The following is a 57,671-nucleotide window of genomic DNA, read 5'->3' on the forward strand; positions in this document are numbered from 1 at the left end:
CTTGCATTTCAGCAATCATAGTCGCTTCTGCTTTAACAACATCATCAGTAATGACATGGCTTGCTGGGCACGCATTGATTCCACAGTTAACTGCCGCTAGTTCAGTAACTGAGTTCCATTGGTTTTTGGTATTACCGTGGCCAACGTAACGCACATAACGAGCTTTTACTGCAGGCTCGAACTGGAAACGTTCTAGACCAAGAGCACGACCAGAGCTTTGTGCCCCCTCAATAACCGTCACCCAATTTTCACCATCTATGCTGAACTGAACATCAAATGACGTAACACGTTCGTTCCCCTTACTAAACGAAACTTGGATTGCATCGAACTCATAAACTGAGCCGTAATCCAACATAGCCCACTCACCGTCACCGTTCGCTGCCCAGCGAGTCATAATATCTTGGTCAAGTAAGTTCTCTGGCACATTACCATCATGGCTACTAGCCGTGATTGCAATAGGAGTCAGAATGTCAGCGCCGATTTCTTGGTTATTTGGGAATGGGTCTACCATGGTTGCTGTGCTGTTGCAGCCAACAGCAACAAGTACAGAAGAAGCTAACAAGCTCTTAAGGAAAATATGTTTCATGTGATCGTTCACCTATGATGATAATGCAAAAAACTTAAAGGCTTATTAGAAGCTGTACTTAAGACCAAGACGTGTTCTTAATTGACGGTCATCTTCTGCTGATGAGCCGTAATCAACAGTCCAAAATTCCATGTAAGGGCGGAATTTACCCATTTGGTATCCAACAATGATACCAGCATCCCATTCAGAGTCTTTTCCATCAGAAAGACGCACTTCGTCATAGTTTTTATTGTAGTTAATCTCGTAATTTAACTTAACGTTATCAAGGTACTCGTTACCAAACTGACGCATGTCGTACGAACCGGTTAGTGTCCATTTTCCTTGTTCAACGGTTTTGCCAGCAACACTAACTGAGGTTCCATCTGTTAATGTTTTATTGCCAGCGTCGTCAGTATAAACTTGGAATTCGTGACGGTAACGTAAAGCGGTACTTAAGCCAAAAGAAGTTTTGTAACCAACACGAATTTGAGGTTTGTACGTCGTTTTTTCATCACCGAATGTTAATGGCATACCCGGTTGTATAAACCATTGTTTATTAAGTTGGTAGCGTACGCCCCAGTCGAATTCAGAATCACCGGCTTCAACTTGGTCCCAAAAATTAGACTTATCATTGCTTTGAAATTTTTGCTCTACACCAAAACCCAATTGAATATCATCAGTGATTTTTTTACCTCCACCAATTTTAATGCGCTGAGCGTAAGTTTCATCTTCGTGTTTATATTCCGCTCGATAGTCTAGGGTTGCAGCAGAAGCGGCACCTGCTAACAGGGCTGACGTAACGAGTAGGGATACTTTAGTAACTGCTTTCATGATTATATCTCTCTGTATATATTTATTTCGGGATCTGGTTTTAATCCCTAGAGTTGCATTAAATGATATTGAATTAATGTATGACAAATAGTAGTCAAAGCTGGATTGTAGTTCTGTGATATCCATCATGGAAGTTATTTTTTTAGACTATTTGTATTACTATATTCCATTAACTGTTAACTAAGTCCTGTTTTTATTTATTCACCTTCATTATCTATAATGAGTGTTCAATTATTCATAAACAGAGCTTACTGTAGTTTACAAAGAGCAATTTCCACCATGCTTTCCTCTTAGCACAAAAACAATAATACACAATAAAATCAAATAGTTAACACATATCGTCGCATCAAAAATACGTGGTTTTTGGTGTTTACAATCAAAGCTACCGGCAACAATAGCCTCGGCTGTAACGGTTTATCTATGTGGTAAACAGCTGCTATATGAGTGATAACTTCGTAGCTTAATCTAGAAAATTCAACGACACCAATTCGAACATTTGTGTGATTTATTTATCAATTAAACACGCATTAGTTGAACTGAGTGTGAGTGAGATCATCCTATTGATACCTCTCCCTAGATGCTCAATTTTATTTGTCTAACAATACTACATTAATCAAACAGACATAAATCAAAGTGAGTACCTATTATGCAAATAACAAAAATTGCAGCAGCAATTGCTATTTCTACAGGCTTGTTAGCTGGATGTAATACCGATCTGAGAGACGAACCATCAACTCCTACCACTCCACCACCAGCGGAAACTGAGTCTGCATTAAGTGAGGGCATGTGGGAAATTTCAGCACCTGTATCGGCAGCCGCATCTGGTGACGAGAACGATCTACCAAACGTGTATGTTTTTAAAGACGGCACACAAAAGTACTACAACGATGACGACAACTTCGGCACCTACACGATTTACACTTCCACTTATACCGAAGACACTGACGCAGAAACACTTACTTTCAACTTTTACCGTAACTCAACCGACCTAACGGACGTGGCAGAGTTAACCGGTAGCCTCGACATTACCGATGGTGTTCTAACAATTTCAGGTACTAACGAAGGCGATCTTTCTGGTGGTGATGAATCAGAAAATGTAGACGTTACCGATGCAGTTGCAGCAGCAAACAGTGAAGCTGGCGTCAATAATATCGTACAAATTCTGGACACTAACAAAGGCGGCACAGAAGAAGATACTGGTGAGCTACGTATCAAGCTTGTGGATTCAGCCAGTGTTTCTGAAATTTTAAATGGCCGTTTGACTGTAGATTTGGCGTATCAAGAGCACGCGGATACAGTGCAAGAAGCCGATGGCTCTGGTGACAACGCTTACATCTCATTCTACGCAGAGAAAACCTCAAACTCTAACTTGCATGGCGAAGTGGCGTTTGAAAACGGAAAAATTAAATATCGTGATGCTAGCGGTAGCCTCACTGAAACGGGCGATACCTTTGAGTTAGGTGAAAACCTTAAATTAGAAGTGGCGTGGGTAGAAGACTTCTTCTCTTTCTCAGTCAACGGTCAGCAAATTGGAGATATGCTTCCTGTCGCGGATGGTACTGCAGTTACCTACATTTCACTAAGACTGGGTGACAATGGTAACACGACCAACTTCGAACTGAATGCAGATAACTTGAAAGTTTACTCTAGCGATTCTGGCACTGAAGAATTGGTTCTAGAAGAAGATTTTGACAGCTACGCTCCGGGCGTAAACCTAGCTACGGTTTACAACAGTGCTACCGCCGAAGCTACGGTAATCTCTGACGGTGAAACCAGCCCAGAAACTCCAACAGGTGACGTGACTGAGAACTTTGATTCTTACACTGTAGGTACAAACATCAGCGATGCTAACCCAAGCTGGATTGAATACAATACCGATTCAAATTCAGGACAAGATGTTGCTGAAGCAGTAGTTAGCGATGCGCAAGCAAACAGCGGTCCTAACTCGTTGTTAATTAGTGACGACCATTCATCAACCAAACCTATCGTCGCTCGTGAATTTGCAGCAGGTTCATTGACTAGCGGTAGTGTATCATTTGATGTATTTGTTCCGTCTGATAATACCAAAACCACTTACGTCAACATTGGTTCGGGTAAAAACAACTCAGACCGTTTTTACGAGCTAAGAATCTCTGGCAGCGGCAAAGTCGAAGCGGAAGCAGGTACAGATGACATCGAAATTGGCTCAATTACAACAGATTCATGGAATTCTATGTCTCTAGCGTGGGATGGTGATGACATTAGCGTGTCAATCAATGGCGCGACAGTAGACGCACCGAAACAATCTGCAACTGGTTTAGACGCAACGAATACACCATCACAGTTCACCCTTTATGTCGGTGATAACAGTGGTGTAGGTAACAAAGCTTACTTCGACAATATCGATTCAGAGCAGTTCTAACCTCTCCAAAAGCTCCACAGCATCAAACCAGACTTTCGGGTCTGGTTTTTTCTTTTCCTCCTACCATCTTCCTGTTCCGACTGCCTCTTTTAAGTTCAAAGCCAATCGCTTAGTCGCCATAAAAATAGCCTAATATAAGACTTGGAAAGCCGTAGCAAGGCCTATGGTAAAGTCTATCCAGAACTGACCAGAAACCTTGGTTTAGAAATGCCTAAATACCCGTAAGATATCAGGCATGAAAGATTAAAAAAGCCCCACTAGAGTAGCGAGGCTTAGATTGACGTTAAATTATTTTACGGGGTGACTGCTTTACGGATTAATCGCTTTACTTGCCGTTTAGCTTAAGCTTAGAAAACGTCACGCTGCTGTAGTCACCGTTTTTCTTATCGATAGCAAAATCGCCAGTACCCGCACAGCCAGTTCCCCATACTGGATGAGATTCACTTACGCTACATTGACCATAAGCACCTGCTTTGAAGTAAAACATGTCTTCCGCGTAACCGTGTTCGAAGTCTTTGTCATCCACACCTTTACTCAGGTCGATAGCGTAAGTCACGGTGTCGTGACGTGCTGTTTCAAACGTCAGGTTCATCATTGTACCGACTACTTCTATCTTGTAGCTAAACTCTTCACCTAAAGCGATACCAGCTTTGCCCGGCTCGTCATGGTTGTCCCATGTATTGCCCCAAACTGGATAAGCAATATCAATACGATTTGGATCATTTTTCGCTAGGTTGCGCTCGTAGTTCCAGAATACTGAACCCATTTCATGACCTGGGAACTTCTTATAGAAGATCTTGATAGGTTCGTTACCATGGCCATAACCTTTACCTTCTTTGATTCGTGCATCAATTTTTTTCGCATGAATCTGGCCAACAACAACAGAGTGAGCTGGTCCTTTCTCTGGGAATTTAGCGTGCTCAGACACGTGATCAACTTTTAAAGTGGCTTCTAACACACCGCCAACATGGCTGTGCTCGGCTGCTTTAGGGTGGCTAGACAGAGCCCAATGGTTTTGTAGATCATCGGTATTGATAGAGAAGTCTGCACCACGAGGCATTTCACGTAGCTCAGAGCGTGCATTCTTTGAGTTCTTTGTCGTTACCGCTTTATTGTGAACTTCAAAAACTAAGTTCCCCTCTTCATTTAGAAAAAAGAAATCCTTGTGAGAATAGCTCAGCATCGCAACTCCCTCAATTTCATCTACTTTCCCATCTTCGTTGATGTCAGAAGGGATAGTGATTTTCCAGTTTCTCATGTCGAACTTATCAGCTGGAACTGGGTAATCGATGCCATTATTTAAGTCAGAAGCAATTGCGAATGTAGGCAGAGCTAAAGCCATTGCGGCGATTAGTACGTTGTGTTTCATCGTCAAACCTTACTATATGTAATATTGTCATACATATAGTAAGGAAAGTGGAAAACTATGCGAGCGAATATGTCACGATGTGTTTTACCGATCACAATTTATAAGAAGCTTCTACAACATCTGTGATCTTGCTTAATTTCTTAAGAAAAAGGAACTTAGAAAGAGTAGGTAGAAACCTTCTGTAAAGTTCTACCTAAATGGAAAAGTTGATTAATCGTACATAAGCTTATCTGCATTTTTCAGGTCAAACTCATTTAACGCTTTACGAGCTAAATGCCTGAATGGCCATGCTTTAACAACTTCTTCAAAAGGCATCACAGCAAACGCCCAGAAAATAGAAAGATCCAAATATAAGATCGCCCACGCACACAGTGGGATAGATATAATCCATTGGCCCGTGAAGTTTATCTTAAAGACTTCCGTTGTTTTCCCAAGTGCTCTTAATATATGGCCATGCACTGTGTTGTAGCCTCTTACAACGGGAAGAAATATGTACAAAGGCGCAATGGCAGAAAGCGCTAAATAAGTATCTGGAGCTAAATCTGGGTATAAATCTGATAATACAAAGCTCAGCGCAAAAAATAACACCGCAGATACAATTGAAATCATCACTGCCATATCAATACTGATATCGACATTCTTGCGCAGTTCGTCCATTTGCCGGGAGCCAATCGCCTGACTGATGGTAATTGCTGAAGAATGTGCCCAAGCAGTAATAAATTGTGTTCCGGCTTTAACCCACGGCATTACAATTGTCATCGCCACGTAGGCATTAAGAGTAAGCTGTGAGTACAGCAACATATAAATCGTGGCGCCCGTTTGCAACATAGTCACATTTGCGGCAACAGGGAGTATTTCTTTAAAGTGATTAAGAATATTACTCTTAAGTGAAGCATCGAGGCTCTTCATCGACAAAACAATGGAATCATCAACTTTGATACACATTGTCAGATACAAAAGTCGTAAAGCAATAGCAACTAAACTGCCAGCCGCTGCACCTTGCACGCCGATTCCTTCAAAGCTTAAGAGCCCATGAATAAGCACATAAGACATGGCGACATTAATAGGGAGCTCGATCAGGTATCCTTTGAAAGGGACTTTAGTTCTCCCCATTGCGTTAAAGAGCGCGATCATCATCTGTGTAATAGCGTTAAATATGATGATGTACTTCGCTACTCCAATATATCGCTGAGTTTCTGCATAAAGCGATTTATTATCAGTTAAGTAGCTTATCAGTACTTCGTCAAAAGCAGCTAGTAATGTCCAGAAAATTATCGCGACACAAACGTTGATGCTTAAACCAGCCCAGAATCCTTTGTTTAAAGAGAATCTCTTCCCCGAGCCTACCGCGCGACTTAGAACCAGCTGAGAGCCATTGGCCAAGGCCATTTGAATTCCCAAAACAAACGAAATAACCGTAGTCGCGATACCCATTGCAGCAAGCGACACTTCACCAAGTGGAGTAACAAGAAAAGTATCAATCATTAACATTGACTGCATGAGTAATGCGTTAAGTGCTAGCGGCCAGGCAAGTGATAAATTTTTTCTAATATAAGACTGAGAAGACATTATTGAGCCTTAGGAGAGAGTTCAATACAAGGATTTTTGTCGCTTTTAAACTTCACGTTTTTATAAGCAATACGATGTTTAAATTGGTTTATTTTATCCATTGACTACTTTAGAGAGTTTCTGGTTTTCATCATTTAACAGTATTTGCGAAGCCAAACGAGCTTGAAATTGATTACCTGCCATAATGGCATCATAAATAGAACGGTGCTCATTTAGGCAAAACCTCCCCCCCTCCACTGATTCATCAATAAACAGCTTAAAAATGGTGGAAAGGATATTGCTGAAAGGGATATAGAAATGATTCCGAGTACAAAGGAATATCGTTTGATGGAACAGGTGATCATTCATTATCCAGTCTTCGTAATCATGGCGATTAGCCGCCATAGACATACGCTGAAAAATTACTGACAACTCTTTTCTTTGTTCTGCGCTTGCATTGTTTGCAGCCAACGCACAAGCTTCAGGTTCAATCGCTTTTCTTAAACCTAAGAACTGAGATAAGAATGGCTTGGTGTCCTCTAAATCTTGAATCCATTCTAAAAGCTGAGGATCAAGAAAGTGCCAGTAATTTCTCGGAAGTACTGTTGTACCTACTTTCGGTTTGGATAGAATTAACCCTTTTGCAGAAAGCAGTTTGGTCGATTCGCGTAAAGCGGTACGACTCACTCCGAATAATTTACATAACTCCATTTCACTCGGGAGTTTTTCATTCTGACGCAGTTCTTCCGACAATATTTTACGAGCAATCTGTCTAGCCACTTGTACATGTATCTTGTGGTTAGAATTCCCTACAAGAGCAAACTCTGCCATTTGCGCTCCTCATTGCAATGCACTTAAATCATTCACGACTAATATGGATAAAATTTAAAAAGACCAGACGACACTGGCATTTTAAGGTCAGATATTCGTCGTTTGGAACGAAATTGTTCAGTAGTGCGGTTTAAATGCCGCACTACCAATAAATAATACAATAACATTATATCTAGTGAAAGCACTTATGCTTTTAGTTTCTTTACTCGAAAACAAATTTGGCATATTCACTTAAAGTTTGTGTGACTTATCACTATCATCGATTTTTTGTAACGGCATTGTTCTAAAGAGTTGGAAAGTAGTTACGCATTGGCAAAAATCTTAATCATAAAGAAATAAAGAGCTAACAATGACGTTATAAATAGTACAGTTTCATATGTGAGCCCCTCTACTATTATGTCAACATCTGCTTGGTGAGCTACACTAGGAGTGTTATAGTGCTACTTAAATAATACATATTTAACCAAATTAAGTGATTTTATGTCTGGCGAATTTCATTCTATTTCAGGTTCTAAACGAAGCCTTCACGTGCAAGTAGCTCGCGAAATTGCGCGTAGCATTTTGTCAGGTAAGATTCCTCAAGGATCTATCCTTCCAGGAGAGATGGCACTTTGTGAGCAGTTTGGTATAAGCCGCACTGCATTACGCGAGGCTGTAAAACTATTAACCTCTAAAGGTTTATTAGAGTCACGTCCGAAGGTTGGAACTCGAGTGATAAACCGTGCGTACTGGAATTTCTTAGATCCACAATTAATAGAATGGATGGATGGCCTCACAGAGATCGATCAATTCTGCCACCAGTTTTTAGGTTTACGACGTGCGATAGAACCAGAGGCATGTGCTCTCGCAGCAAAGAATGCAACGGCTGAGCAACGAATCCAACTTTCTGAAGCTTTTCAAGATATGTTAGAAGTTGCTAAAGAAGACGAATTGGATAAAAAACGTTGGATGGATGTCGATATCCGTTTTCATAGCATCATTTTTAACTCAACTGGAAACGACTTTTTCTTGCCGTTTGGCCATGTTCTAACAACGATGTTTATTAACTTTATTGCTCATTCCTCTGAAGAAGGTAATACATGTATCAATGAACACCGTGATATTTACGAAGCAATTATGGCTGGCAATGCGGATAAAGCTCGTCAAGCATCAGCTAACCACTTACTTGAGTCAAAACATCGACTACCTGTTGCAAGCTAAACATTGAGTTCAATAAATATCTTGTAAAGCACGCATTAACGCGTGCTTTTTTATTGCTACTCGAAACTAATTTCCATTTATGGATGATACCTTCCCAATATTTTGATATATAGTAATACAAATTAACTTTCGATAGTGTTGTAGTATGACCGACTCATTGCTTCCCAACATCCTACAGTTCATCAGTCAGATAGACCCATTTGACAAAATTCCTAAAACAGCGCTTCGTGAACTGGCGTCTCACGTTCAGATTACTTATCTCAGTAAAGGTGAAGTCGTTGATCAGGGAACTTCCAAACGTGAAAAATCGCTTTATATCATTCGAACTGGGTCAATCGAACAACGCAAATCTGACGGTGTACTGAGAGCCAAACTAGGCCCAGAAGATCTATTTGGATTTACCTTTTTAGGCAATGAAGTAGAAAACGGAAAAGAATACCAAGCGATTGCTATAGAACATTCACTGGTTTACGTGATACCTAACTCAGCACTTCAAAAGCTTTGTACCGCCTGCCCTGAATGCGCAGAGCACTTTGCATCTCAAGCCCAAGTTAGATTGAAATCAGCATTGGATGTCGTCTGGTCCAATAAAGAAAAAGGGCTATTTATTCGCCGGGTTGAAGATATAGCCAGCGGTCGAGTGGCTATTGTCACCGCAGATCAATCTATCCAAGCAGTGGCGAACGAGATGTTAGATAAGTGTTCTCCCTGTGCAGTTGTGTACCAAAACGATAAAATTGCAGGCCTAATTACTGACCGGGATATGACCAAACGAGTCATTGCGAAAGGTTTAAGTATTGCCAATCCAATTTCTGAAGTAATGTCACCAGATCCCCAAACTATTCATCCTGAGGATCTAGTGCTGCATGCTGCCTCTATTATGATGCAACATAACATACGAAATCTGCCGCTTGTAAAAGACAATAAGGTTGTTGGCGTTTTAACAACAACACACTTAGTTCAGAATCATCGTGTTCAGGCGATATTTCTAATCGAAAAAATTAAGTATGCCGGCAGTGTAAAGGCACTTTCTAGTTTCACTTCAGAACGCCAAGCCATATTTGAAGCTTTAGTTGAGGGACGTGTTTCACCAGAAATCATTGGAAAAGTGATGACAATGATTATGGACGCTTATACCCGTCGCTTAATAGAAATTGCCATTGATAAGTTAGGTACTCCACCCTGTGATTTCTCTTGGATTGTGGCAGGTTCTCATGCCCGTAATGAAGTACACATGTTATCTGATCAAGACAGTGCAATCGTGTTAGAAGAAAAAGCAACAGATAACGATCGCATCTATTTCAAACATCTCGCCATGATGGTGAGTAATGGTTTGGACAAATGTGATTATCCGTTATGCCCAGGCAAGTTCATGGCCGCTACCCCTAAGTGGTGCCAAACACTGACTGTGTGGAAAAAATACTATAAGAAGTGGGTAGCCAGCCCGGAGTATGAAAGACTACTCAATATTAGTGTCTTTTTAGAAATTCGTACCGTATACGGAAACAAAGAGTTTGAACGTATATTACGTGATGAATTGCACTCAAATATTAGAGGGAACCGAGAGTTTCTTTCTATGCTAGTTAATGATGCAGTAAATACGAACCCGCCACTGGGTATTTTTAACAGCTTGGTATTGCAAAAATCCGGTGAAGACAAAAAAACACTAGATATAAAAAAATATGCAATCACTCTAATCATTGATCTAGCTCGGATCTATGGTCTGGCCGTAGAGTGCGATCTTACAGCCACTGACGAACGATTTAAGGCTGCTAATGAAAAAGGCATGTTAAGCGATGATTCCTATAAGAACATTACCAATGCATACCAGTTCATCCTTTCGTTCCGATTTGCACACCAATTGGACGCTTTAAAGAATGGCAAAGAACCTAATAACCAAATCGATCCAAATTCGTTTGGTAGCTTTGAGCGTAAACACTTAAAAGATGCATTTCGTATCATTGCCGATTTACAAGAAGCAGCAAAAGTTCGCTTTGGGAGTCGTTAATGAAACGTTTAGTTGAATACCTCCACCCTTTTGAGCGAATGAATCGTAAACGAGTCAGTTACGCTAAAAAACGAGGACTCCCTACATATCTAAAGAATCTATTACGTTCCCCACAATTACCCGTAAGCCAACTTGCTTCGGAGACACAATTTGTTGTTTTGGATTTAGAAACTACAGGTCTAGATAGTGAAGAAGAAGTGATTTTGTCGATTGGTTGGGTTGAAGTTAAACACGGCCACATTGACTTATCTACAAGTAAGCACATGTACGTTCACAGCGACTCAAAAATTAAGCCAGAAACCGCTGTAGTTAATCATATTACGCAACAAATGCTCGCCGATGGTGTTTCTATCCATGAAGCGATGAGGTCATTCTTTAAAGTGGCAGAAGGAAAACTGATTGTTGCTCACGGTTGCTTGGTCGAAGCAAACTTCATCAACCAGTATCTGCTAAACGTATTCAACATCGATACACCTCCTCTGCTTTGGATTGACACATTATGTATTGAAAAGCGGTTACAAAAAGCGATCAACTCCCCTGATGAATATGATGTGACACTATCCGCGACAAGAGCACGTTATGGACTACCTGCATACAACGGTCATAACGCACTGGCAGACGCAGTTGCCACCGCTGAATTATTACTCGCTCAACAAACCCGCATAACTCCTCAAGCCAAGACGACGATAGGTACCCTTTACCGTCTGAGTATTTAAACCACAAAGTATTCTGTTATGAAAAATTCTGATGTTTCTACCGCGATCTTTCTTTTGATCTCGGGAACCTGATTGCGCCGCTCTCAGATATCTCTCTGAAAATATTTGGGGGCGGCGTTTTTCAAGGTAGTTGTCATCATTTACTTGCTTATTAAGCAGCTTCTCTTTCTGGATTTAGATGTACTTCACCAATTGGCTACGTTTAGAGAAACGTCAACGCCGTTTGGCGTTCTCGGTCGACGAGATACCAGGTCTCAATACCTCAGCCTTTATAATCCTAATGGCCCTCCCGATGAAGCCAATATATTTCAAAAAGATGTCGCAAAGAAAAATAGGCAAACATGAGAGCATCTTAGAAAGTTAACTGTACATACAAGATAACCAGCACTATCACTATCACTATCACTATCAATCTTAAAGCTGCAATATCGTGACACTGTTAACACTTTTAATTAACCCCACCCTCCCTTATTTGTATTACAATAGCATTGTTTTTAAGCATTGTTATGTAAAGAATCACTACTCATGCAGCTAAGAAGCATTTGATAGCAGTTCGACATGATGCCCTAAACGAAGATTTGTTGCTCCTAGACAAATCAGCACTTTATTGAGCTTAGTTTTATTGGGTTTGCAATTATTGTCGAAGATCTTACAGTGAATCGTGAGCAGCCACGTTAACCAATGCACCCTCGAGTATTGTCTAGCGATACCCAAAACCACGTTTCACTGCTCTATTGCCAACCAGCAGAGCCATTGGCTCAAACGGTACCCATGCCGTTTTCGCCCACACAAGCAGCTTGTGTGGGCTTTTTTTTACAAGACGTCGATAGTTCCTTAAAAACCCTAAATTTTTACGACTTTTCTGAGCACATTCGATTAGGTTAAAAACCAATCACTAGGTTCTAGCTCACTCAAAAAACTCTTTACCCACTTGTAACTAAGGCTCCATTGAAAAATCAAGACTCAATATCTGACGATGATCACTTGTATGATTAATTAAACCACTTATTCCGTATTACTGGTCACGATTTTGACTTATTGTACTACAATTAAAGCGAGCGGTAGTTACTATTAGCACACAGACATTAAACAACTATCAAAAGGTCTAAAGATGGAACTCAATACTATTATTGTAGGCATCTACTTTCTATTCTTAATCGCAATAGGTTGGATGTTCAGAACTTTTACAAGTACCACTAGTGACTACTTCCGAGGCGGCGGTAATATGCTTTGGTGGATGGTGGGTGCAACTGCATTTATGACGCAGTTCTCCGCTTGGACATTTACTGGTGCGGCAGGTAAAGCATATAACGACGGTTTCGCGGTCGCTATAATCTTCCTGGCAAACGCATTTGGTTACTTCATGAACTTTGCGTACTTTGCTCCTAAGTTTCGCCAACTACGTGTTGTAACGGTAATCGAAGCAATCCGCATGCGTTTTGGTACTACGAACGAACAAGTATTTACTTGGTCCTCTATGCCAAACAGTGTTGTTTCAGCAGGTGTATGGCTAAACGCTTTGGCTATCATCGCATCTGGAATTTTCGGTTTCGACATGACAGCAACTATCTGGATTACAGGTTTGGTTGTTCTTGCTATGTCAGTTACTGGTGGCTCATGGGCAGTAATTGCCTCTGATTTTATGCAGATGGTCATCATCATGGCAGTAACCGTTACCTGTGCTGTCGTTGCAGTAGTTCAAGGCGGTGGTGTTGGTGAAATCATTTCAAACTTCCCTGTAGCAGAAGGCGGTTCTTTTGTAGCGGGTAACAACCTAAACTACCTTAGCATTTTCAGCATCTGGGCATTCTTTATCTTTGTTAAGCAGTTCTCTATTACTAACAATATGCTGAACTCTTACCGTTACCTTGCAGCAAAAGACTCAAAGAATGCGAAAAAAGCAGCGTTGCTTGCATGTGTTCTAATGCTAGGTGGTGTATTTATTTGGTTTATGCCGTCTTGGTACATTGCAGGCCAAGGTGTCGATTTAGCCGCAGCATACCCAGAAGCGGGCAGCAAAGCCGGTGACTTCGCATACCTTTACTTTGTAGAACAATACATGCCAGCTGGTATGGTCGGTTTGTTAGTTGCCGCTATGTTTGCAGCAACAATGTCATCAATGGATTCTGGTCTTAACCGTAACTCAGGTATCTTTGTTAAGAACTTCTACGAACCCGTTATACGTAAAGGCCAGGCATCTGAGAAAGAGCTGGTTACTGTATCTAAAGTCACCTCAGCTGTTTTTGGTATCGCAATCATCTTAATCGCGCAGTTCATCAACTCTCTGAAAGGTTTGAGCCTGTTCGACACAATGATGTATGTCGGTGCGCTTATCGGCTTCCCAATGACAATTCCAGCATTCTTAGGCTTCTTTATTAAGAAGACTCCAGATTGGGCTGGTTGGGGTACTCTGATTGTAGGTGGTATCGTGTCTTATGTTGTTGGCTTCATTATCACAGCTGACATGGTGTCTTCAACTTTCGGTCTTGAAGAGTTAACTAAGCGTGAATGGTCTGATATTAAAGTAGCTCTTGGTCTAGTAGGACACATTGTTCTGACTGGTGGCTTCTTCATCCTGTCGACTATTTTCTACAAACCTCTAACTGAGAAGCGTCAAGCTGATGTAGACAAGTTCTTTGACAACCTAGCAACGCCTCTTGTAGCAGAATCTGTCGCACAGAAGAAACTCGATAACAAACAGCGTCAAATGTTGGGCAAACTGATCGCGGTAGCAGGTTTAGGTGTTATGTTTATGGCCCTACTACCTAACCCATTGTGGGGTCGCTTAGTCTTCATCCTATGTGGCGCGATTGTTGGTGGTGTTGGTCTACTACTTGTTAAGGCTGTCGATTCAAGCGCTGAGCAAGCATCTGAACCAGTGACAGAAAGCTAATCCTTTAATTATAAATAACGCGGCCACTCTTTGGCCGCGTTTTTTAATTCTACATTCCCAGTACAAATACTTCCCTCTTTCTAATAGTTCAAACATTTCTCCGAATATGCACCATCACCTCGTTTAGGGTCATTGAATGGCCACTAAAATCAGAACCAAGACTAAACGTAAAGCTACGTAAACCTTATTCAAAAAAATGTAAAGAGCAGTGCCCTTTCATCGATTGAAACTATTCTTAATTTGTAGACTGAATATGAGGAGGTCTAAGATGAAAGGAATAATTTTACTCAGTACATGTCTATTCACACTATCAGCTTATGCATCAACGGATGCTTCAAACTTAAGCGGAGTGGATTTATGCAAGCAATATGGTAGTGACTTAGCTTGGAACTATACAGCAGGGCAATCAGAGTTTTTGCAGCAAGTAGTATCTAGAACCCAAAATGGCTCGTGGTCTATTAGTACAGAAGAGTGCAATGAGTATATCCAAGCAGCAAGACACAACGCCAATTTTGAGATTGCAGATATGTTAGAGTGACTAACCAGATGACGGAGTCAAAGATAGATTGAAATAATCTATTGTTCACTTGAAGAGAGCTGCGCTATGCAGCTCTTTTTAATTTTGGATGTACTTAAAGTACCTTTCAAGCCCATTAGTCACCGTCAAAGAATTAGATGTCCTATAAAAATAGTACACTTCTAATGCAGAGATATCTTACATTTCACGTTTTAGTATAATTTAAAATTATCATTTTAATAACTATTGATAATTTAATTTAATTTATATACATCCATATACTCCCATCTATCGAAACGATCGTTACAAAATTGAAGGTATTGGGAACAAATTATGAAAATGAATCACGTAGGTATCATGGTTGGTGATATGGACAAAGCGGTTGAGTTCTATACTAAAGCGCTAGGACTTCGTATTGTAATGAACAACACTAAAGTGATTGAAGAACGGGAGTCTGCAATTGGCCGTATGTGCATTGCGGTATTCGGTGAAGGGTTTAAAGGCTTTAACATCGCTCACCTGGTAACGACAGATGGTATAGGTGTTGAACTGTTTGAGATGAAAGATCGTCAAGAACGTCATGAAGTAGAATTCTCTCGCCTAGGTATATTCCACTTCTGCTTACAGCTACCAAAAGAACAGTTTGATACCGCAATCAAGCGTGTTGAAGAGTATGGCGGTAAAGTCCGTATGGACATCATGCGTTACCATCCAGAAGACGAGCTAAAACAAGCACAGATGGTTTATCTGGAAGACCCATTTGGCAACCTGTTTGAGTTCTACTCACACTCTTACGAAGACACTTACGCTTCAGACTATGAATAATTAAATACGTAAAGCAAAAGGTTGGCTCTGATGCCAACCTTTTTGTATTCATTCCTAGGTCAGATATAGGGCCAAAAAGCTAATATCTTCTGAATAGTTGTTCTTAACTCACATCAACCTATATCAAAAGAGTTCTCGATAACTCTAATGATCTGTTCATAACGCCTAGCCAGTGGTGAATTAAGTTTGCTAACCAAGTACACAGGCTCCTGTATCTCTGCGGTAATATTGAATATTTTTAGCTGTTCTTTGGCTGTGAACAGGTTGACGCACCATCGAGGCACCACCGTAAAACCGATACCCTTAGCTATAGGAACCAATATTTGATGCACTTGGTTAATATAGCTTTGTGTCGAAACATCCTCTAAATCGACCAAACGAAGCAAATCATTATTCGCTTGATCAACATAAGTTTGGAAATAGTGAGCCAAATCTGGATGACGGACGACTCCCAACTCCATTAACATTTCATTTATCGGCAAGCTTTCGTCTGCGGAAAGCGGCAGCACAAGAGCAAGGTACTCCGCACCAACAATACGGCTCGCGAAATATTTAGGGTTAGGCTCTTTTGTCACTAGACCTATATCCAATTTCCCCTGCAGTATCTGCTCAAATATACGTTGGTTTGGTGTTGCTTCTAACTCAATGGATAAGTCTGGATAACTCGCTTGCAAAGAAAGTAATTCTGAATAAATCAACCAAGCGAAAGTTCCCGAACAGCCAATAGTACAGCGGCCTCGGAAAGGTTCGTCGTGTGCTAAATTCTGTAATAACTCAAACTCTTCTTCAAAGTGTTTGACAGCATAGTCGTAAACTTTACGCCCGTAGATGGTTAACTCAAACTTCTTGTTAAATCTCTTTATCAGAGGATAACCGCACGCAGCTTCTAGTTTATTTATGTGCTGGCTTACCCCAGGTTGCGTCATGTGGAGCAACTCGGCCGTTTTGGTGAAGTGCCCAACATCGACCAATGTTTTAAAAGTGTTAAGCCAAATAGGATTGAGCATTAATAGAAACCAATAGTTATTAATATATACATTTTTAATAATCGATTATTATACATAACAAAACCACTTGTGTAGCTAACTCGCAGGAAAAATATCCCAAATGGTGATTTGGAAACATAAAGTTTAAGTTGCTGCAAACTTACTTTAAGGCAGCTTTCAGTTGCACTGCCCTAACTAGTGCTAAGGCAGTACAAGGGTTGTAGTTACTCTATTAAGTAACAGTATGCAACAGGCTATCAATTTTCAATGCCCCTTACAGATCTAACCGTAAATCAATTTAGTCGATTGAGTTGGATGAACGACATTCATAAATAACACGAAACATCACTCAGTTTTAGGGCTTGGTAATTCTCAACACAACCTGTTGTTGCTCGAAGTTAAGCTTTCGAGGAACACCTTGGATGTTTTTGTATGAGAATCCATTGTGATGTAACCGTTGGTTCATGTCCGCAACGGTATAGCGAATACCAAACTCAGCTTCTACATAAACGACAATTTGGTGGGTATGAAAGTAAATTTTCCCAGCCAAATTCTCGATGATCTGCATAAGTCACTATTTCATGTAACGGCTTTGGTGTTCATCCTTTCTTTCAATAACATTAGCTTGAGCATCATACGTTTTAGGCACAGGCTGAACACCCTCCGCTTTCTTTTGGTCTATCAACCCAAACTGCACTTCTTTGATAGTGTAGTGTTTTAAGAAAGCATCTTTCTTCATAATTTTCTCAACCGCAGATTGCTCAAAGCGATTTGGCGATTCACCGTTGATCGTCACTTTCAGCATACCGCTGAGCTTATCCCACTGATAATTCACATCGTACTTAGCAGGTTTAAGCACTTCTTCTCTTTGCTGCGTGGTCAGTGCCCCATTATCCGTTCGCTCTTTACGATCAGATGCCGTTTCATTTTTCGAGCGAGCGCTGTCCATCGCTGCAACGGTTGAATCCCGTTTCAGCTCTTCCTTACGACGAACAAACTCCGCTTCTACCTTCTTATCAGCAAACACGATGTTTAAATCCTTACTCACCGCCACATCGATCACTTGTTGTTTGAACTCTTTTGTCCCATTGATTTTCACCACCCCAAACTTTTCTGCGGCGAGCGTGAGCGCCGCTGCGGTATGGTTGATGTCAGCTTGTTTGTTGTGCATGACGATTTTCTCGCCGTCATCACGAAACAGCTTGTCACCTGTATTCTTATCTGAGAAATAAACATACTTTTTCGAATCATTCTTGCTCGCGACCAGGTCATTCATGGTCAACGTGATCTGCGCTGCTGTCTCCCTCGCCTTCATGATGCGCTTAGCGCTTTCTACTGCACTAAAGCTCTCGTTGGCTGAATGAATAGCGTTGTCTTTTGATTCTGGTGCGCGGTAGCGCTCTAGTTCGTTCAATGACATAGTTAACTCTCCAATGTACTCTTTGCGTTGCAAGTGTTTGAGCAATCGGATGGACTCATCAAGCGGGTTCTTTCTCCTCCAACTCTGAGTGATTCTATTGCTAACAAACACGATGGAATTAACGGCTTGCTGCTCTTGGCGAGCACGTTGCTGTTGCGCAAGTTGCTGCCTCTGCTGGCCGTACACGTTCTTTAAGATTTCTTTGGTTTCATCCCAACTCAGCCCCAAGTGCTTGGTGCAAAAATCGCTAACGTTATAAGCTCGCGTTTCGGCTTTGATACGCACTGAGCCATCTTTGGCTTTGAAGTGGCGGTACTGGTCTTTAACCAAACCGTGAGAAACAGCTAGGTGGTTAAGTAGGTTCTCGGCCTTTAGGTTTTGCCTGATAGTGCGAAAACGACCTATCTCGTTTTGCTCTTGTTGACTTTCTTGGTAGGCGTCGAACAGTTGCGTCACGTAACTCTCGCTGTGTTGCGCCTTGGCTTTAAGTCGATTAACGGTAGCAAGTGTCGCGTTAGGTGAAGACTTTCGGTAAACAGAAAGGCGAACTAGTCGTCTGCGAGGTTCATAGCCAGTCCGTCGCAGTTCAGGACTTCGACGGGTTGGTTGGATTTCCAAATGATTCGATGCATTAACATGCAATAGTTCTGTAGCACTAGCTCGCCGTTCTCGTCCTGCTGGAGCCACATTGAGTTGGGACACACTTGGCAAGCCGTTGGGGAGATCGGTAAATCCTCTTGGGATGCCTCGTTCAAGACCAGGCTCTCTACCACGCGTCCGTCTGCTCGTTGGAATATTCCGCTGACTTGCTCCGTTTCGCTCTGAAAGTCGGGTTCCGCTGCTAAGGTCATATTGTCGGTAGTATCGTTCTCGTTGCTCATTTAAAAACTCTCCTTTCAGTTGAGTTGGTAGCGCCTTGTATTGCTCACGCAATTTAGGAGAAGCTGAATGAATGTACTTCACCTCATGAGATTTACTGCTCGTCCACTCTTCAACCAAGCGCTTGACTTTCTTCTCGCTAGGCTTTTCCCGTTTTAAGATCCGGTTCTGAATAAAGTCGGGACGAAAACAATTGTCCGTCAGACGGACATTGCGCGTTGAACCATGAGGTTTTACTTTTAGGTATTCGTCAGGCTTTCCGGCTTTACCAACCGACACTTCTCCATACCTGGTCAGTTCTTCTTTGAACGTGGCCATGCTGGTGATGTTTTTCTCTTGAATAACGTCAAACAGCTCGGACTTTAGCTTGGCGTTTTCGCCTTTGAAGTTATCGCCTTTGTAACGCGCCAATAGCTCTGATTGGTCAATGTTAAATACGCGTTGATTGTCAAATGGCGATACCAATTTAAACTTTGAATTAATACGTTCTTGAATAGCGTCAAAATATTCTAAGTTTGTTTTGTAAAATCCATAAGGATTAAGGTTTTTATCATTTAGTAGGTTTTTCTTAGGTATTACAACGTGAACGTGAGGAAAACGTTCAACCACTTCCCCTGTACTCTTATTTTCGTAAGACTTTATTTTTGGGATATGTATTTCAGCGTAAATATTAAACTCTTCGTCTTTGAACGCAGACATAATGTTTCGCTTATATTCCTCATACACATCCCTAATTATTCCTTCGGAGATATCTCTTTCAGCAAAACTAAAAGTAACATGAAAATAATTATCTGGTTTATCTGTTTTTTCCATGGTTTTAATGATGGTGTCGGTAAGCGATAAATCACCGTCAATACAAATACGTTTATCTAATTGGTCACGGTGCATTTCTCTCTCAGATTTCATGCCATCACGCAAATATTCAGCGATACCACTTTTACCACCGCGAACGCGAACTAACACTTGTCCATCCCTTTTTCAAAAGCAGAACGAACGCCAATCAGTTCATTCAAAACCTTCACGTAGTTCCGCTCGCTTACCACCTCGCCACGGTAGGCTTGATTGAGCTTTTTGGCGATTTGGTTAATGTTATTCGAGGTCTTATTGGCGAGGAAAACTATGCGCTTTTGTGCGTCAGTCTCTTTGGTTGACCCACTCACTTCCACCATATTTTTCTCGTTCGACAAAATAACTTTTCGAAAAAGCTCCGCTTTTTTAATATCAAAGTTCTCTATGATGGTTTTAAACGGATCATATTCAGAAGGTGTCAGCCTCGTTTGAATATGAATAGTGGCACTTTCTTTTTCCATAAATAAACTCGTCGAGTTTCAGGGGTTCAAGGGGATGTTACCCCCTTGGTACGCGAATGTATACATTCGACAGCGTGCCTATGGACAAATAAAAAACTCGAAACGGGTTTTTTATTTCTTCATATTAGCTTTCAATATATTTCGCATTGTCTCATGATGTTCTTACACGTAAACGAAAATAACTTAGGATAATCTTCGCATTATCTTCACTTTGTATTCGCATAGTCTTTCAAGGTGTAATAAATGGACATAAATAAACTCACTATAGAAACCGCAAATAGCATCAAAGAGAAGCTAAACCAGGGAAACAGGAATAAGCAAAGCATTGTTGATGAGCATTTATCGGCCATTGAAACACTCAGTAAGTTTGGCGTCAGTTATAAACAATTGCTGAGTAGTTGCGACATACCAATCGCTTTAAAACACTTTCATTCCATGATTTTTCGAGCAAAGAAAAAGCAGGGTGATGACCAGAGAAGTGATGCCACTTGCATAGTGAAAACTGAGCCCACGCCAGCAACACTGTCTACTCCGAAACAACAAAGCGAACAACAGAGCATTGATGTTATTGAGTGGAAAATGATCATTCCCGATATCGCTGAAAAATTAGTCAGGGAAATTGTTGAGCATGGATATTCCATTGAGGACGTTAAGCAATGGAAAGCCAGTAATACCCTCCCCAATTCGAGAGCGTTACGCATGTTCTTTAACTCCCTCAAATCGAAAAAGTAATCACACCTAAAGAGGAAACAATATGGATTACATCAAAATCGCCGTTCTTAATAATTCTGGCAACGTAGGCAAAAGCACTATTTGTAATACCTTGCTCATACCAAGAATTGCAAACTCTGAGCTCATTCGAGTTGAAACCATTAATGAGGATGGTTCAACTGGAGAAAAGTTAGCCGCAAAAGACATGACCAATGTCATTGAGAGGATCGATATTCTTGATAAAGCGATCATCGATATTGGCTCGTCTAATATCGAAACCTTTATTAAAGGGATAAAGGAAAATACTGGCGCCCACGAAGATATCGATTTTTATTTGCTGCCAGTCACGCCAGACATCAAGCAGCAAAAAGACACATGGAATACCATCGATGAGTTGTTAGATATGGAAGTAGAACCGAATCGAATTGGCGTGATATTGAACCGCGTCGATACCTCGCTACCACTAGAGAGTCAATTTAAACAGTTATGTGAATCAGGCATTCTCAAACAAACTGCCACCCCAACGATTCAAGATTGCCTGGTGATCCCTGATTCGCAAGTATTCACCCTGCTTGAGGTGATTGGCAGCTCGTTTCATGAGGCAGTCAATGACGACACTGACTATCGAAAGGTCATTCGAGAAACAAAAGACAAGGAGACGCGTTCGGGACTTTCCCTCAAGAAGTCGTGCCACCGCCTCGCCAAATCATTCGCTGACAAATTAGACGTTGAGTACAAAAAACTCGTCGTATTGTTGGATTGATAAAGGAATGACGTATGAGTGAAGGCTTTCCATACCCAAAACTGACCAAACAACTTACTGTTCTCGAACTGGAAGATATTCGAGAAGAACTTCTCGCGTTAAGCGAGGCCATGAGACTCGTACCGAGTGAGTTTGATGCCTCGTTTCAACAGAAGATTAACCGAGTCCTCGATATCACTAGCGAAGTGGAGCATCACAGTAAACAACTAAGAGCTGGCATCGAGCAGTCACATAAAGCGTTTAATGAAACGCTTATTCAAAAGCAGCAAAAGCAATATGAGCAGCTATTGAAAGCCATCGATAAGCGAATCGAGGATCAGCTTAGTGGCTACATTCCGGTAAATAAAGGGTTCATCTTGGCTGCCCTGTTTATCAACGCGCTATTCGTTGGCAGTATCTTAGGTGGTGTTTTCTATCTATTGGCGTTCGCGTTGTGAGTACGCATACCGGCTTTTTCACATACCCACAATCGGCAGGAGATATTTCCTCGCGGTCTCCTGTCTTCCTCATGTGGATATGTGGAAAAGCCCAAAATAGCCACCTGTAGAAAAGTGGCAAAGCAGTGATTAGCTTAGGTGTCGTAAAGAAACAGAACTATAGCCATTCGTTGAGCCCATCGGAAAAAACGACATACCAACTTGCGTTTAACTTATTTAAGGCGTTGCTGCCAGAGGAACGACTACAGCTCGAACATCAATTATCTATGTTGTAAATTACTTCGACATATGGGCAGTACTCTCCGTATCGCAAACCATCTCGATAATGCTCAAGATGGCTTTTTTCTTTTCGGAGTCCAACCGCCCTTTCGCATCCGTCAATATTAAGCCTGCTATGTATGCACCTGCCGCTCGATTACTCTCTGTAGCCTCACTATTTGCTACACCATCAATAACGATATCTAAAGCAGACAACATGACATCGCGTGGGTTTTTATTCAACTTATCTGCACCTTTATCGACCAAAAAACGAAACGTAATGCATATTCATTCGCATTTCCATATCAGTTTTTAGACTGAATGCAATCAGTAAACATTTTGTTTAACCTTGGGTTATAAATCAAAATATGCTGTAACTGATATGTCTATATCTAGAAAAAGGCGGCATAAGCCGCCGTTCTCAAATCCAGCCGCGTTCTGCGAATGAAACGGTATTTTCAAAAGACACGACAAAGTGGTCAAGAACCTTGATATCGACAAGAGTGAGTGCGTCGATTAAGCGGCGCGTAATGCGACGGTCAGCTTGGCTAGGTTCTGCAACACCCGAAGGGTGATTGTGGTAGAAAATAACTGCGGCTGCGTTTTCAGCAAGTGCTTTTTTGACGACTTCGCGAGGGTAAACTGAAGCTGCGTCAACAGTGCCAGTGAACAGTTCAGCGGTAGAGCGAGCTCGATGCTGGTTATCCAGGAAGATAACGCCGAACACCTCGTGTTCCTTAGCAGCTAATGAGTTTTGACAAAAGAGCTTCACCATTTCTGGAGAAGTGAGAGCTGGTTGCTCGCTAACAAACAGTTTTGACTTTAGGATTTCAGCTGCATGAGACAATACTTCCTGCTCCTGCGCTGTAAATAGTGAAGTGTCCGTGTAGTTGATAGTTGATTCAGTCATGGCTTATATCCTTGTGTTCATGTTGTTGTCGCCTGACTGTCCGGCCTACTGTCATGGTTCTGGTCTGCAAGGGCGCGCAGCGTTTATATACCCTGGTAGACCAGGTTCTGATGGGAGACGGTTAAAAGGAATGCGATTAATGACTGAACACAATAAGCACTATGACTCGCGCTCACCAATAACACGAACTGACCTTTCGGCCAGCCCGTGCGGGAACAATTATGCGGCTGTAACCTTGTTGTAGTTGGCTAGGATAGAACGTAATAACGTTGATGGCTTGCGAATGGCTGTTAACCGTCACTCAGAGGCTTGGCTTCACCTATTCCAGCGTAAAACCTAAGTGTTGACTAACTCTTATTGAAAAAATAGCACTGACTCACGCACGTAGGGTATATCAACTGTGCAACCACCCCCGCAGTGAGCCAGCCCGCTTTAACTCATCTTTCTTTAACTCGTCTTGCGGTACGACAGAATCGCTTGGTGATCACACACTGAATAGTTGTATCGCAACTCAGAAATGGACAAAAGTTGGTTAGGCAATTTACTCTATTTAGACTATTAGGTATTAGGAAAAGTATGGGTGTTGCACTATGTATTTTGTTTATTCCCCCCCCTCAAGGCATGCTCAATATTTGCCCATAGAAAGACCGTGCTCTTCAATAGATAATCTCTAAGTATCATTAGCACCCACGACATGTCTGGGAGGGACATCATAGCAAGAGCGGCGTTAAGTTGCTTAAACAATGGTGGGCGATGACAAATGTCAGTCATAGTGCGCGTTGGTTTGTGGATTTGGAGCGTACAGCGAGAGCCGAACCCGCATCATCATATTGTAAGGATGAGAAGTAGGCTTTGCGTTCATATTTCTTGATAATCAGTGAGTTGACTAGTCAATTTTAATCAAGAAGGCTAAGTCAGTTAGAACGCTATAGCATGAAAAAGTGCTATATTGAAAGCATCACATCTTCACGCCCCCAGAGAAGGAATAATACTATGCCGACCTACCAGGTCACTTACTTCAACGTGAGACACGCTGTGATGGATAGCGAAGCTATCTTCATGAAAAACCTAACCAACGCTAAGCGCTCAGCAGAGCATCATGCGCCAGAGGGTACTGACCAAATTGAAATCAAAGATTTAATGGATCAAGTGCTGACTCGATTGACGCCTGAGCAAGGCTGGGTTGATAGCATCGAAGAGTGATATTGCCTAGCAATCACGGTTCGTTTGGAGTGTCATCAATAAATACACAGGCTTGATTAGTTTTTCGTATTAGCCTTTGACACAGTTTAATTTGTTTGTCTGTCAAAGCCTGTTCACAATAGAGTTGATCGAGTAAACCTGCAAGCATGTCTCTTTCCAAGTTACTCAGTTTTTCAGAATGCATGAGGAGTGTCGTATTGATAAGTTCAGAGAGGTTTCTTGAACTCACAATCCCCATTCCTTATCCCACGTCTTTTGTTCCTCAATATATTCTATTCGTTTGTGGACATCCTTTCTCTTCAACTCTTCTGGTATCCGCTTAATCCTTTTTCCTTTCGGATTAAGACCAAGTTGTTTCTGCTTTTGTGTCGGTTTAGGTAACTTGCCCACATATAATCCTATTTTGATGGTTAACTGCATTTCGTACCGCATCCACATTGGCTATGAAAGAAACAATGATACTACACAAGTCAGCATAAAATAGACAAAAGTGAGTAACAGCACTAGTTAAATTAGCAAATTGTTAATTATTGTAAGTATCGCAAATACCAGCTTGTTGCAACTTCGGCTATTTGCTCGCAGTCGGCATAAAGTCATTTTTTGTTAGCTAACGCATTAGAAACTTACTGATATTTTTTAAAATCATAACCTTACAACCAAATTAAAATATGACCGAAGACTAAACTAACTATTTTCAATTTAAGGCTTATACTTAAAGTAGCTCCGCGAATTTGAGTTATTTTTTCATTATAAAACAAGTTTCCTTTCACAGTTATTTTCGAAATTTTTCGTTTAACTTCTGCGACAGCCCTCTTGAGTGACTATGAAATGGCTCGAGTTATCAGAGCCTTAACCTATAGGATTAGTCGAGGTATATATGTCTGACAGAGAAACTGGATCAGTAAAATGGTTTAACGAGAATAAAGGCTTTGGATTTATCACCAAAGATAGTGATGGCAAGGATATTTTTGTCCATTTCCGTTCGATTTCGTCTGATGGGTTTAAGACCCTTTTGGAAGGACAAAAAGTAAGTTTTGAAGTTGAACCAGGTGAGAAAGGACCGCACGCAACAAACGTGGCTCTCATCTAGATACGGCTGAAGGCATAACAATCAAAAGCTTTGCCTTCATTTTTTGTCTAGTTATTGTTTGATGGTAAAAGTCCATTCCAACTTCTTCCTTCTTTTCGAAATTCAACTCTGATCCTTTCAGGTTATAGATTTTCAGCTGATCAAAGCTATTTGGATATGGGAAATATAAAAATGTCCCAGAAAACAGTCTATGACAAGGAGGTGCCTTTTATAAAGGTCAACCATCATTGAAAGGAGACAAATCATGATACCCACTAACGAGAAAACATGGCGCCAAACATATCTAAGGTCACTGAATTTAAAAGGTACAGAATATAGATACTGGTCATTAAAAAAACTTGCCCAAGATTATCAAGTAAACCTGTCCAAAATTCCCGTAACTAAACGTCTGCTTATTGAAAATGTAATGCGACAAACCTCTGATTTAAAAGAGTCATCTCGAATTATTGAAGCATTGCTCTTTAAAAATAAGGCTCTCGACTCAGAGAACAACGGTCATTCATCAGAATTGAGCTTCTATCCTAGTAGAGTACTGATGCAGGACTATACTGGGATACCTGCTTTAGTCGATTTAGCCGCAATAAGAGATGCAGTAGCTCAAGAAGGCGGAGATCCGAGTTATGTAACACCTAAATGTCCGGTTGATCTTGTCATTGACCATTCGTTAATTGTTTATCAATCAGGTTCAGAATCTTCGATACAAACAAATCGTGCACATGAAATGGCACGAAATAGAGAGCGTTATACATTTCTAAAGTGGGCACAAAAAAACTTCCGTAACTTGACAGTGATCCCTCCCGGTAAGGGGATATGCCATCAAGTTAATCTGGAATATCTATCTCAAGTTGTGCGCGAAGACGAAAAAAGAGTGTTAACACCAGACACGGTAATAGGAACCGATAGCCACACCACTATGATAAACGGGTTAGGCGTGTTGGGTTGGGGAGTGGGAGGCATAGAAGCCGAAGCTGCAATGCTTGGTCAGCCACTAAATATCGCTATCCCACGAGTTGTCGGAGTGCGTCTTGATGGGCAATTGCGTCCCGGTGTGACTGCGACCGATTTGGTTTTGACGATCACAGAAAGGTTAAGGTCTCATGGCGTGGTCGGTAAGTTCGTTGAGTACTATGGTGACGGCTTAGCCACTCTATCGGTGGCAGACCGAGCAACGCTTGCCAATATGGCACCAGAGTATGGAGCCACTTGCGGATTTTTCCCAATTGATGAAAATACTATCGCCTATTTAACCCTCACAAACCGCCCTTCTTCACTGATTGATAGAGTGCGGGCGTACGCTCTAGAGCAAGAGCTATGGTGGGATACAAACTGCCCTTCACCAGAGTATGACGAAAATGTTGTAGTCGATTTATCTGCCATCGGTACCTCAATAGCAGGGCCCAAACGACCTCAAGACAGACTTAATATCAGCGCCATTAAGCAAGCGACTCTTGACCAATGTGCTATTGAAGGTGCCGTAAACTCAAACCAGCCAGGCTCATCCAGACCCTTACATCATGGTGATGTCGTCATTGCAGCTATCACCTCGTGCACTAACACGTCAAACCCCGCTGTTATGCTGACTGCGGGTTTGGTGGCTAAGGCAGCAGTTAAAAAAGGGTTAACCGTTCCTAGCTACGTCAAAACTTCTCTCGCCCCCGGTTCATTAGCTGTCGCTCGATATCTCAATGATACGGGTTTGCAAGACTACCTCGACCTATTGGGATATCATCGAGTTGGATACGGTTGCACAACATGCATTGGTAACTCTGGCCCATTAAAAAACAATCTTGAAACTGAGATCTCGGAAAACAGCCTGAATGTATCGGCGGTATTATCAGGTAATCGCAACTTTGAAGGTAGAGTACACCCCTCTGTTAGCCTAAACTGGCTTGCCTCGCCACCTTTAGTCGTCGCATTTGCGTTAGCGGGGACGACCTGTATTGACTTAGAAAAAGACCCAATTGCGCTCAATAGTAACAACGAGCCCGTCTATCTAAAAGATCTGTGGCCAAGCCAAGCCATGCTGGATGAAATGCTAAATCAAGTCCATGAGAGCCACTTTAGATTGAGCTACAGCGACATTACTGAAGGTGATGAAGAGTGGGAACAATTGTCAATGAAAGATAGCCCCTGCTACCCTTGGGACGAAGGCTCTACTTACATACAACGCCCTCCTTTTTTGGAAATACCACCGCCGACTTTTCCTGTTGAATCAGCGCGTGTATTAGCCATTTTGGGGGATTCAATTACAACCGACCATATTTCACCAGCAGGCCGCATTTCAGAACATAGTCCGGCGGGTCAATATCTACTTTCAAAAAACATCACACCCGAAGAGTTTAATAGCTATGGTTCACGCCGAGGAAATCATCACATCATGGTTCGTGGGACTTTTTCAAATGTACGTTTGGAAAACAAAATCGCCTCCCCGACGATAGGCGGTGTCACGCGATGTTACGGCGATACCAAACTGGATGACTGTAACATGTCAACCACTGAGAAAGCGCCTCCCATCATTCCTATTTACGACGCCAGCAGGAGGTCAATCGAACTTAACGTTCCGTTGGTAATATTTGCAGGCAAAGACTATGGTTCAGGCTCTAGTCGTGACTGGGCGGCAAAAGGTTGTTTGTTATTGAATGTGAAAGCGGTCATCGCGGAATCGTTTGAGCGAATTCATCGTAGTAATTTAGTCGGTATGGGCATACTGCCTCTTCAACTGATGCGACCAGATGAATTAAATTCACTGACTTTAGAGGGTAATGAGACTGTTTTTATTGCCCCCCATGAACCTATAAAGCCCTTATTGGAGCTCAATATTATCGTGGTAACAGCGCAAGGTGCTGAACTCACCATACCTGTTATTGCTCGTATAGATAACCTTAAGGAACTGGAGTATTTTAACTCGGGAGGTATTCTTCAGTATGTTCTGAAGCAACTGAAAGCAAATATTCCTAAAATTTCATAGTGAAGTATCGCGTCTTAGGTGCCGGGGTAGCAGTCTGCGGTAGTTTATCACCGCAGAGTGTCTATACATTTCAGATTCAGATGTTGTTCTGTTTTGTTCTCACAGAGAAATAACGTAAAAAAGTGAGACCGAGTAAAGCTGAACAGATGGAAGCTGAGAAAATTCCAAGTTTTGCAGCATTAATTTGGTCAGGACTATAAGCCAACTCCGATATGAACAATGCCATCGTAAAACCAATACCAGCCAACATCCCGCTCCCCAAGAGCATTCCCCAATTGAGATTTTCTGGCAGTATCGCTAAACCGAGTCTTAATGAAATCCAACTTAACAACACAATACCTATCGGCTTTCCAAAAACAAAACCCAAAAATACGGCAAGAGAAATTGGAGACGTTAGATTTGCCCCTGTTAACGAAACCCCCGCATTGGCTAAGGCAAACAGCGGCAGGATGATAAACCCGACCCAAGGATGAAGTAACATTTCTAAACGCTCAACCGGTGAGAGTGTTTCACGAGCTGCAGCTGCTGCAGTCCGCAAAGCGACTCCCTCTGCGGTATCGCCACTCCACTGCATCTTAGTAGACGATTTCATCACGGTATCAATAATAATGGAAAGATGTTGTTTGCTCACCCATTTACTCGTTGGTGTTAATAGTCCAATAATGACACCAGTAATCGTCGGATGTATGCCAGACATATCAACAGCTAGCCAGGTCATTCCCCCCACAACAGAAAAAAGGACAAGACTACGAATCCCTAAAAAACCCATGATTCGAATAACAACAAAGCCTATCAATGCACAAGTGATAGATAACCAATCAATCTCACTACCGTAACCAATGGCAACAACAACGATAGCACCGATATCATCCACCACAGCCATTGATAACATGAATATGCGTAAGCTATTTGGAATCCTTTGTCCTAACAGAGCTAAACATCCGATCACAAATGCGGTGTCCGTTGCCATGACCGTGCCCCAACCACGCTGCCCGGGCTCACCAAATTGTAAAAGCAAATAGAAAAAAGAGGGAATCAGCATACCGCCTAGGGCGGCAGCAATAGAAAGGACGGCTAATTTAGGATTACGGAGTTCACCTAACATCAACTCGCGCTTGAGTTCCAATGCAATGAGAAAGAAGAACAAGGTCATTCCTGCATCATTGATCCATGTGTGTATTGAACGCTCAAACAATAAATCCCCGACAGTAATTCCCAACTGAATCTGCCAGAATTGAGAAAACGCCTCACCTAAACTCGAGTTGGCGAGCACAACAGCAAGCAACGTGGAAATAAACAGCACAACACCCGAAGCAGATTCAATATGTGTAAAACGGGTTACAGGCTGAGACAGCCAATCAATATATTCTCTCGGTAGTTGAATCCGATTGATAGTTGTTTTTTCTCGTTTACTCATTGCTTGTCGACTGTGGTATTTAAGTTTCCTTCGATGTTATTCAAAAACTTGAATAAATCGCTATGCGTAGATAAAACAAGCGTGGTGTTTTCTGAAATGACGGTCGAGTAAGCCTGCATCGTTCGTGTAAACTCATAAAGATGTCTCGCTTCAGAGCTTTTATTGTAGGCTAGCGAGTAAACCTCGGCAGCTTGGGCATCGGCTTGCCCGCGAATCTCTTCAACTTTACGATAGGCCTCGGACTGAATTTTATTTAAATCTCTAATTCGGTCACCACGAACCCTCGCAGCCTCACCATTCCCTTCAGATAAAAAACGTTCCGCAATTTGCCGACGTTCACTAATCATTCGCTCGTAAATTTTAGGGCGGACACTTTCATTATAATTAATACGTTTAAAGCGAATATCGAGTAATTCAATACCAAAGATTTTTATTTTTTCTGATGCTGCAGAGAATATTTCTTGCTCGACTAATTGACGACCTTTTTGAATAGGCACTAGGGCGCCAATTTTCAATTCGCCTTCAACATCACTCAATAAGGGATCTCGTAACGGTTTTCGATTTTTATTTGTACGAATTATTTCGATCAATTCATGTTTTGCCACAGCATTTCGCGTCTCACTCCCTAAAATATCATCAAGCCTAGATTGAGCACTACGTTCATCTTTAAGACGTAAAAAGTATTGAAGTGGATCGGTAATTCGCCACCGAGCAAATAAATCAACAGAAATATACAGCTTATCTTTTGTTGGCATGTCGGAAGGGTTGCCATCCCACTCCAACACTCGCTTATCTATTGTGTTAGTTTCCTGAATGAACGGTATTTTTATCTTCAACCCGGCATCCACCACAGGTTCGCCTATCGGTTTCCCAAACTGTGTAATAATGACCTGTTGTACTTCACTCACCGTATAAAGTGCGCTGTATAGGCTAAGAGAGACACCTAAGGCTAATGCGATTATGACTCCTAATTTAATCGGTCTCATTGTGCATCTCCTTGCGTATCGTTGAGATTGAGCAAAGGCAAAATATTGTTTGTTCGCTCATCAATGATAATTTTGGCACGAATATTCGGTAATACAGCTTGCATTGTTTCTAGATAGATTCTTCGCTTAGTCACTTCCGGTGCTTTAACGTATTCGAACAATAATGCATTGAAGCGAGCTGTATCCCCTTCAGCCTCATTAATTCGTTTTAAACGATAACCATCAGCCTCTCTGATCCGTTGATCTTTTTCTCCTAAAGCTAAAGGGATCACTTTGTTGTAATCTCGGCGAGCTTCATTAATAAGCTTTTCTTTTTCCTGTTGGGCTTGGTTCACTTCGTTAAATGATGCCTGAACAGGTTGAGGAGGGTTGATGTTTTTCAATTGCACTTGGTCAATACTTATTCCTAAGGCATATTTCGTTGAGAGCGCCTGCATTTTTGAAAGCGCTTCATATTCAATTTCTTGTCGACCTATTGTGATCACTTCATCCACAGTTCTATCCCCGACAACTTCACGCATTACGGATTCAGAAACATATCGAAGTGTTTCACTAGGTTTCCGGACTTCGAACAAAAACTTAATGGGTTCAGAAATTCGATATTGAACTACCCACTCCACAAGGGCAGCATTTAAATCACCAGTGACCATTTGTGTCTCTTGGCGACGATCGTTCACTCTTGGACTTTGGTGAGGATCATTAGCTTCTGGCGTCGTAAAACCAAACTCTTGTTTTAGCTGCCGTTTAACTGGAACTATTTTTACCGTATCAATACCAAGTGGAATCTTGATGTGGAGCCCCGCAGGAACATTATTTACATACTTACCAAAGCGTTGTATGACAGCGACAGAGTCACTTGGAACGGTATAAAATGTTGACCATAAAGTGAGTGCTAAAAGTAAAATAACAAATGGAGTAAAAAAGCTTGAAGGCCCGCCACCTATAAAAATTTTCTTGAAGTGATGAAGAATAGTATAAAAAGCTCTGTTCAAATGTGGGGGATCTTGTTTCCCTCCACCCCAGGGGTTTCCTGAAGAATGGCTACTTTGGAGCATGAGAATGCCCTCCGATATAGGCAAGAATTTTTGACCTATATAAATTGAATGAGGTAGGAATCACTCAATCAACTCGAGGCAATTGTGCAGAATTTACCATTAATTATTGAGCGTTACCTTAAGGTGGGAAGTCTATCTCAACTTCTCATAAAATAGAATTCAACAACACGCATAACTCCTTTCTGTAGTATCTACAGTAGACCTTGAATAAGCTCTTTGTGTTACAAATACAACACGACGCATCATTATATGAAATTATACAAGTTCACCTATTTATTATAGGTTATATAGTCCCGTATGAAGGCAATTTTATTAGTTTTTCCATACTGCTATAACTTATACGCTGGAAAGAACGCTTTGAAAGGTTTAGAGGTATGAGCTTACCTGTTGAAAAAAGCTGAATAGCCACCAGTGTCGTAGTCGTAGCCACTTTTACAGTACACATTAGATCATAAGTAAGGAAAGCTTTGTATCTGCCCTAAGCAACGATACTAATCTACCTGAAGAATTGGAACCTTGTCATAGTTGAATCAATTCCAAAAATGACACTTCGTTATTCAATCATCTGATCACCATCACTCCAACCATGCCAAGCACAAAACCTAGCACCGCGCCCATCGGGGGCAACCAATGTTTTGCGAGTTTTACTCTTGGAGCGATATCTTGAAACACGGAATATAAAATACCTCCTGAAGCCACAAGCACAATCACAGCAATGGCAATAGCTTGGTCTTGCATCCACAAATAGCTGGACACCCCGCAAACAGGACCGAGAAATGCCATTAAAAAGAAAATGGCCATGATTTTTTTCGGACCAAAATGATAAGAGTTGTTTAACTCACGATATGCGTTAAAACCCTCTGGGATATTTTGCAATGTGATTAGCGCCGCAAGCAACACCGCATCTGTACTTCCGATTGCAAATGCAGTTCCAAGCGCCATGGATTCAGGGATGAAATCAAGGAGCATCGCAACGAGTTGACTAGCAGGTGTCTCAAATTTTAGAAGATACACGTCAAGCATCATGAAAATGACCCCACCAACCAGGAGGCAAGTCGATGCTATCAACGGGTCAAGCTTGGCAATACCATAAGGAACTAATACGAGAGCTACAGCAGACAATAGAGCACCACCACCAAATGCTGTGATGCTGTGACTGAACTCGGCCTCGAACAATCGTGACTTAAATTTTCCGATGCTGGCCAGAAGCGCGCCGAAAGGCATAGCTAGTCCCGCTGCCAATGTGAGCCCAACAAGAATTACGAGGTTATTCACGTGATGTACCGCATAGACATAATGCTTCCCTACACTGCGTAAGCTTCCTGGACAAGTCGTGGTGTAGACGGTTAGGGAAAGCCATTAAATGCATAATATGTAAATTAGACAAATACCCTAGTATGTCTGAAGCAAATGTTATGGGGTATCCCACATTACGTCACATTGAGCATCTATCGCAGACTTTAATAGTTCTATTAATGGAGCAGCGCGGAGATTGAGGCTTACTACCTGTTCAGATAGAGCTTCCTCTTCATCATCTCCAGTGGCAGAGGTGTTTTTTTGAGCCGCTGTACTTTCTGCAGCGAGTGAAAACGTTAATTTAGAAAGTGCTTCAGGGATATCTGGGGAAAGAATAGCACCGGGTACTGTACCACTATGACCCATCATCTTTATCAGTTGCAGCCCAATGTCACCGAACATTGTGACGTTAGCATGGCTTTTGCAGCGAAATGTAATAAGCATGTACAGCTCCTGTTTTTACTTGATTCTTTTGAAAAGAATTACGCTCTTATCCTAGGTAAAGTCAACGGTGACGACTGATCCTGCTCTATCCAAAGTAGAGTCGCGAAGTAGTATCGAAGGTAAAACCTAAATCATCGTCGGTTTATTCATTCTCTATTATCGGCTTTCCACCCGAAATGATGAATCTTAGATAGTACTTTTGTAAAGGGGTAGGTAGTATTCCCGCTATCCGCTTTTTCTAGCACTTTTTAAGTGATTGATTATCAATGATGAACAACCACCTACCAATAAATGGCGTCATGTAGATGGCATTTGTTACCAGTGATTGCGTTTTCTTACGTTGACCCAAACAGTATAGTCGGACTCAGTATTTAAAAATGCTTTTCTCGCTTGCATTGATGTTCTTCCGACTAGTGGTGCTTTTAAGTAGTTCATTGCTCCAGTTTGCGCCTCCGTTCATAGGAATGAGAAATGCAAGTCAAATCATCAAAGTTACTGGGTGTTGTTACATTTTTAACATTTAATCTAGAAGATTAAAATGAATCGTAACTTATTTGGCAGACACATTTGAATAAGAGAATTTTTGCATACGATGGGATTCACGAGCAGCTTGTTTGTTAGCTCTATCTATTGCTTTAACAACCTTTATCGCCGTTCGTAAACCACTACCTCGTCTAGCCAATGATTTCTCCTTTAATGTGTTGTAATGCATGACTTTTTGGATGCTAGCACAATCGAATATGTGCAACTGATGCATATATCAAATAGATGGCATGTTTTTAGGGTTTATAGGGTGTAAAAGGGATTACTTTTAGTAGGTCAAACACATGGAGCATCAGTCGTATAGAGTACTGGCTCTAAACGATTTTGGGGGCATTCTTATTTTAAAATTCATCATAAGGTTCGCTTTTTAACACACCAATTTCTCGATTTTTGTGGATGAAACAATTGTTAGCCGCGGGGGTATGTCTTTAGGTGGAACGTGATCTTATCTCCGAGTGGTGAAGATAAGACCATAATTTGGGTGTCAGACTATTTGTACTCGTGTGCCATATTTTTAGCCATGCGATGTCTTTGACTCGTATTTCGAAAAAATTATTCAGTACGTTTATTTAGCAAGATTTTCCAGCATCGTTTTAGTTACTAGGGTGATTCCTTTTTTCGTAACACGAAAACCATTGGCTTCATCCTGTTCCTTATCATAACCAATGCTCAAACCGGCCGGGATACAACAATAACTATCAAGGATAACTCGCTTCAGTTTAGCGTGTTCACCAACTTGACTGCCAGGCAACAGTACTGACTCTTCAATAAGACTGTATGAGTGGGCATGGACACTTGAATACAACAATGATTTTCTAATAGTTGAACCAGAAATAATGCACCCTCCAGAAACCGTTGAATCTACGGCCATACCACGGCGTTCATCATTATCAAAAATGAATTTAGCAGGTGGAAGCTGTTCTTGATATGTCCAAATCGGCCAGTCTTTATCATAAAGGTCAAGTTGTGGTTTAGGTGTAACAAGTTCCATATTGGCTTCCCAAAATGAGTCAAGTGTACCCACGTCACGCCAGTAGGGCTGATTTTCACTGTCTGGATCTTTGAAAGAGTAAGCAAAAACATTACTCTCATTAATGATTGAAGGAATGATATCGTGGCCAAAATCGCGGGTGGATCCTTGGACATCCACATCTTTTAATAACTGGTTAAAAAGAAAATCAACATTGAATAAATAATTGCCCATTGAAGCCAAACACTTATTCGGTTTATTCGGAATTTCATTAGGTTGAGCTGGTTTCTCATCAAAAGCGACTATTTTGTTTTTGGAATCTACGGTCAGAACACCAAAGCTACCTGCAGCTTCTTCAGTATCAACTTCTAGGCAGCAGACTGTCATATCTGCGTTATTTGCCACATGCTCCGCTAGTAGAGTGCCGTAGTCCATACGATATACATGGTCACCAGACAGAATTAGAATGTACTTGGGTCTATGTGAACGAATTATATCAATATTTTGATATACCGCATCCGCTGTACCAGCATACCAGTCATCGCCCGTTCGTTGTGAAGCAGGTAAAATTTCAACAAATTGTTGAGCCCTAAGGCTTCCCCAACCGCGGCTAATGTGACGGATCAACGAGTGCGACTTGTATTGTGTAGCGATACCTACGCGGTGAATACCTGAATTGAAACAGTTTGATAGTGGAAAATCGATAATACGAAACTTACCACCAAAATATACAGCAGGTTTTGCTCGAAAATCAGTGAGTTCAAATAAACGACTACCTCGACCACCTGCCAATATCAAAGCGTAAGTGTCTTTGGTCAAATTACTGATATGTCTATCATAATTCTGGGGCATAGAGACCTCCATGGGGGCGATTTATATATACTTGTAGTTATAATCGGAGCAGTGTATTGATTATATGCAAGTTACTATATAGGGTAATTGTTGAATAAACTGTGACTGAAGTTAGGCATTATTACTGGAATAGCCACCAGTATCGTAGCCACTTTTAGCATTACCAAAAATAGGCCAAGTTATGACAAAAGAAATGAGTCCTGATTCTTGTGCTAAAAAGGTTTGGGGCAAAGGCTTTTCAGCGATAGAGAAAAGCCTGTATCAATGCCTCTAGCAATCTGTTTGCTCTGAAAGCCTCAAAGCGTCTTCCAGTTCAACGCCAAGGTAACGAATCGTGTTATCTAGCTTCGAATGTCCCAATAGAATCTGTACCGCCCTAATATTTTTTGTTTTGGCATAGATCAAAGTAGCTTTAGTGCGACGCATTGAATGAGTCCCATAATAGTCTGCATTCAACCCCAGTTTTACAGCCCAACACCTGATAATCGAACGATAAAATGAGTAACTGATGGGCTGCCCTTTGCGGCGACAACTTGGAAACAAAAAGCTACTTGCTTCTAGGGATGCGGAGTAGATCCAGCGACTGATACTTTGCTGAGTTCTAGGAGTAATTTCATAATGTACATCAGTGCCCGTTTTTTGCTGGATGCACTGAACCCTGTCATAAATCACTCCTTGCGAAGAAACATCGTATACGTGCAGCTTTAGTAAATCACTCGCTCTCAGCTTGCTATCAATGGCTAGGTTTAGCAGAGCAAGCTGCATCAGGTCGTTTTCAAGCTCAAGTCTGGTCCTGATTCGCCAGATTTCTTCAAGCTTGAATGGCCTTTTTATACCGCTACATTTTCCTGAAGATAACTTTCTCATGTTGACCTCCTCTTAGATGCTATTGGTCAACATAAAGTCTGGCTATCAATTGCAACAGTTTCAGTTTCGATCGCTGTAGCGACAGTACGAGCTTAAACACCCATGGACAGAAACGATTTAGACGTATAACCCTAAATCTTTGCTCCCAGGTTTGAAGATGTATATTGAAACACCTCAACCGTTTGATATGTATATTTTCCAAAAGCAGCTTCTTGCCTGTACTTTCAGCAACCATTCAAAATTTGACAATTAAATGAATACGTTAATACTGTTGATATCTGATTAACCAACGAAAGGATTCAATTGTGAAGGGAATAATTAGTATTTTTTTGCGTAAAAACACAAGCGTTATTGGATTTACATCTGGTGTTTTATTTTACCTGATGATCAGATAGGAGCGCGGAATGGGACACATCATAATTGGAGCAGTAATCTTCTCACTATATCTTATAGGGAACATGGTGACTGGTTACTACTTAGGGAAGCGTAAGTTATCTAGTGCAAAGCTTGCAGCATTATTCTCATTGATCTTCGCATTTTTTCCTCCTGTTAACTTTGTCTTTTTTGCCGCACTTGTGTTTAAGAAAGATATCAATTTTGCCTTAACTAATAACGTTTAGGTTCGCTATTGATATCACTCTAAATGAAAAAGGGGCGCTTTTGTGCCAGAAGTTCGAGATCAACCTGATTGGAAATCTTTGCATTAGTATTTCCTTGGGATGTGTCAATCGTTTGATATTAAAACCTGATTTCGGCCATTTATTTTGGCCTGATAAAGTGCTTGGTCCGCTTTTTCAATAGCGTTGAAAATGTTTGAGCTTGAACTTATTTCAGCAATTCCGAAGGAAGCTGTTGCTCTAATGGTTGTTTCTGCTACCAGTATTTCCATTGCCTCAATGTCACTTCTCATATGCTCAGCAACTTTATACGCATCCTCTAGCGTTGTTTGGATTAGCGAGATAACAAATTCTTCGCCTCCGTATCGAAAAACCTTATCTAGATTTCGCATATTTCGGTTCACTACTTCTATCGTTTGCTTTAATACTTGATCTCCAGCACGATGACCATAACGATCATTTATTGATTTAAAATGGTCAAGATCAAAAATGATAATACATGCATTATTAACTTCTGAAGAGATCAACTGCTTGATTTTAAAAAGCTCTTCATTAAGTGAGCGGCGATTGTATGCACCAGTTAGAGGATCGCGATTATATAATAATGTATTGATTTCTTTTTTTAAATTTTCGAGTGCTTCCACGAATTCATCAAGATTGTAATAAAATGAATCAAATTGGACCTTAGTGATTGCTTTGCCGTCTATTTCACTCCGGAGCATTGCCGCTGCACTTTCATGCAATAATCGATGTAGATTTTCGATATCACGGAAAAACTGGCTTTCTCTTAGCTCGGCAGGCTGCTCACCGTAATACCATTCACCAAATGCGCACAATAAGTGGGCGTCTTTACACAAGTCTATTTTTGTAGGCATAGTATGGCAAGTAATTGTACGCATCAGACCTCTTACCCATTGCCGATGAGACGAAATAGCAACATCTATCCTTTCAACAACCGGTAATAATTCATCATTTGTTACTGTATACATAAGTGATCAACCTAACTGAATTATTTCATTCATTAAAACGATTAACCATGCGATATGCAAGATGATTATATGAAATTTCGTGCACATTAGCTGTTAATGCTATACTAAAACCGTTCTTAATTGGTGCGGGTTTACAGAGATGTACTACCCAATTTGAAACACGCGATGGGGCAGGAATTTGTTATCTAGCATCCCGCAGAGATTGTCCTACTAGTACTTGTGCACTGTGAAGGCTCTGGACAAACGTGTTTGATGATTTGCTAAGTTAGCATTTGAAACATTAACCGTGTCCAGTTGCAAAATAGTATTCAACGTGACTAGGTTATAACAATTGGGATGCATCACGTTCCAAATTGGCATTTATTGATCGCTTCTCCAATACAGACTTGATTTCGACCATTTTCTTTTGCTGTATACAAAGCCTTATCAGCCAGTTTGAAAACCTCATCAGCACTATTAGCTTGAGATAAACTAGAACAGCCAATTGATACCGAAATGTCTGTGCAGTTACTTCCAAGATAGAACTTAAATTTTTTCACATACTTTCTTTCTAAGCTTCTCCGCTATCTGGGCTGCTTTATGTAGTTCGCATTGTAATAACACTACGACAAACTCCTCACCACCGTAGCGGTATACAGCATCTGTATTACGTATCATCACTCTATAGACTAAAAAAGTTTTTTGCTTGGTTAATTCTCTCTTCAACTAGCCTAACTAACTCAATGTTAACGTTATTAACTGCGGATTCGATGTTTCTTTCTAATGGTAAGATCATCTGAAACTCATAAGTGATATTAAAGGACAACGGTCTTGCTACCAAACCAGTCAGCTTGGTATCACTGGCAGATACTGCATTAATCACGGAAAGTCCGGTGCCATTTTCAACCAGTCTGATTGCCATATCACCAAGAGAAGTCGTTAAGATTTTTTTTGGTTTAACGGCATTATCCGTCAAACATTGGTTAATCAGGGTGCGACTCTGTTCACCCGGTTCACCACATATCAGGGTTTCATTATTAAAGTCTTCAACATCGATGATTTTTTTATTCGCGAGCGGATGAGATACAGGAATCAGCACAACAGCAGGCAACGAATATTGAAAACTCTGATACCTCGGGTCTTGCGCTAAATCCGTTGTGATACCGAAATCAAATCTCTGGGCGATCATATCTTCGATTATCTGGCTGGAACGATAGGAATACAGGCTGATTTCAAGATCAGGAAATGTCTGCGTTAGCTTCGTAACGGTATCCGGAACCATACTTGTCGAAAAAGAAGGCATACTGACAATTCGATATTGACCTACTTCCCTGTCTCTCAGCTTTTCAGCAAAACTCCGCAAATGATTTAACCCCACATAAACTTTCTCTACTTCGTCATAAAACAAAATACCTTTACGTGTTGGGAGCAACCGATTGTTGTGGCGTTCAAACAACTCAAACCCCAATCGGCCTTCCAGTTGCTTAATCAATCGGCTAACAGCTGGCTGAGAGATCAACATTTTTCCTGCGGCTTCTGTGGCACTTTCGGTTTTCATAATCCATGAAAACGCTTCTATCTGGCTGTCGGTAAACCCTCTAAAAGCCATAACATTTCCTTATGGTTCAATAGAAACAAGTTATTATTCGTACTTTTTATGTTCGTTATATAGTTTATCAAACAAAAGAAAGGCTACCCAAAACCATTTTTATAATGATTTGTTATGCCATATCAACAGGAAGATAAACAATGATTGAAGAGATAGTAAAGTACAATGAAGTCTTTACCGCATGGCGAAGAGATATTCACCAACATCCTGAGTTGGGCTTTCAAGAGCAGCGAACTGCGGCGCTTGTAACAGAAAAGCTGACCGAATGGGGTTTTGACGAAGTACACACTGGCATCGCCAAAACTGGCGTCGTCGGCGTATTGAAAGGCAAACACCCCTCATCAGACAGCATTGGCTTACGCGCTGATATGGATGCCCTTCAAATGTCTGAGTGCAACACCTTCTCACATGCATCTTGTCATCATGGAAAAATGCACGGTTGTGGTCACGACGGACATACCGCGATACTTCTGGCGACCGCCTGGTACCTTGCTCAACATCGCAATTTTTCAGGCACTGTCTATTTCATCTTCCAACCAGCAGAAGAAGGGCTTGCGGGCGCGAAAGCGATGATTGATGATGGCCTTTTTGAGCGCTTTCCATGTAAACATGTGTATGGGCTACACAATATGCCAGGCATTCCCCAGGGCGAAATCTGGCTACGAGAAGGCCCGCTTCTGGCAAGTTCAGACCGATTCAGCATCGAAATCTCAGGCAAAGGCGGGCACGCTGCTTTACCTCAAAACGTCATAGACCCTACGCTGATTGTCAGCACTATTATTACCAGTGCTCAGTCAATCGTGAGCAGAAGTATCTCTCCTTTGGATTCGGCTGTAGTGTCATTCACCGACCTTCACGCGGGTTCTGGAACCTTCAATGTAATTCCCGATAAAGCCACCATGATGGGCTGTATCCGAACTTTTGAACAATCGGTTAGAGATAAAGCTATTGCGCAATTCAAACAGATAGTCACAGGAACGGCGGAAACCTTTGGCGCTAAAGCGAGTGTGACCTTCCATAAAGGAAATTACCCAGCAACCATTAATGACGTTACGGCTTCTCAAATCGCCGCACAAGTGGCTAAAGAAGTGGTTGGTGAAGAGATGGTTAACACAAATTGTTTGCCTCTGTCTGGCAGCGAAGACTTTTCATTCATGCTCCAGGCTGTACCGGGATGTTATGTATTGCTCGGCAACGGCTCTGAAGGAGAGGCTGGGGGGATTTGTGTCCACAACCCAGGTTATGACTTTAATGACGATATTATCCCAGCAGGTGCAAGTTACTTCGTCCGGTTGGTTGAGAAAGAACTGAACACGCAATAGATATTTAAGGAAGAATGGAGACCCTCATGGAAGAAAGCAGAGATATGGAATCCTACAACAATGCTGGAATCATGCACCGTATCGCGGCTCTAGCAAATACCCTGCCTCACCCGTTTATTATGTTTTTCATTTTATTCGCCGTGACATTGGTATTGTCCGCAGTAATGAGTGCATGGCTTGCTCCCGTTCATCACCCTGTGACCAACGAGCTTATTTCAGTTCGTTCAGTGTTAACCTGGGATGGACTGGCATTTTTGCTCACAAAACTCATCACGAACTTCACCTCCTTTCGTCCATTGGGACTGGTACTGGTCATGGTACTCGCTCTGGGCCTGATTCAGAAAACAGGGTTAGCTGACGCCACCATCAAACGTATGCTGGCCAATGTGTCTCCGCGTCTGGTAACGCCAGCTGTGATAATCACATCCATCATTGGGAACTTAGTCTCTGACGCCGCAGTATTTTTGATACCACCTATAGCAGCCATCATGTTCAACACCGTTGGCCGAAATCCAATCGCGGGTATCGTCGTTGCGTTTATTTCTATTTTTGCGGGGTTCAGTGCCAACTTTTTCATTGCTGGCACCGATATGTTGATCTCTGGCATTTCAACAGAAGTGGTTCAAAGTGTACGCCCTGACTATGAAGTAAGTATATTAGCGAACTGGTTCTTCATGTGCGCTTCTGTGCCTGTGATTACCACCATAATCACCCTCATGAACGATAAATACACGGAACCTATGTTAGACCGCTTATACCCGATGACCTCGCAAAGCGGTGAGCAACATGTTGAGGAGTTAACAGACAAAGAAAGTCATGCTTTACGCAAAACTGGTTTGGTCGCTTTAGCTTATATTGCGGTGGTCGCTCTGCTTGTTTTGCCTGAAAGTTCCGGTTTGCGTAATCCCGACGGAGGATTACTCCCATCCCCTTTTATTAAAGGCATCGTGCCAATCATTGTTGGTTTCTTTGCACTGTGTGGTATTACTTATGGTTCTCTGGTCGGCAAGATCAAGCGCAGTGCGGATATCCCGAAATTAATGGAAGAAGCCGTACGCGATATGAGTGGCTTTATCGTCATCGTATTTATGGTTGCTCAATTTATTGCGGTGTTTAACTGGTCAAATCTGGCACTTGTTGGGGCAATTAACGGCGCTGACTGGCTGGCTCATACAAACATGCCACCAATGTTGGTTCTTGTTAGCTTTATTCTATTAGCCGCTGCCATTAACCTGTTTGTTTATAGTGGCTCTGCACAATGGGCGTTGATGGCACCAGTATTCCTGCCAATGCTAATGCTAGTCGGTTTTGAGCCTGAGGCGATCCAAGCTGCTTACCGTGTGGGTGATTCGTCAACCAATGTTATTTCTCCAATCAACCCGTATCTGCCGCTGATCCTTGCTGTGATTCAGATATACAACAAGTCGTTCTCTCTGGGTCATTTGTTAACTGCTGCTATGCCATATGCCGCCGCAATTCTAACAGGCTGGAGTTCACTGTACTTTATTTGGTATCTGCTAGGGCTACCATTCGGTTTATAAATCAGAAATGACCTCAACCGTAGACCGAGTAGAATGAGGTGAAAAAGCCTCATTCTACTCGGTCTACGGTTATAAGCCTAAAGCCAATAGCGACCATGAAGTAATTATTGTGCTGTAAAAAGCAAAGGAACGTTATCCAGTTTATGGATTCAGCTAATTGCTCAAAATACTGCGATGTTAATGAATGATTCAGGTTTTAAAGATATTAAGGTGTTAATTCATGGTGTACTGGCGAGAGCGCTACATGCTGGTTCATACTAAATTGAACTCAAACTAGATATATTAGATAAAATAAGTCAAAGAAGCACCGATTGAACTGTTGATAGTAAACATTCAACAAGGTTTGGGGCATAACTACGTTAGCGCTATCCATCTAACGTAGTTAAGATATACACATTAGTTAGTGAGTCCCGCGAGTTGTCGAGATATCTCTGTCAATGCACTCCAGTCTTTTTGTCCGAATCCGTTTGCATTTGCTGCGACTAGATTGTCCTTAGCTCCGAGAATTGCTGACGGTTTTACACCGCAAGCAGTGAATGCGGTTTCAAATATTAATGCGTCTTTTAAACCTGCAGTAAGATCGAACCCAACAGTGTCAAAATCTCTGACCGCAATTTTTTCAGCGTAAGAACTCATTGCTTCATTTCCTGCAAAAAACATCTGGGCAACAGCTAATACTTGTCTTTTATCTAGCTGACTTTTTTCTGCAAATGTAAATACTTCACCCAACATTGCAAGTTGCGCCATAGCCATATAATTCACACATTTTTTCATCCCATTAGCTGAGCTAGCAACTGTGCCAACGGGTACTTGTTTCACTGTATATGACTCTATTATCGGTTGAGCTACTTCTATAGTTGACGGCTCGCCAGCAAGGAAGGTGATAAGCTTACCCGCCGCTGCTGCATCAGGACGCCCCACAACCGGAGCTGCAATATAACGGCAACCACGTTTTTCATGTTCTAACTTTAGTCTGTCGGCGGTAGCGGGTTGGATAGTGGTTAATCCAACATGGATTTTCCCCGTAACCATGGAATCAAGAATGCCACCTTCACCAAGAGATAACTCAATAATGGAGTTGTCATCTAACAAGCTGGTAAAAATAATATCGGATTGTTCAACGAGTTCCTTGATATTGTTCGCGACCGTTGCACCTCGCTCCTGAAACGGCTGAGTTTTAGATATCGTTCTGTTGTAAACCGTTAATTGGTATCCAGCTTTATGGATATTCTCGCAGATACCAGATCCCATTTTACCAAGGCCAATAAAACCTACTTTCAGACTTTTTGTATTCATTTTGTGTTCACCTTTTTTATTGTCATGAGTTATGAACACTTTATCGATATGCAGATTTACAGCCTTAACAATTGTTAACGGATCACTTAGTTTTTGCTTTGATTCGACTTAGCGACACCGGAGTCATACCTAAGTAGGTCGCTATATAGTGGTGTGGTACTTTATCAAAGATATCTGGCTGAAGACCGAGTAGTTCTTGGTATCTTTGCTGAGGATTATTTTTTATCCGAGATATGAATAACGCTTGATAGTGATACAAACGCTCTGTAATGAAATCATCAACAGCCTGTTTTATGTTGCTATCATTATCGAGTAATTGAACTAGCTCCTTCTTAGATATAACGCGTAAACGAGCCTCTGTTATAGTTTCAATATTGTACAAAGCAGGAAGGTTGCGCTTAAGGCTTTCGAAAGAAGTGACTATATCCCCTTCAAAGAAGAACTGAAAAGTCACATCATGACCATCACCATTAAACCAAGATCTCACGCAGCCCTTCTCAATAATAAAGACCGAATCGCAGATATCGCCTTCATTGAGCAAGGTTTCTTTCTTCTTAAAATGGTGGACATGCCCAACTCGAATAAGATTCGGAAACTTTGAAATGATTGAAGAACTCATAACTAGGCTCACTTAAAACATGTGGAAAATAGAAAAAATGAGATTATCACATAGTACGTTTTAGGATCTTTGAGAACGGTAATGTCATCATACAACCATAAGAAAATTTTAGTCAAAATGGCAACTATCAGCCGTGGTCAGTATATGGTATAAACACGGAAAGGGGCACAAATGAGCCAGATCAGATCTAACTGAATTGAAGATGGGTAGTAACAACTCTAATCTGATAAGAATAAAACTTGAAAAGAGATCAAATTTACCACCAAGCAATGTAATCGTTACGATTAAGGGCGCAGCCCTACCAATTACTTACGGTTTGCGTTATATAAAAGTGCAAAATTTTAGTTTTGCTTTTCAAAACAAGAAGTGATGAACAGATACTGCGAGTCAGAAAACAAGAAAAATCATATTATTTTTTTTAAAAAGAAATTTCAGAGACAAGTACAAATAAAAAAGCTCCTAAAATGATAACATCGCCATACCCCTCCCCCTCGGTAAAATATGACCCACTTTAAGAGCACACTACTAATAAGCGTTTCAAGCCTAAGCTTGAGATAGGCCAGAATGGAGTTAAACAGGCCTATCTAAGTAGTAAAATGGCAATTTTTATTGGTTACCACCAGGCTTCGACTTGCACACCGTAGTTGATCGTATCGTTACTCTTATTGTTGTCAAAAGAGTCACCCTCATTGTCCTTCAAATAAGTCGCAAAGAATCGGATTTCTGGACGAGCAAAGAAAGACTCTCCCGTTGAGATAGCATGTGCAATAGTGAATTTTGTACCACTAAACTTGTCTTCAGAGCCTGAATCCCAAGTTTTTTCTTGGTCAAAGTAGCCGACCTCTAACATAGTCTTGTTGTATGGCGACCAGTTGTAAGTTGGACGAGCTACAAATGAGAACAACTCTTCCTTATCTAACCAGTCACCATGATCTTTCACGTTACCGTAAGTTAGAACATGGTTGATCACGACATTTTTGCCTAAATTCAAATCACCAGTACTGATAAAACGGAACCCTTTTGCATCGCTGACATCACCACTCCAGATGTCATACCAGCCACCACCTTGTGAGATAGCGTTCTGTGCAAGTCCTTTGTCCATATATTGGAGCACAAACTTGTTATACCCCAATGCGAAACTCTGACTAAGTTCAGCCGTTAACATTAAACCGTTATCGAAGTTTTCAGCGGCGTCTTCTTGCTCATCCGTTGGGTTAACCATTGCATAGTCAACACCGAATTCAGTCCAGGAGCCTTCCCATGGGCTAAAGCCAGCGTAACGTAAATCTAAGAAGTAAGTATTCAGATCTCCGTAACTCGTTTTGTTGCCAGTATCATCCCACTCGGCCAACTCATTATCAGCTCGGATAACCGCTGCTGAAATCGCACCGGTATTTAACTTGATGTTTTCAATGCCCACACCGTAGCCAGAAATATTCCAGTACTTGGTATCTATAATGTGAATATCATGACGTTGATAAAAGCGTTTACCAGCCCAGATAACGGCATCAGGTGAAGCAGGAATATAGCCCTTCGCTTGAACATTCAACTGCTTAATTCCAAAGTTGGCACTGTCATCTTTACTATTTTCAGACTCTAGGTTCCCGTCCGATGACATTTCAAACATACTTTCAAAGTACATTGAACGACCATCTGCATTGAATAACTCTTGGCCTAATCCAATTTCCGAATAAGTGTCAAACTCATTGCCCAAGCGACCCAATGTCGTTTTGTAAAACTCATCTCCGCCCTTGGTACCACCTCCATCAGCACTGGCTCCCAAACCAGCCCGTACGTAACCGTAGAAATCGACTGCTGAAACTTGAGTGGCGAATAGAGAACCTAAAATAGCGACTGTCAATGTTGCTTTTTTCATTTTAATTTCCTTTTGTATTACTTTTGAGTTATTGGCTGGGTAAATATCGCCATATCCTTTATTTAGGTAATACTTACCCTTAAGATGAATTTCATCTCATTTTTAAATATTGTTATTTATTGCCCGCCTGAATAATCAGGCGGGATAGTTATTTATTATTTTTGATAACGATGACTTGATAGGGTTGAAGTGTAATATTCTCCTGAATATCGTCACCTGTATTTGCATTTATCCAATTCCCGTGCGGAACTTTCAAATCTCGCGGATCATTCAAAAAGTTCATAATGAACAAATAGCGAGACTGTTCATCTTCACGAGTTGTCACTGACACCCCGTAAGGCACATTTTCAATTGGCTTGCGGATTCCATGTAAATTAGCAAGAGAGATGTAAAATAACTCGTTAAACTCTGTCTCTGTACGTGCAGCGATGTAATAAGCACAACCTTTACCAAGCTGGTTCTTAGTAATGACCGGACAAGCATCAAATAGATCCTCACGGTAATAAGCCAAAGCTTCTGCCGTCTCTAAATGAATATGTTCCATTAAGTGCTTGGCCTTGAATTCACCACTGAAGCCAAAACCAGAGTGCGTTTCCATTTCAAACAATACGCGTTCATGGTCATAGAGTGAGTCAATCTCTTCAGCCCAAATACCCAACGTTCGGCGCAGAGGGCTACCTTCTCCGCCAGGGAAGCCTCCCAAGAAGCACAGATCATTCTGATCAACAATGCCACTCCAATAAGTCGCCACTAGCGTCCCACCCTGCGCCACAAACGCTTCCAAACGCTCTGCTACGCCAGGCTTTATTAAGTACAGCATAGGCGCAACAATGATCTTGTAAGGAGTAAAATCACATAGCTGCTCTATGATGTCGCAGCTGATACCTTGCTGCCAGAACCCTCGATAATGGTCACACACGGTTTGCTCGTAGTGCATGCCTTCATTGCGAGGACCTGAAGCATCATCCATTGCCCAACGGTTTTCCCAATCAAAAATGATCGCCACTTCGGCCTGCGTACTCGTTCCCGCCACATCATTAATTTGTTTAAGATACTCACCGACGGCTGTCACTTCTCGACCAGTACGAGTATTTGCATGACCAACGTGGTCGATCACCGCACCATGGAACTTCTCTACAGAGCCGCGGCTTTTTCGCCACTGGAAGTACTGAACAGAATCAGAGCCATGAGCCACTGCTTGCAATGAGGAAAGCAGATGGACACCGTCTTTTTTGAGCTTAGTGATTGGCTGCCAGTTAGTTTGGCTTGGGGTTGATTCCATGAGTAAAAATGGCTGGTTTTTCAGTGTGCGCATCAAATCATGGTACATCCCGGTATAGCAAGCGAGCGCAACTTCATCGCTGTCACGGTGCCAAAGCGGATAGCTATCCCAAGAAACAACATCAATTGACTTTGCCAATTCCCAATAGTTGTAGTCGTAAAAGTACTCCATGAAGTTTGCCGTCGTAGGCAGATCAGGATTAATCGACTTGAGCGGTGCAATCTCGTGCTCACAGAAGTTCGAGACGCGGTCAGTACAGAATCGTTTCCAATCTAACTTCAGTGCGTGAACGGAGTTTTCACCAACGGGAGATGGTGATTCAATTTGTTCCCAACTGGTGTAAGTATGACTCCAAAACGCACTCCACCACAGCTTATTAAGATTGTATAGGGAGCCGTATTTGTTTTTCAGCCACAAACGAAACTCTTCTTGGCAGTAATTACAGTGACAATCGCCTCCATATTCGTTTGAAACGTGCCAGCCTATCACCGCAGGATGTTGACTGTAACGTTCAGCCAATTTAGCGTTCATGATGCTTACTTTCTCACGGTAATTCGGTGAGCTGTAGCAATGGTTATGACGTTCTCCATGCAGTTGTTTAACACGGGCGCTGTTGACTCGCAGGACGTCAGGGTATCGTTCAGACAACCAGGCAGGACGCGCACCACTCGGTGTCGCCAGGAATACAGAAATCCCATGGTCTGCCAGGTTATCCAGTACGTTATCCAGCCATTCAAACTGAAACTCACCTTCAACAGGTTCAAGAGCAGACCAACTGAAGATACCGACAGACATAACGTTGCAATTCGTCTGCTTCATCAGTTCAATATCTTTCGCTAAAATATCTGGTCTGTCTAACCATTGCTCAGGGTTGTAATCTGCTCCATGGAGCAAGCCTTTTATCTTGGGAATGATGTGTTTTTTATTGTTCATTATTGACCTTTAAATACTTTCAATGACGGTAATGCATTGCCTTCAAAATCAAACAGTGCTTGGTTTTCCCATGAGTTGCCCATGTCCCATTTGTCCCCGCTGTAGTCCATGCCAGCGCCTGTTGACCATGTTGCCCCATCGATTGGTAACCATGCTGGCTCCCAGTAATAAATCCCCAAACCTTGTTCGTTAGGCAGTTCATTAAGCAGCGTCATGATGTCAGCCAGATATTGCGCCTGCCCCTCGATTGACACACTGTATCCCTCAATCGGCCCTGCCTCGGAGTAGCTATTACCTAACGAATCACCATTTTCAGTGGTAAAAGGGAAAGACGTTTCGACCAGGACGACAGGCTTGTTGTAGCGACTGATGACGTCATTCATATTGGCTTTTACTTTATCGATTGGGCCGTGCCACCACGGGTAGTAAGACATACCAATCACATCAAAATCGACACCACGCTGTGTGATTTCATCAAACCACCAACGAAATAGACCGTTGTCACCTGCTTCTGCGAGGTGCAACATGATTTGAATGTCTTTACCACTATCGTTGTCATGCACCGCTTGGATGCCGGTTTTTAAGAGAAGCGATAGACGGTCAAATTCCTTACCATCTTGACCCCAACTCTTACCCTCAGGCCAAAGCATGCCACCATTCAGTTCGTTACCAACTTGAACCATGTCTGGCACGACACCCGCAGCTTGGTGTGCTTTCATCACCTCTGCTGTATAGTCGTAGACCTTCTGTGTTAAGTTCTCAAACGTAAGTTGCTCCCACTCTTTTGGCTTTTGTTGCTTTTTAGGGTCAGCCCAAAAGTCGCTGTAATGGATATCAAGCAGGAATGACATACCGTTTTCTTGAGCACGTTTACCAAGCTCAATGGAACGCTCTAACGTGTTATTGCCGCCACCAAATACTTCACCAGTGGCTGACATTGGGTCTACCCACAAACGTGCGCGGATAGAATTAACACCACTATCTTTTAATATTTGAATCAGTTCTTTTTCATTGCCATCTTCGTAATATTTCCCGCCTAATTTTTCTATTTCAGGCAACATGGATATATCCATACCACGAATAAAGTCAGATCTCAGTGTGGGTGCAGTTATAACAATATTATCCGCATCAGTATTAACATCAGAGCTGTTATTATTTGAAGAATTTACAGATTGACAGCCAGCCAAAGCCACTGCCGCACTAATAAGTGCAACCTTAAATTTTTTATTCATACCTTTCTCTCTAGTATTAGCCTTTTGTACTACCTGCTGTTAAGCCAGATACAAAGTATTTTTGTAGTGATAGATAAAGAAGCGCTACAGGTATTGAAATAAGCACAGCACCTGCTGCATACGTGGTATAGCTTGCACCCATTTTTTCTACGACCAAATTATATAAACCGATAGGTAAAGTATAATTTTCAGGCGTTCTTAAAATGGTTGTTGCAAGAATAAAGTCGCCTAGTGGTCCCGTGAAAGAGAATAAGGCCACTACTGCAATAATTGGTTTTGAAATAGGCAGTATAATTTCCAAAAAAATACGAATATTACTCGCACCATCCATTTTTGCTGATTCATCCAGGTCTTTCGGTATCGCGTCCAAGTAACCTTTCATTAAATACGTGTTCATCGGGATCATACCACCAACATAAACCAGTACTAATGCAAGATGGCTATTAATCAACCCCAACATCTGCGCTAGAACAAATATCGCAATTAGGGCGGAAAATTGAGGGATCATCTGCAAAAGAAGGAACAGCATTAGACCATTTTTTCTGCCTTTAAAGCGAAAGCGTGAAAACGCATATGACGTACATGACACACTGATCAGCGTAAGCACCATGGTCAAAAAGCTGATTTTCAAGCTATTCCAGAACCAGGTCAGGTAAGCCACTTTGTCATTAGCAAACAAAGTGGCATAGTGACTCAGAGTCGGGTTCTCAGGGAAAATAGACTCCCCCATGATACTGTTACCTGGATAGAACGACGCACCAACCGTCCACACTAACGGGTAAATAATGATCACTGATACCAACAGAATCAGGCCGTAACTCAATGTCAATCGGATGCGATTACTACGTTTAATACTCATGTTGTTATCTCGCCTCTTCTTTGAATGACTTGGTCATACGGAATTGCCAGAGAGCAATACCCACAACGAAAATCGACAGTAATAAAGTGATGGCAGATGCAATACCGTATTGCGATGAAGACATCGTCAGTTTGTAAATCCATGACACCAAGATATCGGTGCCGCCCGCGTTGCTACCAATGACAGCAGGCCCCCCATTGTTAAACAGATAAATAATATTGAAGTTGTTAAAGTTAAACGTGTATTGAGTAATCAAAATTGGAGCGATTGAGTACAGAACCAGAGGTAAAGTGATGGTTCTTAACTGCTGGAATTTGCTTGCACCGTCCATCGTCGCAGCTTCATAAAGATCATTAGGGATCGCCTGTAGAACCCCCGTTGTCATGGCGAATACAAATGGGAAACCTAACCAGGTTTGGATCATGATGAGCGCGACTTTCGTCCAGAATGGGTCTGTCAGCCAAGCTTTAGGCTCAATACCAAAGAAGTCGAGAATCACGTTGTTGATGACACCAAAGCTGTCGTTAAACATCCCGGTAAAAATAAGGATGGTAACAAAGCCAGGTACCGCCCAAGGAAGAATAAAGATTGTACGGATCAGAGGCTTAAATTTAAGGTCTTTTTGGTTAACCAGAATCGCCAACAGAACCCCGACTGTGCATTGCAATGTTGATGCAACTAATGTCCAAACGACTGTCCACTGCAACACATCGATAAAGGTGTTACGCCACAAGTTAATTTGGAAAATGTTGAAGAAATTCTTCAATCCAACCCAGTCAACCAGCTTCGCAGGCGGTGAGTTGTACAGGTTGTAGTTAGTAAAACCAATCGCAAAACCAAAGATGATCGGAAACACAACAACAAAGACTAAAAGGATAAAACCCGGGCTTATCATCAGATACGGGAAGCCAGCATTGATAACATTGCGATACTGAACACGCAGTGAGTTCAATGGACGGCCTTCATCACGCCGTTGCCCGTTTTTGTAGGCGTCATTAATGCTGAGTACATAAACCGCTAAACCAAATACCACCACTAGCGAAGCAATAATACCTTCTGCGAGTAGGAAAACTGAGTTGTCCTCTGGTAGGTTTTCGCCAAGTGTTACAAGACCCCACATACCGTGGGAAATAAAATCACGAGTTACTGCATAAAAACTTGTTAGCAAGATGAAGAACATCATGCCTTTTACAAACTGTCGGTTATAAAACTGGCCAAAGCCAGGAATTACTGCAAATAAGGAGGCAGTAAACCGTTGGGATCGATATAGCCCCGAGTTATGCTCAAAATGTTCACTCATGTCAGACATCACTTACAACTCCATTTCGGAAAACTTCTGGCGACTGTCAGCCCCGGACGAGTAACTAGGGCCGACAATTGCTTCGCCAGAACAATATCTTTAAATTATTGACCCATCATTGCGTGGTTAGCTTCGATTTGCATATTGATGCTGTCTACCGCAGAGTCGAGTGCACTTTTCGCATCTTGTTTATTGGTTGCGATCAACTGAAGCGCGCTGTTCGCAGGGCCCCACACTTCGTTCATCTCTGGAATGGAAGGCATAGACGTAGCGTGAATGGATTGCATCGCTACAGCACTTGCTCCTGGGTCATTCTTGATAACAGGATCGTCTACCAATTTTGTCACTGCCGGAACCTCTCCAGTTAGCTCAAAGCGGCGTTTGGCATTATCATAATTATTGACGAACGTAATAAACTCTTGAGCTAAAGGTTTGTTTTTCGAGAAAGTGGAAATGCTGTAGCTCTTCACGCCCATAAATGAGCCCATTTGCTCACCAGATGGCAATTTTGGAAGTGGTGCTACACCGTAGTTGATCCCCGCTTCTTTATAAGGCTGGAGCGCCCAAGGACCGGTTTGAACAATCGCTGCTTTGCCCGACGTGAATAGTGAATCGATAGCATTAAGCCCGTTATTACCAATAATGCCTGTAGGGAATACTTTAGACTCGTAGAACTTCTGAATGAATTTCGCGCCTTCTACTGCCCCTGGAGTATTCAATAATATTTTGTTTGGGTCATATGAGCCGTCGTCTTTTTTGCCGAAAACATCCCCCCCCATACCGTTTAAAATTCCGTAGGTGTAATAAAGCTCATCCCATTTTGCCAGTAAACCGTATTTATTTTCTTCGCGAAACTTCTTAGATAGCTCAAATATTTCGTCCATCGTTTCAGGCAGTTCAGAAATAAGATCTTTGTTATAGACCATAAATACGGTTTCAACGGATTTTGGCAAGCCGTATAACACACCATTGTAAGTCAATGCGTTAATAGAAGATTGGCTAAATGTATCGGTAACAGCGTTATCGACCTGAACTGGAGCAAGTAAACCTTGGATAACCGCCCCACCAATCTGATCATGTGGAATCAAGACGACGTCAGGGCCAGTACCTGCAGGGCCATCCATGCGCAGAGATTCGACCTGACCGCCATATGGCATTTCAAGCACATTCACTTTCACATCGTGTTGTTTTTCAAACGCTGCGACCGCTTCTTCATTACCAAAAGACTTTTGAATGTCTTCCCAGACTAATAAGGACTGCTGCGCCAACGCCATTGGCGAACAAAATAGAGCAGTAACTGCGAGAGCAGATATTTTTTTACTAAATTTATTATTATCCATAAAATTTCACGCCTTTCGTTTTTGGTAAAAAATAAAATTTATGGTGCAAATATGCTCCTTTGTGTTATTTTTTCCATACAGGTTATTCATTGATGTGATTTCAATCACTATAGCTAGCAGTTATTGTGATAAAACAAACAAGTGAAAATAAAATTTACTAAATAAAAGACGAATTAGATCACACACTTTATTTATTATCATTTAAGAGGAATTTAAAATGTCTTCGATCCAATTATCCAATGTCGTAAAACGTTTTGACGATACCCAAACCATTCACAACGTAAACTTGTCGATAGAAGAAGGTGAGTTTGTGGTGTTTGTTGGTCCTTCGGGCTGCGGAAAATCAACGCTCTTGCGTATGATTGCCGGCCTGGAAGACATCAGTGATGGAGCGATATCTATTTCGGGAAATGTCGTTAACGACACTCCGCCATCAGAACGAGGGGTGGCGATGGTGTTCCAGTCTTATGCTCTATACCCGCATATGACTGTTGCAGAAAATATGGGTTACTCACTAAAAGTAAACAAAGTTCCAAAAGAAGAGCGAGAGAAAAAAGTGCAGTTGGTCGGTAAAGCACTGCAGTTGGAACACTTGCTGGATCGTAAGCCTGCCCAACTTTCTGGTGGTCAACGCCAACGCGTTGCTATCGGCCGAGCAATCGTTCGAGATCCAAAAGTGTTTTTATTTGATGAGCCGCTATCAAACCTAGACGCAGAATTACGCGTCGACATGCGACTTCATATTGCAAAGCTACACCAAGAACTTAAGTCAACCATGATCTACGTAACGCACGACCAAGTCGAAGCCATGACATTAGCAGATAAGATCGTCGTGCTTCGTGATGGTAAAGTTGAGCAAGTTGGCTCACCAATGGATCTCTACCATAACCCAATTAATAGATTTGTTGCCGGATTTATTGGCTCGCCTAAAATGAATTTTCTTCCTTGTACCGTTGAAGCTTGGGATGAAACGAGCTTAACAGTGAGTCTGGATGTGGGCCGTTCAATCACGTTACCGATAAAAGCAGCACAGGTTGAAATAGGTAAACAGCTGACGCTAGGCATTAGACCAGAACACCTCACGACCAATCCAGATCTGATCACACTCGCGTTCCAATGTGAAGTGGTCGAGCGACTGGGAGGAATGACTTACATCTTTGGCCAATGTGGCGGCGTGGATGACTTCAAATACCTTCATCATGGGGACACACAAGTACAGCCTGGTGAGTCAATTTCGCTATTTGCATCACCTTCCCATTTACACATTTTTGAACCTGATGGAAACGTCATTACATTTGATTCTGTACAATCAACACATTAACGTTTTAACGCCAAAGAGCATTCAAAATACTCTTTGGCGTGATAGAGCTGTCTAATAAAAACAATATAGGGTAATCTTTTGGCTACACTTAAAGACATTGCACAAAGAGCGAATATTTCTACTTCCACTATTTCGCGTTTTCTTAACGAAGACCCTACTTTGTCTGTAAGTGAAGACAAAAAACGGGCCATTTTGGAGGCAGTAGAGTCTCTTGGTTATCAATCCCCTAAACGCAGTAAAAAACAGTTTGTTCATCATGAAGCAACCAAAAAGAATGAGCCACTTGGCGTACGTGATGTTGTTATGTTGAACTTTTTGACTCCGACACAAGAAATAGACGACCCGTATTTCACTTCTATTCGTGCTGGCATTCAAAATCGTTGCTTAGAAAAAGGCGTCGATTTAAGAACACTCCATTTAGACCAGATCGATACTAATATAAATCTAATAGAAAACGCTCCGGCCGTCATTGCAGTCGGACATTTCTCCAAACATGTTGTAGATACCTTATATCAAGCTAACCACAATATCATATTTGTTGACTCGAACCCTTTAGGTAGCAAAACCGATGCAGTCTTAATTGACCGGTTGGCGTTGTCCAATGACGTTATGCAAAATGTACTGAAAAGCCGTTGTAAACGACCTGCTTTTATTGGCAATAACGAGGAGCGCTTACATACTTTTCGTAAAGTAACCAAAGAAAACGGTTTGTATCACGATGCGCTATGTAAAGTGAGTAAAGAGTATTGCATCGAGTCGGGGTATCAAGCAATGAAAGAAATGCTACAACTCGATGAACTTCCCGACGTGGTCTACGCAGCGACAGATATGGTGGCCGTTGGTGTTTATAGAGCCATTTATGAGGCAGGGTTAACCATTCCAACCGATATACAAGTCATCGGAACCAATGATATCTCGTCAGCCCGGCATATGAGTCCAAGCCTTACTACAATGCGACTGTTCCCGTTTGAAATGGGAGAAGTAGCAATAGATATGTTTATTGAAAAAATGGAAGGCAGAAAATACAGAAAAACGGTTTTATTTGGTCATGAATTCATATGGCGAGACAGTTTTAAAGTTAACTAACTTCGAGCTAATTTATGATTCTTCAATACATCACGGATGATAAAATTGACTTAATAAATTTGTAGATGGATCATAATCACAATTATCTAAGTAAATTTACTTAGATAATTTATCCACAATCACAACTACGTAAATCTCCTTATTAAAATAGTCACTAACACTTTTATACATCACCTCATTACTAAAATCCGTTGCTATATTATTTACGTTTAAAAAATGACGAAAACGTGAATATATAAAAATGGTGAAACGATGAACAATACCCTAAAAACACTATCTATCTTCTTCTCATTAGTAGCATCGAGCTATTCTCACGCGTTTATTAAAGGCGCGGATATTAGTTGGATAACTCAGATGGAAGACAGTGGCTACGAGTTCTACAACGATTGGGGATATCGACAAGATGTCCTTTCAATATTACGAGACCATGGCATGAACGCAGTACGTCTTCGTGTCTGGGTTAATCCCAGTGATGGTTATTACAGCTCACTGGATGATGTAATTGTCAAGGCGCAGTGGGCCAAAGACGCGAATATGGATGTGATGATTGACTTCCACTATAGCGACACTTGGGCCGATCCAGGCAACCAATGGAAACCAGCAGAATGGCAACAACTGAGCTTCGAAGATTTAATGGGACAAGTATGGTCTTACACTAGAGACTCACTCAACACCTTAAAAGCTGCAGGTATAACACCAAAATGGATTCAAGTCGGTAATGAAACCAACAACGGAATGCTATGGAATGAAGGAATGGCTTCAAGCAACATGCGTAACTATGCTTGGTTGTTTAATAGCGGACGCAACGCAGCCAAAGAAGTATTCCCAGACGCTAAGGTCATCGTCCATTTAGCCAACTGTCACGACAATGCTAATTTCCGGTGGATTCTTGATGGCTTACAATCCAACAGTGCTTGGTGGGATGTTACTGGCGCATCTTCCTATCCCAAGAATGCTACTGGCCTTACTTGGCAAGAAGCAAACAATCAATGCCTCTCTAATCTTAATGATATGGTCGAGCGCTACGGAACGGAAGTGATGATCACTGAAATTGGTGTGCCTTGGGATGAGCCTCAAGCAAAGACTATCGTTGCCGATATGATCCAAAAAGTACGTAGTGTTAATCAAGGTAAAGGCATTGGGATTTTCTACTGGGAGCCACAGGCATATAGTTGGCAAGGTTATACTTTAGGTGCATGGGATCCAAATACGCGCCAGCCTACTCAAGCTCTTGACGCTTTTCTTGAATAACTCAAAGCAGAGTATTTTCCAAGCCCCTCTATGGTTAGAGGGGTACAATCAAAAAGAGCGAACGAAGCTATAGTTTGAATTAATACGTATCTATTACCGCAATAAATACTGATATTGTCATTTCAGAAAAGGATACCTTGAATCTGTTCT

Annotated in this window: 48 protein-coding genes and 1 pseudogene (2 of these 49 running past the window's edge); 18 read left to right on the plus strand and 31 right to left on the minus strand. The window is 41.7% G+C overall.

The features are described from left to right. Window positions 1–586, minus strand: the 5' portion of a protein-coding gene (locus DBX26_RS18790; RefSeq protein WP_118120562.1) for a polysaccharide lyase family 7 protein. The gene continues 980 nt to the left of window position 1, outside the view; only the first 586 of its 1,566 coding nucleotides appear in the window; the start codon lies at window positions 584–586; its stop codon lies beyond the left edge, outside the window. A 45-nt stretch (window positions 587–631) separates the two neighbouring features. Then, window positions 632–1,396 (minus strand): oligogalacturonate-specific porin KdgM family protein, encoded by a 765-nt coding sequence (locus DBX26_RS18795; protein ID WP_118120563.1) that lies wholly within the window; start codon window positions 1,394–1,396, stop codon window positions 632–634. A 646-nt stretch (window positions 1,397–2,042) separates the two neighbouring features. On the opposite strand from DBX26_RS18795, the gene DBX26_RS18800 reads away from it, so the two are divergent. Continuing rightward, window positions 2,043–3,797, plus strand: coding sequence for a hypothetical protein (locus tag DBX26_RS18800; protein ID WP_118120564.1), 1,755 nt, complete (start codon window positions 2,043–2,045; stop codon window positions 3,795–3,797). 325 nt (window positions 3,798–4,122) lie between these two features. Here DBX26_RS18800 and DBX26_RS18805 read toward each other — a convergent pair whose 3' ends face one another. The 3 genes from DBX26_RS18805 to DBX26_RS18815 all read right to left on the minus strand — a co-directional run bounded on the left by DBX26_RS18805 (window position 4,123) and on the right by DBX26_RS18815 (window position 7,545). Continuing rightward, entirely contained in the window at window positions 4,123–5,139 is a 1,017-nt protein-coding gene (locus DBX26_RS18805; protein ID WP_254063630.1) for a polysaccharide lyase family 7 protein, read from the minus strand. 237 nt (window positions 5,140–5,376) lie between these two features. Further along, a complete protein-coding gene (locus DBX26_RS18810) occupies window positions 5,377–6,666 on the minus strand; it encodes an MATE family efflux transporter (RefSeq protein WP_254063632.1) in 1,290 nt (429 codons plus the stop codon). 162 nt (window positions 6,667–6,828) lie between these two features. Next, complete coding sequence (locus tag DBX26_RS18815) at window positions 6,829–7,545, minus strand: FadR/GntR family transcriptional regulator (RefSeq protein WP_118120567.1); 717 nt, start codon at window positions 7,543–7,545, stop codon at window positions 6,829–6,831. Between the two features lie 480 nt (window positions 7,546–8,025). Between DBX26_RS18815 and DBX26_RS18820 the strand changes: the two genes are divergently transcribed. The 6 genes from DBX26_RS18820 to DBX26_RS18850 all read left to right on the plus strand — a co-directional run bounded on the left by DBX26_RS18820 (window position 8,026) and on the right by DBX26_RS18850 (window position 15,704). Then, window positions 8,026–8,745 (plus strand): FadR/GntR family transcriptional regulator, encoded by a 720-nt coding sequence (locus tag DBX26_RS18820; protein ID WP_118120568.1) that lies wholly within the window; start codon window positions 8,026–8,028, stop codon window positions 8,743–8,745. 145 nt (window positions 8,746–8,890) lie between these two features. Next, window positions 8,891–10,753: a putative nucleotidyltransferase substrate binding domain-containing protein gene (locus tag DBX26_RS18825; protein ID WP_118120569.1), complete on the plus strand. Its 1,863-nt coding sequence runs from the start codon at window positions 8,891–8,893 to the stop codon at window positions 10,751–10,753. Further along, entirely contained in the window at window positions 10,753–11,469 is a 717-nt protein-coding gene (locus tag DBX26_RS18830; protein ID WP_118120570.1) for a 3'-5' exonuclease, read from the plus strand. Before DBX26_RS18825 ends, DBX26_RS18830 begins: the two co-directional genes overlap by 1 nt. A gap of 1,111 nt (window positions 11,470–12,580) precedes the next feature. Beyond that, a complete protein-coding gene (locus DBX26_RS18840) occupies window positions 12,581–14,362 on the plus strand; it encodes a transporter (protein WP_118120572.1) in 1,782 nt (593 codons plus the stop codon). A 268-nt stretch (window positions 14,363–14,630) separates the two neighbouring features. Further along, entirely contained in the window at window positions 14,631–14,900 is a 270-nt protein-coding gene (locus DBX26_RS18845; RefSeq protein ID WP_118120573.1) for a hypothetical protein, read from the plus strand. A 312-nt stretch (window positions 14,901–15,212) separates the two neighbouring features. Then, window positions 15,213–15,704: a VOC family protein gene (locus DBX26_RS18850; RefSeq protein ID WP_118120574.1), complete on the plus strand. Its 492-nt coding sequence runs from the start codon at window positions 15,213–15,215 to the stop codon at window positions 15,702–15,704. A gap of 113 nt (window positions 15,705–15,817) precedes the next feature. Here the strand turns inward: DBX26_RS18850 and DBX26_RS18855 are convergent, their stop codons facing one another. The 4 genes and pseudogenes from DBX26_RS18855 to DBX26_RS18870 all read right to left on the minus strand — a co-directional run bounded on the left by DBX26_RS18855 (window position 15,818) and on the right by DBX26_RS18870 (window position 20,299). Continuing rightward, window positions 15,818–16,711, minus strand: a complete 894-nt coding sequence (locus DBX26_RS18855; protein ID WP_118120575.1) for a LysR family transcriptional regulator — start codon at window positions 16,709–16,711, stop codon at window positions 15,818–15,820. Between the two features lie 264 nt (window positions 16,712–16,975). Next, window positions 16,976–17,258 (minus strand): annotated as a pseudogene (locus DBX26_RS18860) (winged helix-turn-helix domain-containing protein); the annotation flags it as partial. A 6-nt stretch (window positions 17,259–17,264) separates the two neighbouring features. Continuing rightward, a complete protein-coding gene (locus DBX26_RS18865) occupies window positions 17,265–19,952 on the minus strand; it encodes an LPD7 domain-containing protein (RefSeq protein ID WP_118120577.1) in 2,688 nt (895 codons plus the stop codon). Then, window positions 19,946–20,299, minus strand: coding sequence for a plasmid mobilization relaxosome protein MobC (locus DBX26_RS18870; RefSeq protein ID WP_118120578.1), 354 nt, complete (start codon window positions 20,297–20,299; stop codon window positions 19,946–19,948). Before DBX26_RS18870 ends, DBX26_RS18865 begins: the two co-directional genes overlap by 7 nt. A gap of 243 nt (window positions 20,300–20,542) precedes the next feature. Here DBX26_RS18870 and DBX26_RS18875 point away from each other — a divergent pair, with 243 nt between their 5' ends. From DBX26_RS18875 to DBX26_RS18885, 3 genes are read left to right on the plus strand one after another with little or no spacing between them, the layout of a single operon-like run. Further along, window positions 20,543–21,031 (plus strand): hypothetical protein, encoded by a 489-nt coding sequence (locus DBX26_RS18875; protein ID WP_118120579.1) that lies wholly within the window; start codon window positions 20,543–20,545, stop codon window positions 21,029–21,031. A gap of 22 nt (window positions 21,032–21,053) precedes the next feature. Further along, window positions 21,054–21,773, plus strand: coding sequence for a StbB family protein (stbB, locus tag DBX26_RS18880; protein WP_118120580.1), 720 nt, complete (start codon window positions 21,054–21,056; stop codon window positions 21,771–21,773). 14 nt (window positions 21,774–21,787) lie between these two features. Then, window positions 21,788–22,210, plus strand: a complete 423-nt coding sequence (locus DBX26_RS18885; RefSeq protein ID WP_118120581.1) for a hypothetical protein — start codon at window positions 21,788–21,790, stop codon at window positions 22,208–22,210. A 276-nt stretch (window positions 22,211–22,486) separates the two neighbouring features. Here the strand turns inward: DBX26_RS18885 and DBX26_RS18890 are convergent, their stop codons facing one another. Beyond that, window positions 22,487–22,711 (minus strand): hypothetical protein, encoded by a 225-nt coding sequence (locus DBX26_RS18890; protein WP_254063619.1) that lies wholly within the window; start codon window positions 22,709–22,711, stop codon window positions 22,487–22,489. A 178-nt stretch (window positions 22,712–22,889) separates the two neighbouring features. Beyond that, entirely contained in the window at window positions 22,890–23,378 is a 489-nt protein-coding gene (gene radC / locus DBX26_RS18895) for a DNA repair protein RadC (RefSeq protein ID WP_118120583.1), read from the minus strand. A 993-nt stretch (window positions 23,379–24,371) separates the two neighbouring features. Here radC and DBX26_RS18900 point away from each other — a divergent pair. The 3 genes from DBX26_RS18900 to acnA all read left to right on the plus strand — a co-directional run bounded on the left by DBX26_RS18900 (window position 24,372) and on the right by acnA (window position 28,639). Next, window positions 24,372–24,581 (plus strand): hypothetical protein, encoded by a 210-nt coding sequence (locus tag DBX26_RS18900; protein WP_162889750.1) that lies wholly within the window; start codon window positions 24,372–24,374, stop codon window positions 24,579–24,581. Window positions 24,582–25,458: 877 nt separating this feature from the next. Then, window positions 25,459–25,671 carry a cold-shock protein gene (locus DBX26_RS18915; RefSeq protein ID WP_005378997.1) on the plus strand — a complete coding sequence of 71 codons (213 nt, stop codon included), beginning with the start codon at window positions 25,459–25,461 and terminating at the stop codon, window positions 25,669–25,671. 244 nt (window positions 25,672–25,915) lie between these two features. Further along, complete coding sequence (gene acnA / locus DBX26_RS18920; protein ID WP_118120585.1) at window positions 25,916–28,639, plus strand: aconitate hydratase AcnA; 2,724 nt, start codon at window positions 25,916–25,918, stop codon at window positions 28,637–28,639. A 76-nt stretch (window positions 28,640–28,715) separates the two neighbouring features. Here the strand turns inward: acnA and nhaA are convergent, their stop codons facing one another. From nhaA to DBX26_RS18980, 11 genes are all read right to left on the minus strand, one after another. Further along, entirely contained in the window at window positions 28,716–30,056 is a 1,341-nt protein-coding gene (nhaA, locus tag DBX26_RS18925) for a Na+/H+ antiporter NhaA (RefSeq protein WP_118120586.1), read from the minus strand. Beyond that, window positions 30,053–31,042: a protease modulator HflC gene (gene hflC, locus DBX26_RS18930; RefSeq protein ID WP_014234827.1), complete on the minus strand. Its 990-nt coding sequence runs from the start codon at window positions 31,040–31,042 to the stop codon at window positions 30,053–30,055. Before hflC ends, nhaA begins: the two co-directional genes overlap by 4 nt. After that, window positions 31,039–32,097: an FtsH protease activity modulator HflK gene (gene hflK, locus DBX26_RS18935; RefSeq protein WP_118120587.1), complete on the minus strand. Its 1,059-nt coding sequence runs from the start codon at window positions 32,095–32,097 to the stop codon at window positions 31,039–31,041. The genes hflC and hflK overlap by 4 nt, the downstream gene beginning before the upstream one ends. Window positions 32,098–32,658: 561 nt before the next feature. After that, complete coding sequence (locus DBX26_RS18940) at window positions 32,659–33,372, minus strand: ZIP family metal transporter (RefSeq protein ID WP_118120588.1); 714 nt, start codon at window positions 33,370–33,372, stop codon at window positions 32,659–32,661. A 138-nt stretch (window positions 33,373–33,510) separates the two neighbouring features. After that, a complete protein-coding gene (locus DBX26_RS18945) occupies window positions 33,511–33,837 on the minus strand; it encodes a DUF1840 domain-containing protein (RefSeq protein WP_118120589.1) in 327 nt (108 codons plus the stop codon). A 1,108-nt stretch (window positions 33,838–34,945) separates the two neighbouring features. Then, entirely contained in the window at window positions 34,946–36,202 is a 1,257-nt protein-coding gene (glgC, locus tag DBX26_RS18950) for a glucose-1-phosphate adenylyltransferase (protein WP_065302754.1), read from the minus strand. A 270-nt stretch (window positions 36,203–36,472) separates the two neighbouring features. Then, window positions 36,473–37,069: a tyrosine-type recombinase/integrase gene (locus DBX26_RS18955; RefSeq protein WP_118120590.1), complete on the minus strand. Its 597-nt coding sequence runs from the start codon at window positions 37,067–37,069 to the stop codon at window positions 36,473–36,475. Window positions 37,070–37,793: 724 nt separating this feature from the next. Continuing rightward, window positions 37,794–38,675 (minus strand): diguanylate cyclase, encoded by an 882-nt coding sequence (locus DBX26_RS18965; protein WP_118120592.1) that lies wholly within the window; start codon window positions 38,673–38,675, stop codon window positions 37,794–37,796. 341 nt (window positions 38,676–39,016) lie between these two features. Next, the gene (locus tag DBX26_RS18970; protein WP_118120593.1) at window positions 39,017–39,214 is read right to left on the minus strand and encodes a diguanylate cyclase; all 198 of its coding nucleotides are present in this window, start codon (window positions 39,212–39,214) and stop codon (window positions 39,017–39,019) included. After that, window positions 39,201–39,332, minus strand: coding sequence for a diguanylate cyclase (locus DBX26_RS25820; protein WP_118120594.1), 132 nt, complete (start codon window positions 39,330–39,332; stop codon window positions 39,201–39,203). Before DBX26_RS25820 ends, DBX26_RS18970 begins: the two co-directional genes overlap by 14 nt. A 4-nt stretch (window positions 39,333–39,336) precedes the next feature. Next, a complete protein-coding gene (locus tag DBX26_RS18980; protein ID WP_118120595.1) occupies window positions 39,337–40,263 on the minus strand; it encodes a LysR substrate-binding domain-containing protein in 927 nt (308 codons plus the stop codon). Window positions 40,264–40,403: 140 nt separating this feature from the next. Between DBX26_RS18980 and DBX26_RS18985 the strand changes: the two genes are divergently transcribed. Then, on the plus strand, window positions 40,404–41,585 hold the full coding sequence (locus DBX26_RS18985) for a M20 aminoacylase family protein (RefSeq protein ID WP_118120596.1): 1,182 nt from the start codon (window positions 40,404–40,406) through the stop codon (window positions 41,583–41,585). A 26-nt stretch (window positions 41,586–41,611) separates the two neighbouring features. Continuing rightward, on the plus strand, window positions 41,612–43,126 hold the full coding sequence (locus DBX26_RS18990; RefSeq protein ID WP_118120597.1) for an AbgT family transporter: 1,515 nt from the start codon (window positions 41,612–41,614) through the stop codon (window positions 43,124–43,126). Window positions 43,127–43,522: 396 nt separating this feature from the next. Here DBX26_RS18990 and DBX26_RS18995 read toward each other — a convergent pair whose 3' ends face one another. The 8 genes from DBX26_RS18995 to DBX26_RS19030 form a co-directional block, all read right to left on the minus strand. After that, window positions 43,523–44,422, minus strand: coding sequence for an NAD(P)-dependent oxidoreductase (locus DBX26_RS18995; RefSeq protein WP_118120598.1), 900 nt, complete (start codon window positions 44,420–44,422; stop codon window positions 43,523–43,525). An 82-nt stretch (window positions 44,423–44,504) separates the two neighbouring features. Continuing rightward, window positions 44,505–45,041 carry a Crp/Fnr family transcriptional regulator gene (locus tag DBX26_RS19000; RefSeq protein WP_118120599.1) on the minus strand — a complete coding sequence of 179 codons (537 nt, stop codon included), beginning with the start codon at window positions 45,039–45,041 and terminating at the stop codon, window positions 44,505–44,507. Between the two features lie 613 nt (window positions 45,042–45,654). Continuing rightward, complete coding sequence (locus DBX26_RS19005) at window positions 45,655–46,917, minus strand: maltoporin (protein ID WP_118120600.1); 1,263 nt, start codon at window positions 46,915–46,917, stop codon at window positions 45,655–45,657. Between the two features lie 148 nt (window positions 46,918–47,065). Beyond that, the gene (locus DBX26_RS19010) at window positions 47,066–49,132 is read right to left on the minus strand and encodes a beta-galactosidase (RefSeq protein ID WP_118120601.1); all 2,067 of its coding nucleotides are present in this window, start codon (window positions 49,130–49,132) and stop codon (window positions 47,066–47,068) included. Next, complete coding sequence (locus DBX26_RS19015) at window positions 49,132–50,364, minus strand: glycosyl hydrolase 53 family protein (protein WP_118120602.1); 1,233 nt, start codon at window positions 50,362–50,364, stop codon at window positions 49,132–49,134. The genes DBX26_RS19010 and DBX26_RS19015 overlap by 1 nt, the downstream gene beginning before the upstream one ends. Before the next feature lie 16 nt (window positions 50,365–50,380). Then, window positions 50,381–51,223 (minus strand): sugar ABC transporter permease, encoded by an 843-nt coding sequence (locus tag DBX26_RS19020; RefSeq protein WP_110176712.1) that lies wholly within the window; start codon window positions 51,221–51,223, stop codon window positions 50,381–50,383. Window positions 51,224–51,227: 4 nt separating this feature from the next. Next, window positions 51,228–52,532, minus strand: coding sequence for a sugar ABC transporter permease (locus tag DBX26_RS19025; protein ID WP_118120603.1), 1,305 nt, complete (start codon window positions 52,530–52,532; stop codon window positions 51,228–51,230). Window positions 52,533–52,627: 95 nt separating this feature from the next. After that, window positions 52,628–53,863, minus strand: a complete 1,236-nt coding sequence (locus tag DBX26_RS19030) for an extracellular solute-binding protein (protein WP_118120604.1) — start codon at window positions 53,861–53,863, stop codon at window positions 52,628–52,630. A 217-nt stretch (window positions 53,864–54,080) separates the two neighbouring features. Here DBX26_RS19030 and DBX26_RS19035 point away from each other — a divergent pair, with 217 nt between their 5' ends. The 3 genes from DBX26_RS19035 to DBX26_RS19045 all read left to right on the plus strand — a co-directional run bounded on the left by DBX26_RS19035 (window position 54,081) and on the right by DBX26_RS19045 (window position 57,521). After that, complete coding sequence (locus tag DBX26_RS19035; RefSeq protein WP_118120605.1) at window positions 54,081–55,184, plus strand: ABC transporter ATP-binding protein; 1,104 nt, start codon at window positions 54,081–54,083, stop codon at window positions 55,182–55,184. A gap of 78 nt (window positions 55,185–55,262) precedes the next feature. Further along, window positions 55,263–56,270 carry a LacI family DNA-binding transcriptional regulator gene (locus tag DBX26_RS19040; RefSeq protein ID WP_118120606.1) on the plus strand — a complete coding sequence of 336 codons (1,008 nt, stop codon included), beginning with the start codon at window positions 55,263–55,265 and terminating at the stop codon, window positions 56,268–56,270. Window positions 56,271–56,522: 252 nt separating this feature from the next. Beyond that, window positions 56,523–57,521 (plus strand): glycosyl hydrolase 53 family protein, encoded by a 999-nt coding sequence (locus tag DBX26_RS19045; protein WP_118120607.1) that lies wholly within the window; start codon window positions 56,523–56,525, stop codon window positions 57,519–57,521. A 122-nt stretch (window positions 57,522–57,643) separates the two neighbouring features. Here the strand turns inward: DBX26_RS19045 and mgrA are convergent, their stop codons facing one another. Then, window positions 57,644–57,671, minus strand: the end of a protein-coding gene (gene mgrA, locus DBX26_RS19050; RefSeq protein ID WP_118120608.1) for an L-glyceraldehyde 3-phosphate reductase. The gene runs 986 nt beyond the window's last position; 28 of the gene's 1,014 nt are visible here — the last part of the coding sequence; the start codon falls outside the window, past its right edge — the gene reads right to left on this strand; the stop codon is at window positions 57,644–57,646.

The sequence above is a fragment of the Vibrio sp. dhg genome (genome assembly GCF_003443775.1).
Classification (GTDB): Bacteria; Pseudomonadota; Gammaproteobacteria; order Enterobacterales; family Vibrionaceae; genus Vibrio; species Vibrio natriegens.

What these genes read in the sequence shown, in the direction of transcription:
- DBX26_RS18795 (WP_118120563.1), bottom strand. Translation starts at nt 1,396, where the DNA reads ATGAAAGCAGTTACTAAAGTATCCCTACTCGTTACGTCAGCCCTGTTA.
- DBX26_RS18800 (WP_118120564.1), top strand. Translation starts at nt 2,043, where the DNA reads ATGCAAATAACAAAAATTGCAGCAGCAATTGCTATTTCTACAGGCTTG.
- DBX26_RS18805 (WP_254063630.1), bottom strand. Translation starts at nt 5,139, where the DNA reads ATGGCTTTAGCTCTGCCTACATTCGCAATTGCTTCTGACTTAAATAAT.
- DBX26_RS18810 (WP_254063632.1), bottom strand. Translation starts at nt 6,666, where the DNA reads ATGCAGTCAATGTTAATGATTGATACTTTTCTTGTTACTCCACTTGGT.
- DBX26_RS18815 (WP_118120567.1), bottom strand. Translation starts at nt 7,545, where the DNA reads ATGGCAGAGTTTGCTCTTGTAGGGAATTCTAACCACAAGATACATGTA.
- DBX26_RS18820 (WP_118120568.1), top strand. Translation starts at nt 8,026, where the DNA reads ATGTCTGGCGAATTTCATTCTATTTCAGGTTCTAAACGAAGCCTTCAC.
- DBX26_RS18825 (WP_118120569.1), top strand. Translation starts at nt 8,891, where the DNA reads ATGACCGACTCATTGCTTCCCAACATCCTACAGTTCATCAGTCAGATA.
- DBX26_RS18830 (WP_118120570.1), top strand. Translation starts at nt 10,753, where the DNA reads ATGAAACGTTTAGTTGAATACCTCCACCCTTTTGAGCGAATGAATCGT.
- DBX26_RS18840 (WP_118120572.1), top strand. Translation starts at nt 12,581, where the DNA reads ATGGAACTCAATACTATTATTGTAGGCATCTACTTTCTATTCTTAATC.
- DBX26_RS18845 (WP_118120573.1), top strand. Translation starts at nt 14,631, where the DNA reads ATGAAAGGAATAATTTTACTCAGTACATGTCTATTCACACTATCAGCT.
- DBX26_RS18850 (WP_118120574.1), top strand. Translation starts at nt 15,213, where the DNA reads ATGAAAATGAATCACGTAGGTATCATGGTTGGTGATATGGACAAAGCG.
- DBX26_RS18855 (WP_118120575.1), bottom strand. Translation starts at nt 16,711, where the DNA reads ATGCTCAATCCTATTTGGCTTAACACTTTTAAAACATTGGTCGATGTT.
- DBX26_RS18870 (WP_118120578.1), bottom strand. Translation starts at nt 20,299, where the DNA reads ATGGAAAAAGAAAGTGCCACTATTCATATTCAAACGAGGCTGACACCT.
- DBX26_RS18875 (WP_118120579.1), top strand. Translation starts at nt 20,543, where the DNA reads ATGGACATAAATAAACTCACTATAGAAACCGCAAATAGCATCAAAGAG.
- stbB (WP_118120580.1), top strand. Translation starts at nt 21,054, where the DNA reads ATGGATTACATCAAAATCGCCGTTCTTAATAATTCTGGCAACGTAGGC.
- DBX26_RS18885 (WP_118120581.1), top strand. Translation starts at nt 21,788, where the DNA reads ATGAGTGAAGGCTTTCCATACCCAAAACTGACCAAACAACTTACTGTT.
- radC (WP_118120583.1), bottom strand. Translation starts at nt 23,378, where the DNA reads ATGACTGAATCAACTATCAACTACACGGACACTTCACTATTTACAGCG.
- DBX26_RS18900 (WP_162889750.1), top strand. Translation starts at nt 24,372, where the DNA reads ATGCCGACCTACCAGGTCACTTACTTCAACGTGAGACACGCTGTGATG.
- DBX26_RS18915 (WP_005378997.1), top strand. Translation starts at nt 25,459, where the DNA reads ATGTCTGACAGAGAAACTGGATCAGTAAAATGGTTTAACGAGAATAAA.
- acnA (WP_118120585.1), top strand. Translation starts at nt 25,916, where the DNA reads ATGATACCCACTAACGAGAAAACATGGCGCCAAACATATCTAAGGTCA.
- nhaA (WP_118120586.1), bottom strand. Translation starts at nt 30,056, where the DNA reads ATGAGTAAACGAGAAAAAACAACTATCAATCGGATTCAACTACCGAGA.
- hflC (WP_014234827.1), bottom strand. Translation starts at nt 31,042, where the DNA reads ATGAGACCGATTAAATTAGGAGTCATAATCGCATTAGCCTTAGGTGTC.
- hflK (WP_118120587.1), bottom strand. Translation starts at nt 32,097, where the DNA reads ATGCTCCAAAGTAGCCATTCTTCAGGAAACCCCTGGGGTGGAGGGAAA.
- DBX26_RS18945 (WP_118120589.1), bottom strand. Translation starts at nt 33,837, where the DNA reads ATGCTTATTACATTTCGCTGCAAAAGCCATGCTAACGTCACAATGTTC.
- glgC (WP_065302754.1), bottom strand. Translation starts at nt 36,202, where the DNA reads ATGCCCCAGAATTATGATAGACATATCAGTAATTTGACCAAAGACACT.
- DBX26_RS18955 (WP_118120590.1), bottom strand. Translation starts at nt 37,069, where the DNA reads ATGAGAAAGTTATCTTCAGGAAAATGTAGCGGTATAAAAAGGCCATTC.
- DBX26_RS18965 (WP_118120592.1), bottom strand. Translation starts at nt 38,675, where the DNA reads ATGTATACAGTAACAAATGATGAATTATTACCGGTTGTTGAAAGGATA.
- DBX26_RS25820 (WP_118120594.1), bottom strand. Translation starts at nt 39,332, where the DNA reads ATGATACGTAATACAGATGCTGTATACCGCTACGGTGGTGAGGAGTTT.
- DBX26_RS18980 (WP_118120595.1), bottom strand. Translation starts at nt 40,263, where the DNA reads ATGGCTTTTAGAGGGTTTACCGACAGCCAGATAGAAGCGTTTTCATGG.
- DBX26_RS18985 (WP_118120596.1), top strand. Translation starts at nt 40,404, where the DNA reads ATGATTGAAGAGATAGTAAAGTACAATGAAGTCTTTACCGCATGGCGA.
- DBX26_RS18990 (WP_118120597.1), top strand. Translation starts at nt 41,612, where the DNA reads ATGGAAGAAAGCAGAGATATGGAATCCTACAACAATGCTGGAATCATG.
- DBX26_RS18995 (WP_118120598.1), bottom strand. Translation starts at nt 44,422, where the DNA reads ATGAATACAAAAAGTCTGAAAGTAGGTTTTATTGGCCTTGGTAAAATG.
- DBX26_RS19000 (WP_118120599.1), bottom strand. Translation starts at nt 45,041, where the DNA reads ATGAGTTCTTCAATCATTTCAAAGTTTCCGAATCTTATTCGAGTTGGG.
- DBX26_RS19005 (WP_118120600.1), bottom strand. Translation starts at nt 46,917, where the DNA reads ATGAAAAAAGCAACATTGACAGTCGCTATTTTAGGTTCTCTATTCGCC.
- DBX26_RS19010 (WP_118120601.1), bottom strand. Translation starts at nt 49,132, where the DNA reads ATGAACAATAAAAAACACATCATTCCCAAGATAAAAGGCTTGCTCCAT.
- DBX26_RS19015 (WP_118120602.1), bottom strand. Translation starts at nt 50,364, where the DNA reads ATGAATAAAAAATTTAAGGTTGCACTTATTAGTGCGGCAGTGGCTTTG.
- DBX26_RS19020 (WP_110176712.1), bottom strand. Translation starts at nt 51,223, where the DNA reads ATGAGTATTAAACGTAGTAATCGCATCCGATTGACATTGAGTTACGGC.
- DBX26_RS19025 (WP_118120603.1), bottom strand. Translation starts at nt 52,532, where the DNA reads ATGTCTGACATGAGTGAACATTTTGAGCATAACTCGGGGCTATATCGA.
- DBX26_RS19030 (WP_118120604.1), bottom strand. Translation starts at nt 53,863, where the DNA reads ATGGATAATAATAAATTTAGTAAAAAAATATCTGCTCTCGCAGTTACT.
- DBX26_RS19035 (WP_118120605.1), top strand. Translation starts at nt 54,081, where the DNA reads ATGTCTTCGATCCAATTATCCAATGTCGTAAAACGTTTTGACGATACC.
- DBX26_RS19045 (WP_118120607.1), top strand. Translation starts at nt 56,523, where the DNA reads ATGAACAATACCCTAAAAACACTATCTATCTTCTTCTCATTAGTAGCA.